Source organism: Campylobacter sp. IFREMER_LSEM_CL2194 (assembly GCF_025771685.1).
Taxonomy (GTDB): domain Bacteria; phylum Campylobacterota; class Campylobacteria; order Campylobacterales; family Campylobacteraceae; genus Campylobacter_D.
The window spans coordinates 56,313-112,547 of the sequence record NZ_JAKMQS010000007.1 but is presented as its reverse complement, the minus strand read 5'-3'; the positions used below and the strand labels follow the sequence as shown (position 1 = coordinate 112,547).

At 30.2% G+C, this 56,235-nt stretch carries 60 protein-coding genes and 2 pseudogenes (1 of these 62 cut by a window edge); 35 read left to right on the top strand and 27 right to left on the bottom strand.

Translation table 11 applies throughout. The features are described from left to right. Positions 1-253 precede the first annotated feature (253 nt). The 9 genes and pseudogenes from L8V79_RS05190 to moaC form a co-directional block, all read right to left on the bottom strand. Positions 254-895 carry a potassium channel family protein gene (locus L8V79_RS05190; protein WP_263702767.1) on the bottom strand — a complete coding sequence of 214 codons (642 nt, stop codon included), beginning with the start codon at positions 893-895 and terminating at the stop codon, positions 254-256. After that, a complete protein-coding gene (locus tag L8V79_RS05185; RefSeq protein WP_214126720.1) occupies positions 892-2,235 on the bottom strand; it encodes a TrkH family potassium uptake protein in 1,344 nt (447 codons plus the stop codon). Before L8V79_RS05185 ends, L8V79_RS05190 begins: the two co-directional genes overlap by 4 nt. A 95-nt stretch (positions 2,236-2,330) precedes the next feature. After that, a complete protein-coding gene (locus tag L8V79_RS05180; protein WP_039627765.1) occupies positions 2,331-3,665 on the bottom strand; it encodes an anaerobic C4-dicarboxylate transporter in 1,335 nt (444 codons plus the stop codon). An 18-nt stretch (positions 3,666-3,683) separates the two neighbouring features. After that, positions 3,684-5,096 (bottom strand): aspartate ammonia-lyase, encoded by a 1,413-nt coding sequence (locus L8V79_RS05175; protein ID WP_039617251.1) that lies wholly within the window; start codon positions 5,094-5,096, stop codon positions 3,684-3,686. A 353-nt stretch (positions 5,097-5,449) separates the two neighbouring features. Next, complete coding sequence (locus L8V79_RS08235) at positions 5,450-6,538, bottom strand: methyl-accepting chemotaxis protein (protein ID WP_412175184.1); 1,089 nt, start codon at positions 6,536-6,538, stop codon at positions 5,450-5,452. 300 nt (positions 6,539-6,838) lie between these two features. Further along, a pseudogene (locus tag L8V79_RS08230) lies at positions 6,839-7,390 on the bottom strand (cache domain-containing protein); the annotation flags it as partial. Between the two features lie 83 nt (positions 7,391-7,473). Continuing rightward, complete coding sequence (locus L8V79_RS05165) at positions 7,474-8,604, bottom strand: hypothetical protein (RefSeq protein WP_263702765.1); 1,131 nt, start codon at positions 8,602-8,604, stop codon at positions 7,474-7,476. A gap of 11 nt (positions 8,605-8,615) precedes the next feature. Further along, on the bottom strand, positions 8,616-8,879 hold the full coding sequence (locus L8V79_RS05160; protein ID WP_039617258.1) for a DUF493 family protein: 264 nt from the start codon (positions 8,877-8,879) through the stop codon (positions 8,616-8,618). Beyond that, positions 8,857-9,330 (bottom strand): cyclic pyranopterin monophosphate synthase MoaC, encoded by a 474-nt coding sequence (moaC, locus tag L8V79_RS05155; protein ID WP_039627771.1) that lies wholly within the window; start codon positions 9,328-9,330, stop codon positions 8,857-8,859. Before moaC ends, L8V79_RS05160 begins: the two co-directional genes overlap by 23 nt. A gap of 87 nt (positions 9,331-9,417) precedes the next feature. On the opposite strand from moaC, the gene L8V79_RS05150 reads away from it, so the two are divergent. Beyond that, a complete protein-coding gene (locus L8V79_RS05150; RefSeq protein ID WP_039627773.1) occupies positions 9,418-9,579 on the top strand; it encodes a highly acidic protein in 162 nt (53 codons plus the stop codon). A 2-nt stretch (positions 9,580-9,581) separates the two neighbouring features. After that, a pseudogene (locus L8V79_RS05145) lies at positions 9,582-10,891 on the top strand (MFS transporter). On the opposite strand, the gene L8V79_RS05140 reads toward L8V79_RS05145, so the two are convergent. Then, positions 10,860-11,336 carry a cysteine permease gene (locus tag L8V79_RS05140; RefSeq protein WP_263702764.1) on the bottom strand — a complete coding sequence of 159 codons (477 nt, stop codon included), beginning with the start codon at positions 11,334-11,336 and terminating at the stop codon, positions 10,860-10,862. The pseudogene L8V79_RS05145 and the gene L8V79_RS05140 sit on opposite strands and share 32 nt — an antisense overlap. Before the next feature lie 104 nt (positions 11,337-11,440). On the opposite strand from L8V79_RS05140, the gene L8V79_RS05135 reads away from it, so the two are divergent. Continuing rightward, complete coding sequence (locus L8V79_RS05135) at positions 11,441-11,824, top strand: group III truncated hemoglobin (RefSeq protein ID WP_263702763.1); 384 nt, start codon at positions 11,441-11,443, stop codon at positions 11,822-11,824. Between the two features lie 14 nt (positions 11,825-11,838). Here L8V79_RS05135 and L8V79_RS05130 read toward each other — a convergent pair whose 3' ends face one another. The 4 genes from L8V79_RS05130 to recA all read right to left on the bottom strand — a co-directional run bounded on the left by L8V79_RS05130 (position 11,839) and on the right by recA (position 15,071). Further along, a complete protein-coding gene (locus L8V79_RS05130) occupies positions 11,839-12,522 on the bottom strand; it encodes an AMIN domain-containing protein (protein WP_039667888.1) in 684 nt (227 codons plus the stop codon). After that, positions 12,512-12,673 carry a hypothetical protein gene (locus L8V79_RS05125; RefSeq protein WP_163197158.1) on the bottom strand — a complete coding sequence of 54 codons (162 nt, stop codon included), beginning with the start codon at positions 12,671-12,673 and terminating at the stop codon, positions 12,512-12,514. Before L8V79_RS05125 ends, L8V79_RS05130 begins: the two co-directional genes overlap by 11 nt. Before the next feature lie 116 nt (positions 12,674-12,789). Continuing rightward, positions 12,790-14,034 (bottom strand): phosphopyruvate hydratase, encoded by a 1,245-nt coding sequence (eno, locus tag L8V79_RS05120; protein ID WP_047207898.1) that lies wholly within the window; start codon positions 14,032-14,034, stop codon positions 12,790-12,792. Then, on the bottom strand, positions 14,034-15,071 hold the full coding sequence (recA, locus tag L8V79_RS05115) for a recombinase RecA (protein WP_039617275.1): 1,038 nt from the start codon (positions 15,069-15,071) through the stop codon (positions 14,034-14,036). The genes eno and recA overlap by 1 nt, the downstream gene beginning before the upstream one ends. A 110-nt stretch (positions 15,072-15,181) precedes the next feature. Here recA and L8V79_RS05110 point away from each other — a divergent pair, with 110 nt between their 5' ends. From L8V79_RS05110 to L8V79_RS05100, 3 genes are read left to right on the top strand one after another with little or no spacing between them, the layout of a single operon-like run. Beyond that, on the top strand, positions 15,182-16,045 hold the full coding sequence (locus L8V79_RS05110; protein ID WP_263664257.1) for a menaquinone biosynthesis family protein: 864 nt from the start codon (positions 15,182-15,184) through the stop codon (positions 16,043-16,045). A 27-nt stretch (positions 16,046-16,072) separates the two neighbouring features. After that, positions 16,073-16,339 (top strand): flagellar biosynthesis protein FliQ, encoded by a 267-nt coding sequence (gene fliQ / locus L8V79_RS05105; RefSeq protein ID WP_012660903.1) that lies wholly within the window; start codon positions 16,073-16,075, stop codon positions 16,337-16,339. Continuing rightward, complete coding sequence (locus L8V79_RS05100) at positions 16,336-17,112, top strand: UDP-N-acetylmuramate dehydrogenase (protein ID WP_263702762.1); 777 nt, start codon at positions 16,336-16,338, stop codon at positions 17,110-17,112. The genes fliQ and L8V79_RS05100 overlap by 4 nt, the downstream gene beginning before the upstream one ends. Here L8V79_RS05100 and L8V79_RS05095 read toward each other — a convergent pair. The 5 genes from L8V79_RS05095 to topA are packed head-to-tail and all read right to left on the bottom strand — an operon-like array spanning position 17,105 to position 22,632. Beyond that, positions 17,105-17,755, bottom strand: coding sequence for a hypothetical protein (locus L8V79_RS05095; RefSeq protein ID WP_263702761.1), 651 nt, complete (start codon positions 17,753-17,755; stop codon positions 17,105-17,107). The two genes, L8V79_RS05100 and L8V79_RS05095, sit on opposite strands and share 8 nt — an antisense overlap. Then, positions 17,755-18,513, bottom strand: a complete 759-nt coding sequence (locus L8V79_RS05090) for a 3'(2'),5'-bisphosphate nucleotidase CysQ (protein WP_263702760.1) — start codon at positions 18,511-18,513, stop codon at positions 17,755-17,757. Before L8V79_RS05090 ends, L8V79_RS05095 begins: the two co-directional genes overlap by 1 nt. Positions 18,514-18,552: 39 nt before the next feature. Next, the gene (locus L8V79_RS05085) at positions 18,553-19,731 is read right to left on the bottom strand and encodes a sodium/hydrogen exchanger family protein (protein WP_052241302.1); all 1,179 of its coding nucleotides are present in this window, start codon (positions 19,729-19,731) and stop codon (positions 18,553-18,555) included. Next, positions 19,712-20,548 carry a biotin synthase gene (locus tag L8V79_RS05080; RefSeq protein WP_263702758.1) on the bottom strand — a complete coding sequence of 279 codons (837 nt, stop codon included), beginning with the start codon at positions 20,546-20,548 and terminating at the stop codon, positions 19,712-19,714. Before L8V79_RS05080 ends, L8V79_RS05085 begins: the two co-directional genes overlap by 20 nt. Next, positions 20,548-22,632, bottom strand: a complete 2,085-nt coding sequence (gene topA / locus L8V79_RS05075; RefSeq protein ID WP_412175183.1) for a type I DNA topoisomerase — start codon at positions 22,630-22,632, stop codon at positions 20,548-20,550. Before topA ends, L8V79_RS05080 begins: the two co-directional genes overlap by 1 nt. Before the next feature lie 130 nt (positions 22,633-22,762). On the opposite strand from topA, the gene L8V79_RS05070 reads away from it, so the two are divergent. From L8V79_RS05070 to L8V79_RS05060, 3 genes are all read left to right on the top strand, one after another. After that, on the top strand, positions 22,763-24,487 hold the full coding sequence (locus L8V79_RS05070) for a motility associated factor glycosyltransferase family protein (protein ID WP_263702757.1): 1,725 nt from the start codon (positions 22,763-22,765) through the stop codon (positions 24,485-24,487). A gap of 74 nt (positions 24,488-24,561) precedes the next feature. Continuing rightward, positions 24,562-26,280: a flagellin A gene (locus L8V79_RS05065; protein ID WP_263702756.1), complete on the top strand. Its 1,719-nt coding sequence runs from the start codon at positions 24,562-24,564 to the stop codon at positions 26,278-26,280. 132 nt (positions 26,281-26,412) lie between these two features. After that, a complete protein-coding gene (locus L8V79_RS05060) occupies positions 26,413-28,113 on the top strand; it encodes a flagellin A (RefSeq protein ID WP_263702754.1) in 1,701 nt (566 codons plus the stop codon). 24 nt (positions 28,114-28,137) lie between these two features. Here L8V79_RS05060 and L8V79_RS05055 read toward each other — a convergent pair whose 3' ends face one another. From L8V79_RS05055 to pseI, 3 genes are all read right to left on the bottom strand, one after another. Beyond that, a complete protein-coding gene (locus L8V79_RS05055) occupies positions 28,138-30,015 on the bottom strand; it encodes a motility associated factor glycosyltransferase family protein (RefSeq protein ID WP_263702751.1) in 1,878 nt (625 codons plus the stop codon). 100 nt (positions 30,016-30,115) lie between these two features. Beyond that, positions 30,116-31,855, bottom strand: coding sequence for a motility associated factor glycosyltransferase family protein (locus L8V79_RS05050; protein ID WP_263702749.1), 1,740 nt, complete (start codon positions 31,853-31,855; stop codon positions 30,116-30,118). Positions 31,856-31,957: 102 nt separating this feature from the next. Then, positions 31,958-32,995 carry a pseudaminic acid synthase gene (gene pseI, locus L8V79_RS05045; RefSeq protein WP_263702748.1) on the bottom strand — a complete coding sequence of 346 codons (1,038 nt, stop codon included), beginning with the start codon at positions 32,993-32,995 and terminating at the stop codon, positions 31,958-31,960. 111 nt (positions 32,996-33,106) lie between these two features. Between pseI and L8V79_RS05040 the strand changes: the two genes are divergently transcribed. Genes L8V79_RS05040 through L8V79_RS05030 form a run of 3 tightly spaced genes read left to right on the top strand, consistent with a single transcriptional unit; the run spans position 33,107 to position 34,577 of the window. Then, positions 33,107-33,529: a hypothetical protein gene (locus L8V79_RS05040; protein WP_012660918.1), complete on the top strand. Its 423-nt coding sequence runs from the start codon at positions 33,107-33,109 to the stop codon at positions 33,527-33,529. Then, on the top strand, positions 33,526-33,822 hold the full coding sequence (fliN, locus tag L8V79_RS05035; RefSeq protein WP_012660919.1) for a flagellar motor switch protein FliN: 297 nt from the start codon (positions 33,526-33,528) through the stop codon (positions 33,820-33,822). The genes L8V79_RS05040 and fliN overlap by 4 nt, the downstream gene beginning before the upstream one ends. Beyond that, positions 33,819-34,577: a hypothetical protein gene (locus L8V79_RS05030; protein ID WP_263702746.1), complete on the top strand. Its 759-nt coding sequence runs from the start codon at positions 33,819-33,821 to the stop codon at positions 34,575-34,577. Before fliN ends, L8V79_RS05030 begins: the two co-directional genes overlap by 4 nt. Here the strand turns inward: L8V79_RS05030 and L8V79_RS05025 are convergent. The 5 genes from L8V79_RS05025 to plsY form a co-directional block, all read right to left on the bottom strand. Next, entirely contained in the window at positions 34,574-36,070 is a 1,497-nt protein-coding gene (locus tag L8V79_RS05025; protein WP_263702744.1) for a Ppx/GppA phosphatase family protein, read from the bottom strand. The two genes, L8V79_RS05030 and L8V79_RS05025, sit on opposite strands and share 4 nt — an antisense overlap. Continuing rightward, positions 36,070-36,315: a YfhL family 4Fe-4S dicluster ferredoxin gene (locus L8V79_RS05020; protein WP_012660922.1), complete on the bottom strand. Its 246-nt coding sequence runs from the start codon at positions 36,313-36,315 to the stop codon at positions 36,070-36,072. The genes L8V79_RS05025 and L8V79_RS05020 overlap by 1 nt, the downstream gene beginning before the upstream one ends. A 115-nt stretch (positions 36,316-36,430) precedes the next feature. Continuing rightward, positions 36,431-37,105: a homeostatic response regulator transcription factor HsrA gene (gene hsrA, locus L8V79_RS05015; RefSeq protein WP_039667907.1), complete on the bottom strand. Its 675-nt coding sequence runs from the start codon at positions 37,103-37,105 to the stop codon at positions 36,431-36,433. Between the two features lie 77 nt (positions 37,106-37,182). Then, positions 37,183-37,500, bottom strand: coding sequence for a dihydroneopterin aldolase (locus L8V79_RS05010; protein WP_173787072.1), 318 nt, complete (start codon positions 37,498-37,500; stop codon positions 37,183-37,185). Then, a complete protein-coding gene (plsY, locus tag L8V79_RS05005) occupies positions 37,485-38,096 on the bottom strand; it encodes a glycerol-3-phosphate 1-O-acyltransferase PlsY (RefSeq protein ID WP_173787073.1) in 612 nt (203 codons plus the stop codon). Before plsY ends, L8V79_RS05010 begins: the two co-directional genes overlap by 16 nt. Positions 38,097-38,296: 200 nt before the next feature. Between plsY and L8V79_RS05000 the strand changes: the two genes are divergently transcribed. From L8V79_RS05000 to L8V79_RS04890, 23 genes are all read left to right on the top strand, one after another. Beyond that, positions 38,297-39,331: a cytochrome-c peroxidase gene (locus L8V79_RS05000; RefSeq protein WP_173787074.1), complete on the top strand. Its 1,035-nt coding sequence runs from the start codon at positions 38,297-38,299 to the stop codon at positions 39,329-39,331. A gap of 94 nt (positions 39,332-39,425) precedes the next feature. After that, positions 39,426-40,772 (top strand): COG3014 family protein, encoded by a 1,347-nt coding sequence (locus L8V79_RS04995; RefSeq protein ID WP_412175182.1) that lies wholly within the window; start codon positions 39,426-39,428, stop codon positions 40,770-40,772. Further along, on the top strand, positions 40,769-41,098 hold the full coding sequence (locus L8V79_RS04990; protein ID WP_263702738.1) for a DUF1425 domain-containing protein: 330 nt from the start codon (positions 40,769-40,771) through the stop codon (positions 41,096-41,098). Before L8V79_RS04995 ends, L8V79_RS04990 begins: the two co-directional genes overlap by 4 nt. 13 nt (positions 41,099-41,111) lie before the next feature. Continuing rightward, positions 41,112-41,741 carry a penicillin-binding protein activator LpoB gene (gene lpoB, locus L8V79_RS04985; protein WP_263702736.1) on the top strand — a complete coding sequence of 210 codons (630 nt, stop codon included), beginning with the start codon at positions 41,112-41,114 and terminating at the stop codon, positions 41,739-41,741. Between the two features lie 24 nt (positions 41,742-41,765). After that, positions 41,766-43,109: a DUF6844 domain-containing protein gene (locus L8V79_RS04980; protein ID WP_263702769.1), complete on the top strand. Its 1,344-nt coding sequence runs from the start codon at positions 41,766-41,768 to the stop codon at positions 43,107-43,109. A gap of 9 nt (positions 43,110-43,118) precedes the next feature. Next, on the top strand, positions 43,119-44,276 hold the full coding sequence (locus L8V79_RS04975) for an LPP20 family lipoprotein (RefSeq protein ID WP_263702733.1): 1,158 nt from the start codon (positions 43,119-43,121) through the stop codon (positions 44,274-44,276). Positions 44,277-44,400: 124 nt separating this feature from the next. After that, a complete protein-coding gene (gene rplU, locus L8V79_RS04970; protein WP_039617324.1) occupies positions 44,401-44,709 on the top strand; it encodes a 50S ribosomal protein L21 in 309 nt (102 codons plus the stop codon). A 10-nt stretch (positions 44,710-44,719) separates the two neighbouring features. After that, the gene (gene rpmA / locus L8V79_RS04965) at positions 44,720-44,974 is read left to right on the top strand and encodes a 50S ribosomal protein L27 (RefSeq protein WP_002862355.1); all 255 of its coding nucleotides are present in this window, start codon (positions 44,720-44,722) and stop codon (positions 44,972-44,974) included. Between the two features lie 95 nt (positions 44,975-45,069). After that, positions 45,070-46,113 carry a GTPase ObgE gene (gene obgE / locus L8V79_RS04960; protein WP_214134759.1) on the top strand — a complete coding sequence of 348 codons (1,044 nt, stop codon included), beginning with the start codon at positions 45,070-45,072 and terminating at the stop codon, positions 46,111-46,113. Beyond that, a complete protein-coding gene (locus tag L8V79_RS04955) occupies positions 46,113-46,580 on the top strand; it encodes a DUF6194 family protein (protein WP_263702732.1) in 468 nt (155 codons plus the stop codon). Before obgE ends, L8V79_RS04955 begins: the two co-directional genes overlap by 1 nt. Then, positions 46,577-47,488, top strand: a complete 912-nt coding sequence (gene fmt, locus L8V79_RS04950) for a methionyl-tRNA formyltransferase (protein ID WP_263702731.1) — start codon at positions 46,577-46,579, stop codon at positions 47,486-47,488. Before L8V79_RS04955 ends, fmt begins: the two co-directional genes overlap by 4 nt. Continuing rightward, a complete protein-coding gene (locus tag L8V79_RS04945) occupies positions 47,469-48,104 on the top strand; it encodes a biotin--[acetyl-CoA-carboxylase] ligase (RefSeq protein ID WP_263702730.1) in 636 nt (211 codons plus the stop codon). Before fmt ends, L8V79_RS04945 begins: the two co-directional genes overlap by 20 nt. Next, positions 48,101-48,883: a ParA family protein gene (locus L8V79_RS04940; protein WP_012660935.1), complete on the top strand. Its 783-nt coding sequence runs from the start codon at positions 48,101-48,103 to the stop codon at positions 48,881-48,883. Before L8V79_RS04945 ends, L8V79_RS04940 begins: the two co-directional genes overlap by 4 nt. Before the next feature lie 3 nt (positions 48,884-48,886). Beyond that, the gene (locus L8V79_RS04935) at positions 48,887-49,738 is read left to right on the top strand and encodes a ParB/RepB/Spo0J family partition protein (RefSeq protein WP_263702729.1); all 852 of its coding nucleotides are present in this window, start codon (positions 48,887-48,889) and stop codon (positions 49,736-49,738) included. A gap of 63 nt (positions 49,739-49,801) precedes the next feature. Next, complete coding sequence (locus tag L8V79_RS04930; protein WP_263702728.1) at positions 49,802-50,227, top strand: FoF1 ATP synthase subunit B'; 426 nt, start codon at positions 49,802-49,804, stop codon at positions 50,225-50,227. 9 nt (positions 50,228-50,236) lie between these two features. Then, positions 50,237-50,749, top strand: coding sequence for a F0F1 ATP synthase subunit B (locus L8V79_RS04925; RefSeq protein WP_263663540.1), 513 nt, complete (start codon positions 50,237-50,239; stop codon positions 50,747-50,749). Further along, positions 50,749-51,270 carry a F0F1 ATP synthase subunit delta gene (locus L8V79_RS04920; protein ID WP_263702727.1) on the top strand — a complete coding sequence of 174 codons (522 nt, stop codon included), beginning with the start codon at positions 50,749-50,751 and terminating at the stop codon, positions 51,268-51,270. Before L8V79_RS04925 ends, L8V79_RS04920 begins: the two co-directional genes overlap by 1 nt. Positions 51,271-51,279: 9 nt before the next feature. Continuing rightward, positions 51,280-52,785, top strand: a complete 1,506-nt coding sequence (atpA, locus tag L8V79_RS04915; RefSeq protein ID WP_012660940.1) for a F0F1 ATP synthase subunit alpha — start codon at positions 51,280-51,282, stop codon at positions 52,783-52,785. A 9-nt stretch (positions 52,786-52,794) separates the two neighbouring features. Beyond that, positions 52,795-53,679: an ATP synthase F1 subunit gamma gene (gene atpG / locus L8V79_RS04910; RefSeq protein ID WP_263663543.1), complete on the top strand. Its 885-nt coding sequence runs from the start codon at positions 52,795-52,797 to the stop codon at positions 53,677-53,679. Positions 53,680-53,693: 14 nt separating this feature from the next. After that, positions 53,694-55,148 carry a F0F1 ATP synthase subunit beta gene (gene atpD / locus L8V79_RS04905; protein ID WP_039667925.1) on the top strand — a complete coding sequence of 485 codons (1,455 nt, stop codon included), beginning with the start codon at positions 53,694-53,696 and terminating at the stop codon, positions 55,146-55,148. A gap of 3 nt (positions 55,149-55,151) precedes the next feature. Further along, on the top strand, positions 55,152-55,544 hold the full coding sequence (gene atpC, locus L8V79_RS04900; RefSeq protein WP_263702726.1) for an ATP synthase F1 subunit epsilon: 393 nt from the start codon (positions 55,152-55,154) through the stop codon (positions 55,542-55,544). Further along, the gene (locus L8V79_RS04895; protein WP_263702725.1) at positions 55,544-56,104 is read left to right on the top strand and encodes a MotA/TolQ/ExbB proton channel family protein; all 561 of its coding nucleotides are present in this window, start codon (positions 55,544-55,546) and stop codon (positions 56,102-56,104) included. Before atpC ends, L8V79_RS04895 begins: the two co-directional genes overlap by 1 nt. 3 nt (positions 56,105-56,107) lie before the next feature. After that, positions 56,108-56,235: the start of an ExbD/TolR family protein gene (locus L8V79_RS04890; RefSeq protein WP_012660945.1), read on the top strand. It continues 259 nt past the right edge of the window; 128 of the gene's 387 nt are visible here — the first part of the coding sequence; the start codon lies at positions 56,108-56,110; the stop codon falls past the right edge of the window.

Sequence of the window (56,235 nt, the reverse complement as noted above, 5' to 3'; positions counted from 1 at the left end):
TTATATTTGGTAATAAATAAAGAGTATAAATATCTTATTATATTCTTTAAATAATTATAATATAGTGTTTTTATATAAATTTGATAATAGTTGTTATAATCTTAAAATAGCTTATTAAAAAAATATATTTAATTATAGTTTATGTGTTTTTATAAATTAGGTAATAGGTAAAATAATATATGGAATGTTTAATGGAAGATGAAAGGTGGTTTAAGTGTAAATTTAAAGCTTAAAAATAAGCTTTAAATTTTTATTAATATTCATATTGATTTAATTCTTCTTGAGTTCCAAGTAGCATTAATATATCATTTAAATAGGCTGTAGCTTCTAAATCTGGCATAATACTCCAAGTATCGTGCTGTTTATGTGCAATAACTTTTAAATTTTGTCCGATAGATTGCAAAGTTTTTCCTGCTAAATTTTCATCCACTAAAAGTTTTGCTACTTTGATGGTATTAGCTGAGAGATCTATGATTTCAAAATTAGGATTAGTAATAAGAATTTTAGCCAAACGTTTTGCAGATTCTTTTTCAGGATAGATAACCTTATTAACCCCAAGCTTTGAAAGAATTTGTCCATGTGTAGAAGAATTTGCTTTAGCAATGATATTTTTTACCCCTATCTCTTTTAAGGCCATGAAAGTGAGTATGCTTGATTCTAAATTTTCACCTATGCTAAGTATGACAACATCAGCATTTGCATAGCCTGCTTCTTTTAAGGCTATAGTATGAGTAGAATCCAAAATATAAGCAAAATCTGCATGATCTTGTAATTCCTTAACAGCTTCTTCATCAATATCTGAAACAATAACTCTTTTACCCTGATCAATAAGTTCTTTTGCTAAAACAGAGCCAAACCTTCCAAGTCCTATAATACCATAAGTTTCTTTTTTCATAATATGATTTTTCCTTTTGGATAATTTAAATATTTTTCTTTTTCTTTAAAAAATATACTAAATAAAAATGCAAGCACACCCACTCTACCACTAAGCATAAGTAAAATGATAATTAACTTACTTTCAGAATTAAAAAGCGCACTAAGTGATAAAGTTCCGCCATCACCCACTGAAACTCCTACTGTAGCAAAAGCTGAACTTGTTTCAAAAAGCAAAGGTAAAAAACTTTTATCATTCTCGATTAAAGATAAAAGCAATACACAAGTGATGATATATACAATAGAACCTACCGCTATAATAAAAGCTTTATTAATAGTTTCTGCAGGAATTTCAAAGTTAAAAATTCTTGCATTGCTATCTTTGATACTCCAATAAGCATAGATTAACAATACAGCAATAGTAGTTACCTTGATACCACCAGCTGTTCCACCAGGCGCACCACCTATAATCATAAACAAAGATCCAAAAAATAAACTTGCATCTTTAAAGGTGCTAAGATCAAGAGTGTTAAACCCTGCCGTTCGGTAATTTACCGCTGTAAAATAAGCACTCATAATTTTATCAAAAAGTGAAAATTCTCCTATGCTTTTTGGGTTATGGTATTCAAATAAAAAAACCACTAAGCTTGCAAAAATAATCAATATAATAGTAGAAGTTAAAACAAGTTTTGTGTGTAAGCTTAGGCTTGCAAAACGCTTTTTAGAAAAAAAGTATAATTCTAATAATACAAAATAACCCAAGCCTCCAATGATAATCAAAGAGGTGATAATAAAATTAATCCAAAAATCATCCCTATAAGGCATTAAACCACTTTCAAATATACTAAATCCTGCATTATTAAAAGCAGAAATGGAGTGAAAAATACTAGCCCATAGAGCCTCACTTAAATTCATATCAAGCTTAAACCTTAGAAATAATAATACTGCACCTATAAGTTCAATAGCAAATACAAAAAATAAAACCTTTTTTAAAAATCCTACAAGCCCATCAGCGCCAGGATAAATCAAGGATTCTCTTAAAAGATTTTTTTCTCCAAAACTCATTTTTTTACGCACTAAAATATATAAAGCCATAGCTATACTCATATAGCCTAAACCGCCTATTTGAATAAGCAATAAGATAACAAGTTGTCCATAAAAACTAAAATCTAATGAAGTATTTAATACAATAAGTCCTGTCATACTTACAGCTGAAGCACTAGTGAAAAATGCGTCTAAAAAAGATATGGGCTTAGTATGCATAATGGGAAGCATAAGGATAAAAGTGCCAAAAAGTGCTACTAGAATATAACCTATAAATAATATTCTTATATTTTTTCTATCTAAGGATAATTTTGTCATATTAATTCTTTGAAATTAAAAAAAACATTCTACTTAAAATTAGTTAATAAATAAAAGAAGAAAACTTCCCACTTTAAAAGTGGAAAGTTAGAGTATTAAAGCATTCCTACAGCTAAGAAGCCTAGAGCAACAGCTATAGCTATAGCTAATACGCCAGGGATAAAGAATGCATGGTTAAATATGAATTTTCCAATTCTTGTTGTGCCTGTATCATCCATTTGAACTGCACCTAATAAAGTAGGGTAAGTTGGAAGAACGAAAAGTGCTGAAACAGCAGCAAAACAAGCAACTAGCATATAAGAGTCGCTAGGATTTGTAGCTGAAATTCCTAATGCGGCGATGATAACTGGAACAATAGCTTTTGCAGTAGCTGCTTGAGAATACAAAAGCATACTAGCAAAGAAGAAGGCAACAGCAAGCATAGCTGGAGTTTGTTTAACCCATTCACCTGCTACTTCTTTAATACCAGCTTCATGACCTGCAACGAAAGTATTTCCAAGCCAAGCAACACCAAATACACATACACAAGCTGTCATACCTGATTTAAATACACTTGTATCTAAAATTTTTGCAGGTTCAACTTTACATAAGAATGTAATTAATGTTGCAGCGGTTAATAAGAAACTCATAATCGCAGCATCTCTTGGGATAACTACTGGATCAATCCATTTGATATTGTTAGAAATTGCTGTAGCATAAAGAACAACTGCTAATACTGTGAATAAGAAAATAGCAACTGAAAGTTTTGCACCCGGTTTGTCTTCACTTTGTAAAACATCAGAAGCACTTTTTACAAGACCAGCTTTTAAGCGTTCTTGATATACAGGGTCTTTGCTAAGATCCATTGGAGTGATTAAACTTACAATGAAAGCTGTAATCATACAAGCAGCAAAAGTAGTTACAATCCAAATACCAATTAATGCAGGATAATTCCAACCAAGTGGTTCTAATACACCAGTCATATAAACAACAGCAGCACTAACAGGAGAAGCTGTAATACCAATTTGTGAAGCAACAACCATTAATGAAAGTGGAACTGATGGTTTGATGTTTTGTGATTTTGCAACATCAATAACAACAGGCATTAATGAAAATACCGCATTACCAGTACCTGCTAAAATAGTAAGTAACCAACCGCAAGCTGGTGCAAGGTAATTGATGAATCTTGGATGTTTACGTAAAATTCTTTCGGTAACTTTTACCATATAATCCAAACCACCTGCTTGTTGCATAGCAGAAATTGCAGCAATTGCTGCAGCAATGATTAAGATAACATCCCAAGGAATATTACCTGGTTTCATACCTAAAACAAGACCTAAAATAACAACACCTAAACCTCCGGCATAGCCTATCGCTATGCCACCAAGGCGGATACCTATGAATATTGCCCCAAGAAAGACAACAAGTTGTAAAATAATCATAATATCCATGATTAAACTCCTAAGTTATTAAGCTTTTCTTTTTTCTGTCATATGAGGATTTAACATATTTTCTGGTGTTAAAATCTCATCAATTTTTTCTTTTGGTAAATAACCTCTTTCAAGACAAATATCACCAACTGCCTTACCTGTCTCTAAAGCTTCTTTAGCAATACTTGCAGATTTTTCATAACCTAGAACCGGGTTGAATGCAGTTACAATTCCAATTGAATTTAGTACAAGTTTTTTGCAGTTTTCAGGATTTGCTTTTAATCCCTTAATAGCTTTTTCAGCTAAAGTTTTCATAGCATTTTCAAGCAACACTATAGAATTGAATAGTCCATAAGCAATACCTGGTTCAAATGCATTAAGTTCAAATTCTCCTCTTTCAGAGCAAAGCATAATGGTAACATCGTTGCCTATAACTTCATAGCAAGCTTCACCTACTGCTTCACAAATTACTGGATTTACCTTGCCTGGCATGATAGAACTACCTGGTTGCATAGCAGGCAAGCTAATTTCAGCTAAACCACATCTTGGACCTGAATTCATTAATCTTAAATCGTTTGCAATTTTTGATAGTCTTACAGCTGCAGTTTTTAGTGCACCACTTACATGCACAAAATCAGCTGTATCTTGAGTAGCAGCGATAAAGTCTTCAGCTGGTTTAAATTCGACACCAGTAATTTCTTTTAATTTTTTCTCAACCACAAATTTATAATCAGGATGACAGTTGATTCCTGTACCAATAGCTGTTGCACCAAGATTTAAATAAGTCATTGATTCACGAGCTGCTGTGATTTTTTCAATATCGCTTTTAATATAGCTAGCAAAAGCGTTGAAAGTGTTTCCTAATGTTGTAGGAACTGCATCTTCAAGCTCTGTTCTACCCATTTTGATGATATCTTTGTATTCTTTAGCTTTAACTTCTAATTCGGTTTTTAAAAGTTCCATAGCTTTTAAAAGATCAGTAAGTTTTGCATAGGTTGCTACTTTGATTGAACTTGGATAAGTGTCATTTGTAGATTGACCTAAGTTTGTATGGTCATTTGGATGAAGGTATTGGTATTCACCTTTTTTGTGTCCCATGCTTTCAAGAGCAATATTGGTGATAACCTCATTAGTATTCATATTTGTACTAGTACCAGCACCACCTTGGATCATATCTACTACAAATTGATCTAAAAATTCACCAGCAATCAATCTGTCGCAAGCTTTGGCGATAGCATCAGCTTTGTCAGCATCAAGAACCCCAACTTCTTTGTTAGCAAGAGCAGCTGCTTTTTTAACTTGAGCGAAAGCTTTTACAAAATAAGGATAATCTTGTAATCTTCTACCACTCATATGGAAGTTTTCTAGTGCTCTAAAAGTTTGCACCCCATAATAAACTTCATCAGAAATTTCTAACTCACCAATAAAGTCGTGTTCTTTTCTTGTTCCCATGATGTACTCCTTGTGGGTTTTATTTAAGTTTCATTTATAAACTTATTCGTATTATATAACAATTTCTTACAAAAGTATCATAAAAATTTCTAAAATTTTCAAATTTCAATAAAAATATATAAATAATATAAGATGTTGATATTCATTTTCTAAAATTTTTAATAGTCTTAAATATTTATTTATATTATTTATAATTAATATTCTTGTTTAATTTTTTATACTTTTAGTTTATAGATATTTTTTATAAGAAATTTTTTGTAATAATGAAAAATATATGAAAATTATAAAAAGCAATTAAAAACATAATGAAGGATAGTAATTAAACTAAACCCATTAAGGGTTTAGTTAATTATTTAAAACTTTTTCTTTCTAGCATCCTCTAAGATATCACTAGCTATTTTATTTACATTATCAGCTACTATAGCACTATCATTAGCTATTTTTAAATTCTCTTGAGTTACATGATCAATTTGAGCTACAGCATCATTTATTTGAGTAATACCTGTAGTTTGCTCTTTAATACTCTCACCCATTTCATTAATAGATTGAACTAAGATATTAGTATTAGCTTCAATCTCACCTAAAGACTTTTGAGTTCTTTCAGCTAGATTTCTAACTTCATCAGCAACAACAGCAAAGCCACGTCCATGTTCACCAGCACGTGCTGCTTCAATAGCTGCATTTAATGCAAGTAGGTTAATTTGATCAGCAATATCTCCAATAATAGAAGTAACATTTTTAATTTCTTCACTTTGAGCAATTACTTCACTAGTTTTATGAGATACATTTTGCATAGAAGAAGTAATCTCTTCTAATGCTGCTGCTGTTTCTTCTAAAGAAGAAGCTTGGCTTGATGAAGAATCAGTTAAGTTCTTAACAGCACTTTGTAATTTACCACTTTCACTAGCAAGTAAGTTAGCAAATTCAGATGATTGTCTTAGCATAGCTACTATTTCTTTACCTAATACATTAGTAGTTACTTCAACCCCACCTTTAGCATTAGCAACTTCTGTTGTAAAGTCTAAGGCTTTATAGCTATCAAATACTCTATTAATTTCATTCATATTAGAACCAACCTTTTGTTCTAATACATTTAGCATTTCATTTAATACATTTTTTAATTCTATTAATTGAGGGTTAGCAGGAATTGCTGTTATTCTAGCTGTTAGATTACCACTTTCTATTTCTTTAGCTGTATCAACTGATTGTTCTACTGCTTTAGCATCTTGTTCTAATGCATTTTTAGTTTTAGTGATGTTTTCATTGATAGCTTTGGCTATAGCACCAAGCTCATCATTTGTTTTAACATCTATCATAGCCGAATCTTTAGTTTTATGATTGATGAAATCAAAGAAAGAGTTAAGGCCTTTTTGGATTGCTTGTAAAGGGGATAGATAATAAGAGATGATGAAGTAGAGTATGATAACACTTAAGGCAACCATGATACTTACAACAATTGTTTGTATTGTTGCTGTTTTGAAAATAGGCTCATTTATAACATCAGCACTTTCAGTACTACAAACAAGGTAAGAAGATATTTTAGCACATATACCCAGTCTTTCTTTTCCTTTTAATCCATATTCAAAGAAAGAATAATCACCATTTTTTTTGTGTGCATTTAATACCGGCCCATGATCTACCGATGGATCTAATAACTGCTTGTTTTTAGCAACAAATATCTTTCCGTTTTCATCAAATAAAAAGCTATTACCAGGCATATTTTCAAAATTTTCTTGAAGCTCTTTTACTGGAATATCAACCCCAATAATTCCTACAAAATTACCATTTTTATATATAGATTTAGTATATGTTATTACATATTGATTTGTTGCTTTATCAATATAAGGAGAAGTGATGAAAATATCTTTATTTTCTTTGGCACCAATATACCATGGTCTAGTTCTAGCATCATAGTTGATATTTTGTCCATAAATTTCGATATTTTTATTATTTTTATCACTAGTATCATTACTTACAAGATTTTCTCCATTATCTAAACTTATAAAAGCAGATAAAACTCCAGAAGCTTTTCTATATGATTTTAAAATAGAGCCAACATTATCTATCAAAGCTTGTTCGGAATTTAATTTTTCATATGGAAATTCCAAAATTGTTTTTTCCAAATTTAAAATTAAATCACTATTGTGCTTTCGAAATGTTTCTAAAGAAGTTCGAGCAACTTGTAAAATATCATTTTGCCTTTTTAGCTCATTATCATAAAGGTATGTTTTGGTAAAGTAAAAACTTAACACACCTAAAATAATCAAACTTAGTGCAGTGAAAAAATTTGCCATTAAAGACAATTTAACTTTCAAAGTGTTAAACATAATTTCCTCCGTATTTTATTTTTGTAATTTTAATTTTTAAAAATTAATTATCAATTAATATTTTTTTTAATTAATTTTTTTGCTTTTTCCCACAATCTCACTCCCAATTCTTTTGCATTGTTTTTATCTAAATTTTTATATTTATGGCTTGCGAGTTTTTCGAGTTCATTTAACTCTTTGGCTAAGATATTGAGTTTGCTTTGTGCTAGCTTGCTAAAATCATCAATTTTTGGATTTTGTTTAATTTCATTAATTTTGATAAGAATTTGCTCTCTGTTTTCTTGTATTAAGCGTTTAAATTTAGCAAATAAAGTGTCAAATTTATTTTCTAATAAATCTTTAAGTATATCTTTTACGGGATTATTAAAATCTAATGATATTTTTTTAAGCATTTGGATAAATTCTTGCTCTATGTCTATAAGCTCTTTTTCTTTATTTTTTAAATCATGTTCTAAAGCGCTATATGCAAAGCTTGATTTAAATTTTTCAATCGCCAAAGAAATTCCTTCTTGTGTCCCATAAATACTTCCAATACATAAATCATAAGCAAAGGCTTGTGATTCATTAGCAAGTTCAAAAGCAGCATTTAAAACTACTTGGGATATTTTTAAAATTCTTTCTTTTTCAAAGCTTCCTTCACAAATTGCATTAAATACAAGGTTTTTAGCGATTTCACAAGATGTAAGTTCTATATTTTCGCCTTTTTCTAAAGTTGTTATAAAGGCGCTTTCGGCAGTTTCTTTTAAAAGGCCCAGTATTTCTATATCATAAAGCATAGCATCATTGATGCTTATATTAAATTCATTTAAATTCAAATCTTTTAAAGTTTTTTCTAGATCAAAAAAATTATCACAAATTTTGTATTTAATAGTGTTTTTTTGTTCTTCAATTTTTGCTTTTAATTTACCGTATTCATTAATATAATTAAAAAATGTTTTTTTATCCTCTTCTACTCTAGCTTTGATGATACCTTGGATTATTTTGGAAATATTTTCTTCATTTATCAGTTCAACTTTCTCTAATACCTTAGAAAAGATAGCAAAAAGTTCTTCATTGCTGGCATTTTCAAAACTAATTTTTTTATAACTTAAATTAAAAACGAGATCTCCAATTAGGTTTGGAATTTCATTTTTTTCACAAGCTAGGAGAGAATTTTCAAAAATAATGGCTAAATTTTTCATAATTTTCCTTTTTATAGTACAAATTTGGCTTTGCTTTTTAATTGATTGAAAATATTTAAACGATCACTTTTGCTATCAACATAAACACTTAAAAGATAACTTTTGTATGTGCCTTGTTTGCTAGTATTTGAGATTTTGTATTTAAATTCTCTTTCATTAAGTATTTGAGTAAAAACTTCTAAAGCATCAATCCCAGCTTCAAAAACGACTTTATAATCCCAAAAAGTAGGATAGTTTATAATAGGTTCTTTTTTAAGATCGCAGATATTTACCACTTTTTCCTCCTTCTTTACTTTCTAAAACTATATCAGTAATTTGCATACTTTTATCAATAGCCTTAACCATATCATAAATAGTTAAAAGTCCAATGCTAACAGCAGTTAGACTTTCCATCTCAACTCCGGTTTTTCCTTCACATTTTACGGTTACAAAAAGTTTAAAAGAACATTCTTCTTTGTTTTCTTCTATATGAGTTTGTACTTTTGAAATCATTAAAGGATGGCACATTGGGATAAGATTTGAAGTTTGCTTAGCTCCTATTATGGCTGCTGTAATGGCAGTTTGTAAAACAGGTCCTTTTTTAGCTTTGTTTTCAATGATAGCTTCAAATGCTTCTTTGCTCATGTATATTTTACCGCTTGCACAAGCTTCTCTTTGGGTGATATCTTTTTGACTTACATCTACCATTTTGGGATGATTTTTTTCATCTAAATGCGTTAAATTCATATTTTTCCTTAAGTAAAGTTTGAAAAATTATACCAAAATGTATATTTTTATATTAAAATACTACTAAAAAATTTTAAAGGATTTATAATGGCTTATGACGATGAAGAATTTGAAAATTACGATGATGAAATGTATGATGAAATAGATGATGATACTTATGCAAATAATCAAAGATCGTATAATTATGATGATGATGATTATGAATACGATGATGATTATAGCGATGATGATACTTATGAGATGGATTAAGAGTGAGTAAAAATCTTACTAAAAAAGATATAAAAGTTTTAGGTCTTTCTTCTTTGGGAGGGACTTTAGAATTTTATGATTTTATCATTTTTGTATTTTTTGCAAGTTATATTTCTAAAAATTTCTTTCCTGAAAATTTAAGCCCATTTTAGCAAATGTTTAATACTTATGGGATTTTTGCTGCAGGATATTTAGCTAGACCGCTTGGTGGTATAGTTATGGCTCATTTTGGCGATAAATTTGGCCGTAAGAAAATGTTTATGCTTAGTATTTTACTGATGGTTATACCAACTTTTTTACTTGCTTTTATACCTACTTATGAAAGCATAAGGTATTTATGTATAGTATTTTTAGTATTTGTAAGGATTTGTCAAGGTATAGCTATAGGCGGGGAATTGCCTGGTGCTTGGGTTTTTGTATTTGAGCATGCTCCAAAGGGTCAAAAACGTACTTATCTTGGGATTTTAACAGCTTCTGTGGTAGGTGGAATTTTACTTGGTAGTTTTGTATTTTTGATGATGAATAAATTTTTTACACAAGAAGAGCTTTATGAGTGGGCTTGGAGAATTCCATTTTTCTTAGGTGGAATTTTTGGGATCATTTCTGCTTATTTGCGTAAATTCTTAAGAGAAACTCCTGTTTTTGAGCAAATGAAAAAAGATAAAGCCCTAGAAAAATTTCCTTTAAAAGAAGTGTTTAAAAAAGCCAAGTTGGGCGTTTGCTTTCTATGTTGATAACTTGGGTTTTAACTGCTTGCATTGTTGTGATGATTTTAATCATACCTTCTTTTATGGCAAAAATTTTAAGTATTGATACAAGCATTCAAACTTACATGCAAATGCTTGGCATAGTTGTACTTGTAATTGGCTGTATATTAAGTGGAATTTTGGCTGATAAAATAGGCATAGTGAAAGCTTGTGTGGTTTTTTCATTAGGATTTTTCTTAACTTGCTTGTTTTATTTTAATGCTCTTTATACTAAAACACCTGATTTTAATACAGTGAGTGTGTATTATTTAAGCGCTTGTTTTTTTGCTGGAGTGATGAATTTTTGCCCTTTAATGATGAGTGAAGTATTTGATGCTAAGATTAAATTTTCAGGACTTAGTTTTTCATATAATATAGCTTATGCATTAGCCGGTGGGTTTACCCCACAACTTGCTCTATTTTTACACACCATTGCTTTAGGAAATTTAGAAAATATTGCTCGTTTTTCTTTGGGATTTTATATGTTAGCTATGGCTATAATCTCACTTATTTGTGCTTTGATGTTTAAATATCTTAGTAATACCCAACGCACATACTCTCAGTGATTTTAATACGCTTTTCCAAAGGAGTGGGACTAAAAAAATGGCATTTTTCGATGTAAATATTATAATTATAATCTAGATTTAAAAGATCGTAAAATGCCTTTAAATTTACAAATTTAACCCCACATACTTCTTTTATATCTAAGATTTTATAAATTTGAGAATTATTTTTTTCTACTAAATGAGATGGGGCTAAAGTGGTAAATGAGCAAAAAGCACTTGCTAACACATAGCCACTTAAATTTTCACATTTTTGTATAAGGTGTTGGTGTTTTTTTAAAATACTTTTTTTGTTTAAAAATACCACTCTTGTACCTTGATAGCGTGCTGCTTGAGCGTTTTTCCAAAATTTATAAGCGTTTTTAGAGATATTTGCTAATTGATGCAATTGCACATTTAAGACATAATCATCTAAGAATTGATTGGGTGGTAAAATAGTATAAGTCATAGTTTTTCTTTAGTTTTTTAAAATTATACTAAAAATTGACTTTTGTTTATATTTTTAATTTCTAAATTTAATACAATAAGTAAAAATTATTTTTAAGGAAAAGCATGAAATTTGAAACTATTAATCATGAGGGTATAAAAAAACTTATGGATATTTTTTATGCAAAGGTTAGGGCGGATAAGGATTTAGGACCTATTTTTAATGAAAAAATCGGCACAGATGATGAGAGTTGGAAAAAACATAAAGAAAAAATAGCAAGTTTTTGGGCAGGGATGTTTTTAGCTGATCCAAGTTATAGTGGTTCACCTTTGAGAGCTCATCATGAATTGCCTCCATTTCCAAGAGAATTTTTTGATATTTGGCTTAATTTATTTGATGAGAGTTTGCAAGAAGTTTTTGAAGATGAACCAAGAAATATCATTATAGAAAGAGCTAGAATGATAGCCCAAAGATTTCAAATGATTATTTATGATCATAGATTTGCTTAAGAGTTTAAAAACTCTTAGCGATAGTTAAATGTATGTAAGTTTTCACTATGCGAATATTTATAACTGTATTTTCCATCAAGATATATTACCAAACGATAATACCCTTTATGTGAACCAAATACAACTTTTCTAACTTGTGCTGTATTAACTTGCAGTGTTTTGGTGTTAAAATTTTGTTTTTTAGCAAAATCTATAATAATTTTAGTAGGATCTCCTATAGAAAGATGTCTTAGTATTTTATCCTGGGTTTTGATATTAATTTTGTTATTGTAAAAACCAAGAGAAATAAAATTATAAATATTTCCGCTAAAAAGTGGTGTTTCTATGTTTAAAGTAGTGTTGTTTTCTTCTGTTTTTGAGTTTTTATTTCCTTGTTTTTGTGGCACGGTTACAGATACATCAAGTATAGGCGTGGCATTTGGACTTTTAGTTTTTATAAATGAGTAGGTATCATGCCAGTTAATACTTTTGTATATATCCAGAGTGGTTTGTTCTTCAGAGCCATCAAGGTTAATGTAAGTAATGGTAATATTTTTTAAAATTCTCGCATCAGAATTAAAGTTAAAATCTTGCCTTTGGAAAGGACTAAGTTTTGCAAATTCGGTATTTTTTTGTTCTATATTATTATCAAAAGGATTGTCTTTTGCATTTAAAAATACACAAGAAAGTAAAAACAATATAAAAAATTTAATTCTCATGCGAATTTTCTCCCTTAAGTCTTAAAAGTTGCAAATATTCTTTTTGAGCTTGAGCATTCTTAGCTTTTAAAGTCATTATATTTTTTTCTAAAATTTTTTGCTCTTCTTTAAGTGTTAGTAGTACATCTAGAGAAGATTTGCCAAAAAACATATTACCAAAATACATAGCAACAATAATAGCTACAAATGATAATGCAATGGTTTTGATGAGTTGACGATGAGCTTCCTTTTTTTTAGAATGCTCATCATACTCTTTTAATAAATCGCTCAGAGTTTATCTCCTAAGTACTCATCATTATCAAGTTCAATTTCTAATAAGCGATTGTATTTAGCAGTTCTTTCGCCTCTTGCTAGAGCTCCTGTTTTGATTTGTCCTGTATTAAGCGCTACTGCAAAATCAGCTATAAAAGCATCTTCGCTTTCCCCGCTTCTGTGACTCATAATACATCTGTAATTATTTCTATGAGCTAATCTTACTGTTCTCATAGTTTGAGTGATTGTTCCAATTTGATTAGGCTTAATCAATACAGCATTTGCCATATTTTTCATGATACCTTCTCTTAAAATATCTTCATTGGTTACAAACAAATCATCACCCACAAGCTGAACTTTATTGCCAAGCTTTTGAGTAAGTTTAATCCAACCTTCATAATCATCTTCAGCTAAACCATCTTCAATACTAAAAATTGGATATTTTGCACATAATTCTTCATAACGCGCGATTAAGTCTTCACTTGAGAAAACTTTACCCTCTAAATGGTATTTACCATCTTTATAAAGTTCACTACTTGCTACATCTAACGCTAGTTTGATTTTATTTTCATAGCCTGCTTTTTTAATACAAGTCATTAAAAGATCAAGAGGTTCTGTATTATTTGCTAAATTTGGTGCAAAACCACCCTCATCGCCTAAGGCAGTAGAGTGACCTAAGTTGGCTAATTCTTTTTTCAATACTGCATAAATTTCACAAACTGATCTTAATCCTTCTTTAAAGCTTGAAAAACCAAAAGGCATAATCATAAATTCTTGAAAATCTACGCTATTGTTTGCATGTGCACCACCGTTGATGATATTACACATTGGCACAGGTAATACGCTTGCATTTGCCCCACCTAAATAGCGATATAAAGGTACACCTAGTGCATTAGCAGCAGCGCGTGCTGTTGCCATAGAAATTCCTAAGGTTGCATTTGCTCCTAGGTTAGAGTAGTTTTTTGTCCCATCAAGCTCTAAAAGAGTGTTATCTAGTTGGGTTTGATTAAATGCATCAAGCCCTATAATGTTTTCAGCTATGGTGCCATTGATGTTTTCAATCGCTTTTAAAACACCTTTACCACCAAATCTTTCATCATTGTCTCTTAGTTCTAAAGCTTCTTTTTTTCCTGTACTTGCACCACTTGGAACGATAGCGCTTCCTACACTACCATCGCTTAGCATGATTTCGGCTTTAATGGTAGGGTTGCCTCTACTATCTAAAACTTCAAAAGCTCTTAAATCTTCAATAATCAACATTATTCCTCTCCTTCTTCATCGTCTTCTTTTGCACCCAAAATCATACTATCTATACCGATTGAATTTTGTATGGCTTGAGTGATTTCATCTGCAATAGCTGGGTTTTCTTTTAAAAATGCTTTGGCATTTTCTCTACCTTGACCAAGTTTAGAAGCCTTGTAAGAAAACCACGCACCGCTTTTATCAATAATATCAAGTTTTACACCATAGTCTATTAGCTCGCCCTCACGGCTTACACCCTCGCCAAACATCACATCAAATTCGGCCTGTTTAAATGGAGGAGCTACTTTATTTTTAGCCACTTTTACCTTAACACGATTTCCAATAGGCTCATCATTTTGTTTTAAAGTAGCTGTTTTTCTTACATCTAAACGAACCGAAGCATAAAATTTTAAAGCATTTCCACCAGTAGTTGTTTCAGGGGTGCCATAGCCCATCATGCCTATTTTCATACGAATTTGGTTGATGAAAATTACAGTAGTATTCATTTTATGAACGATACCGGTTAATTTTCTTAAAGCTTGGCTCATTAATCTTGCTTGAAGACCTACATGCTGATCTCCCATATCACCTTCGATTTCTGCTTTTGGAGTAAGTGCAGCAACGCTATCTACTACTATTAGATCAATGGCTCCACTTCTTGCTATGGTTTCAACGATTTCTAAGGCTTGTTCTCCAAAATCTGGTTGAGAGATGTAAAGATTTTCTGTATCAACACCTAAATTCTTTGCATATCTTACATCAAGAGCATGCTCTGCATCGATAAACGCACAAACTCCACCTTTTTTTTGACATTCTGCTATGATGTGTAAGGTAAGTGTAGTTTTACCTGAACTTTCAGGCCCATAAATTTCTATAATTCTTCCTTTTGGAACCCCGCCAATTCCTAAAGCCAAATCAAGTCCAACCGAACCTGTAGGAATAGAATCAATTTTTTCAACTTCTTTATCGCCAAGTCTTAAAATAGTACCTTTTCCAAAGGTTTTATCAAGACTTTTTAAAGCCGCATCAAGTGATTTTCTTTTATTATCATCCATACTTGTTAATCCTTTTATAATATGTTTAAAATTGTATCAAAAAGAAATTTAATATAAGTTTTTATTTTGAATTTTGCTAAAATACTTTTTTAAATTTTTCAAGGAAAAAAATGAATAAAAAAATTAGCGTAGCACACTCTCCTGATGCTGATGATATTTTTATGTATATGGCGATTAAATTTGGTTGGGTTGGAAATGCTTATGAGTATGAAAATACAGCTTTAGATATACAAACTTTAAATGAACTTGCATTAGAAAATATATACGATGTTAGTGCGATATCTTTTGCGCTTTATCCTTTAATAGCTAGTGAATATGCTTTATTAAAAACTGCTGTGAGTTTTGGCGAGGGTTATGGGCCAAAGCTTATTAAGAAAAAAGATAAAAAATTAAAGCCAAATTTTAAAGTTGCTTTAAGTGGAGCACACACTACTAATGCTTTAATCTTTCGCATAAAATACCCACAAGCTAGGATAGTTTATAAGAATTTTTTAGAGATTGAAAAGGCTGTTTTAGAAGATGAGGTTGATGCAGGAGTGCTTATACATGAGAGTATTTTAGAGTTTGATTCTAGTTTGTGTGTTGAGGCTGAACTTTGGGATATTTGGCAAGAATTAGCCAAAGATGATTTGCCTTTACCTTTGGGTGGTATGGCTCTTAGAAGATCTTTACCGCTCAGTGATGCAATAGCGGTTGAAAAAGATTTGATTAAAGCAGTAGAAGTAGCTGATCATAATAGAAAAATCTTAGCTTCTATGCTTTTAGAGCGTAATTTAATACGCGTAGATGCCCAAAAACTTGATGTGTATTTAAATTTATATGCAAATAAAAACTCTATAAATATGAATGATAAACAATACAATGCCATAGATAAGCTTTTTGAGCTTGGATTTAATCATGGATTTTATGAGAAGTTAATAAAAAGCAAAGATTATCTTATACCTAGTGAGTATGAAGAATTTAGAAATTCTTGATAGAATTTAAATTTTTAAGGAGTAAATATGGAAAGTACTTTAGTAGCCTTGGGTGTACAAACTTTTAAAATCACACTTATGCTTTCTTTACCTATGCTTTTAGCAGGGCTTATTGCAGGGCTTATTATAAGTATTTTCCAAGCTGTAACGCAAATTAACGAAGCCACGCTTTCTTTTGTGCCAAAAATTTTACTTGTTGTTGTGGTAATAGTATTTTTAATGCCTTGGATGATAAGTTCTATGATTGATTTTACAACTAATATTTTAAATCAAATTCCAAGCTTTATTAGATGATTATTGATTTTTCTAAGTATTCTTCTGTGCGTATAGGCGAGAGCTTTGAAGTACAAATACTTGAAGAGCCTTGCGAATTTGATGGTTTTTTAATAGGTGGAGCAAATAATCTTTTAATCTCTCCAAAATCCAAAAAACTAGGAATTTTAGGGAAAAGTTTTGATTATATTAAAATTTTAGAGCAAAATGAAAAAGGTATGTTTTTAGAGATAGGCTCTAGCGTGAAATCTTTTAAAATATATCATTTTGCTAAAGAAAATAACCTAAAAGGCTTTGAGTTTTTAAGAAATATCCCAGGGACTTTAGGTGGTATTTTAAAAATGAACGCAGGGTTAAAAGATGAGGATATTAGTAAAAACTTAATTAGTATTTGCACTTTTAATCAAGAAATTTTAAAACAAAATATAGCTTTTGCTTATAGGTTTAACCCTATTAAAGAAGTGATGTTTAGCGCGAAGTTTTTTTTAGAATATGGATTTGACCCAGTTAAAGATGAACTTTTAAAAAATGCAAGAAAAAATCAACCCAAAGGTGCTAGTTTTGGTTCTGTTTTTAAAAATCCCAAAAACGATCATGCAGGAAGATTGATAGAAGCAGTTAATCTTAAAGGTTTTAGTAAGAATGATGCGATGTTTAGTAATGAACATGCAAATTTTTTAATCAATAAAAAACATGCTAGTTTTGATGATGCTATGTTTTTGATAGAGCTTGCTAAGAAAAGAGTTTTTGAAGAATTTGGGATTGTTTTAGAAGAAGAAGTGGTGATTATATAGTATTTTTAATATCTTCATAAACAATTGTAGCTATTTCTTGGACTAATTCTTGATAAGATTTATTTTTATCATTTGTGCTAAATTGAGTATTGATAGTAAGGATTTTATGATCTTTTAGTTTTTTTGTTTTAGCATTAAAAAGTTTGTATTCTATGTCGGCTTTGACTTCAAAATTGGAAAAAAGCAAGAAATTTTGTTGGCTTGCTTGAATACTTTTTAAATCTAGCAAAATAATAAAATCAGCCTTTTTGAAACGATTAAATTCTAAAAACTCACTTGCACTGATGAAATTTTTATTTGTTTGCAAGATATTTTGACTATTGATATAAGTTTGATTTTCTTTTTGACTAAGCAAGGCAAAATTATTTTGCTCATTTAAAATAGCACTTAATGCTTTTAGTGTGTCTTTTGCCATGCTTTTAGCATCGATTTTTAAATTTGAAAAATAAAAATTATATTCTTTTTCATAGCTTGGCACCAAAGCTAAGGTGTTAATGTGTGAGAGTTTGTCATAATTTATATTTTGTTCAAGATTGATGATATTAAAATCATCGTTATTTTGTAATTTGATGATTTTTTTATTCGCAAAAGAGTTAGCATAAATAGCACTTAAAAAACAAAAAAATACTAAAAAAAATCTCACTAAAAACCTTTTAATTTAAATTCATTCTTAGCAAAAGCTATAAAACTTGGAAGTTTAAAATCAGAACTATTATAATCTAAAGCCTTTTTATTAAAATCATATAAAATTCCACCATTTTGTTTGACTAAAAAATCTCCCGCAGCTATATCCCAAGCTTTTGGACCACCAAAACGTGGGTAAATTCCAGCTTTTGCTTCAAGTAAATATACAAATTTCAAAGCAGATGAAACCTTAATACCTTCAAGATGATTTTGAATGAAAAAATCTTCATTGTTATCATGGTTTTTAGAGTAAAGGGCTATATTTTTAACCTTTTCGTATTGTTCTAAGCTAAGATTTAAAATTTCATTATTTTTATAAACCTTAGTATGAATATGTGCATAATAAAATGCATTATTTTCCACATCGCCTATGAGTGAAAGTATAGGGGTGTTTTTGTGGATTAATGCGATTAAAACACAATATTCTTTATCTTTTTTAGCATAAGATTTAGTGCCATCAAGAGGATCTATAAGCCAAAAATACTCTAAATTTTTTCTTTCTTCATAAGAGAGTATATTTTCTTCAGAGCATATAGCTATATCGCTTGAAGCCAAAATCTCACTAATAACTTCATTAGACTTTATATCAGCTAAACCTACTGGGGAATCATCATCTTTAAGCCACAAAGTATTTTTGTCTTTATATTCAAGTAATACTTTTGAGGCTTCCTTGCTTGCTTTTAAGGCTAATTCTAAAAGTGTGTCTAAATTTTTCATAAAAAAAGTATAGCAATTTTATATAAATACTTAGTAGAATTATTTTCTACTAAGATTATTAATAAATTTAATTAAGCTAATGGCTAAAATTGCTTCAAGTAAAGCAGTAAGCACTAATCCTGAGTATATATCTTGAGTGATGATATTGGTTTGATAAGAAAGCGTAGCTACTGCGATGAGTAAGGTTAGTGGCATAGAATGGCTTAGGCCAAATAAAAAGGTGTTTTTTAAACCAAGTATTTTTACAAAAGTCATAGCACAAAGTATTCTTAGTCCTATCATAAAGGCAGTTAGCGAAAAAGCTATGAGCAAAACTTGAGGGTTTAAAAGCATTTGGAGTTTAAAACTTGAGCCTATATAGATGAAAAATATAGGGATTAAAAAGCCATAACCAAAACTAGAAAGTTTATGCTCTAAGTCTTTTTTATGATCAAAAAAAGTAGCTATAAATGAGCCTGCTATAAAAGCTCCAAGTGCAACTTCAAGTTTAAAATAAATCATAATCGCAACTATGGCTATGAAAATTGCCATACAAAATCTTATATCTTTTTCGTTTTGATCTTGCCAAGGCATGAGTATGGTTTTAAGCTGTGGATACCACCAAAAAAGCACTTCTAAAAATTTAAATCCAAAAATACAAAGTGCTAAAAATCCTACTAAGTATAATAAATTTTGAGTGAGTGAGAAAAGATCGGCTCCTTTTCCCAAAAATGCTGCAGCTATGGTAAGCAAAACTATGCTTACAACTTCAGCTAAAGTGGCTACTACCATAGATACATTAAGCCACTCACAGTTTTTGCCAAAGTCTCTATAAAGCGTTGAGAGCAAACCCACACTCATAACAGGTATAATAATGACAAAAATATAAGAAATATCTATACTTTCAACCGCTAAAATACTAAAAGCATATAAAAGTATAATGTAAATAAAAGCTTTATTAAGTAAGCTTCTTTCAGTGTTTAAAAAGGTTTTAAGGTTAATCTCCATACCCGCAATAAACATAAGATAATAAAATCCCGCATTAGCTAAAAGTTTAAAATTCTCACTTTCTCCTATGAAACCCAAAAATCCTATAAAAGAACCAAGCATGATTTCAGTGGCTGAAAGTGGGAGTTTTAAAAATTTAGCAATATAAGGTGAAGTTAGCAAACATCCTGCTACGACTAATAAAATTTTTAAATCCGTAGCAGCTTGAGCATCAATGGCATGAGCTAGCAAAGCTAAATCCCATTTGTTTTAGTTTTTGTATGTCTTTGCTAGGTTCTTCGCCTTTAGTTGTAAGATAATCACCCACTACTATAGCACTAGCTCCTGCGTCAAAAATTTCATATTGTCTTTCTTTTAACACTACCTCTCTACCACCTGCTACCATGATATGTGTATTTGGTAAGTCTTTTTTAGTGTCTTTGATGATATTTAACGCCTCATCAGGATCAAGCAAAGCTTGTTTAAGTTTTAAATTTTCATTTGGTATGAAAAAATTAATAGGCGAAGAAAAAGGATCAAGCTCTTTTAAACTTGCTCTAAAACTTTTTCTATCAGCTTCGCTTTCTCCAAGACCATAAATTCCACCACAGCAAAGCATTAAACCTGCTTCTTTAGCATAAAGATTAGTTTGAAATCTTTGCTCCCAAGTATGCGTAGAGCAAATGTTTGGGAAAAATTCTTTGGAAGTTTCTAGATTATGATTATAAGAAAAAATTCCTGCTTTTTTTAATTCTTTGAGTTGTTCTAAATTTGCTATGCCATTGCAAGCTATGAGTAAAAGTCCTTTTACTTCTTTTTGCACCGCATGAGCTACCTTGCATACATATTCAAGTTTTTCATCATCAAGCCCAGCTCCTGCTGTGACCAAACAAAAACCTAAAGCCTCATTTTTCTTAGCCATTTTTGCTTCTAAAACAATTTGGTTTATATCTTTTCTTTTGTATTTGTTGATATTTGTTTTTACATGAGCACTTTGGGTGCAGTACTTGCAGTCCTCCCCGCACCCTCCACTTGCTATATTAGATATAGCACAAAGCATGATTTGCATTATATTTCCTTTTTGATTTTGCATTTTAAGCACTCTAAAAATGTGCCTTTTTTAAGCTCTTTGATGATCAAAGTTTCACCGCACTCGCTACATTTTTCTTCACTTGGTTTGTATTTGCTTATATAGTTACATTTTGGATAAGCACTACAGCCATAAAATTTACCACGCTTAGAAAAACGCTCCACAATCTCGCCTTCTTGACAGCTTGGGCATTTTACACCTATGGTGTTGAGTTTTTTCTCACTTTTTTCTTCATTTTGTGTTTCTTGTTTTAAATTTCTTGAGTATTTGCATTTTGGAAAATTTAAACAAGCTATAAATTCTCCATATCTTCCTTTTCTTATAGCAAGCTCACCACCACAATCAGGGCATGTTTCATCTAATTTTGTAAAAGTTTTTTGACTTTTTATATTTTTTTTACCCTCATCGATTTTTCTCATAAAAGGAAAATAAAACTCTCTTAAAACTTCTTGCCAGTCCATTTTGCCTTCTGCTATGATGTCAAGTTTATCTTCCATTTTAGAAGTAAAATCACTATCTACTATATCGCTAAAGTTTTGCTCTAAAACTTCTGTTACAACAAAGGCTATTTCATTAGGTATGATTTGTTTTTTATCTATATGCACATATTCTCTTGCACTAAGTAAAGAGATGGTTGGAGCATAAGTTGAAGGGCGTCCTATACCAAGATTTTCTAGCTTTTTAACAAGCCCAGCTTCAGAGTATCTTGAAGGTGGCTCGGTAAAATGTGAGTTTAATTCTATATTTTGGATGTTTAATGTATCTTCTAACTTTAAATTAGGTAAAATTTTATCTTTATCCATATCTCCATATACTTTATAATGCCCATCAAATAAAATTTTTCTACCGCTTATTTTAAAACTTGCTTCATTTGATTTTGCATAGACATTTTGAGTTTGAGATATAGCAGGATTCATTTGTGAAGCTAGGAAACGATTGTATATTAAAGTATATAATCTTGCTTCATCTTTTTCTAAAAACTCACTTGCAAGTTTTGGAGTAAAACTAAGATTGGTCGGTCTTATAGCCTCATGTGCTTCTTGGGCACCTTTGCTTTTAGTGGTGTAAATATTTGTTTTGCTTGGCAAGTACTCTTTGCCAAAATCACTTTTAATGAGTTTTCTTACTTCTTCTAAGGCTTCTTTTGCGATATTTAAGCTATCAGTTCTCATATAAGTGATCACACCCATAATGCCTTGATGGGTTTTTACGCCCTCATAAAGTTTTTGAGCAATCATCATGGTTTTTTTAGGGTTAAAACCTAGGCGATTGCTCGCACTTTGTTGCAAAGTTGAGGTCATAAAAGGTGCTTGTGGGGCTATTTTTCTATCTTTACTTTCTATGTCTTTTATTTTAAAGTTAGCATTTTTACAAGCTTCAAAGATAAGTTTGGCTCTATCTTCATTAGTTAGACTTAGTTTTTCTATCTTTTGGTTTTGAAACTCAACTAATTCAGCTTGTAAGTCTTTTTCAAAAATCATATCTACACTAAAATATTTCAAAGGAACAAAAGCTTTAATTTCTCTTTCTCTATCGACGATGATTTTTAAAGCTGCGCTTTGTACACGCCCTGCGCTTAAGCCTTTTTGAATTTTTTGATTGAGTAAAGGGCTTAGTTTATAACCTACTATGCGATCAAGTAAGCGTCTAGTTTGTTGAGCGTTGACGCTATTTATATTTAAAGATCTTGGGTTTTTTAAAGCATTTTCTATGGCACTTTTAGTGATCTCATGAAAAACTATGCGTGGCAGGGAATTTTCATCTTTATTGATAGCCTTAGCTATATGATAAGCTATGGCTTCACCCTCGCGGTCCTCATCGGTTGCAAGATAGATGATTTTAGCTTTTTTAGCCTTTTCTTTGAGTTCTTTTACTAAGCTTGAATGATCGTTTGAAATTCTATATTCAGGTTTAAAATTTTCATCTTCTATTTTTATACCAAAGCTAGTTTTAGGTAGATCTCTAATGTGGCCTTTAGAGGCTATCACTTCATAGTCTTTACCTAGAAAATTACCTATGGTTTTAGCTTTAGCAGGTGATTCTACTATGATTAAATTTTTCATTATTTTCCTTGTGAGGATTAAAATTAGTAAAAGTGTATAAAAAAAAGTTAAATTTTTTGCTTAGATGGGTTTTTAAATAAAATATAATTAATGTTATAATTTTCTGTAATTTAATTTCATAGGATAGACAATGTTTTTGCAAAAAAATTTACAAGCTTTAGAATTTACCAACAAACCCTTGCAAGAAAAAATTTTATCTTTAAAAGAAGACTTTATCGACATCTTTCCAAGTCAAACACCCTTTGTGCCTTCAAAAGATGACTTAATAAAACCTAATATATTTTTTTGTGGTATAGGAGATGGGCTTTTTTTAAAAAAACTTATTAATAAACATATTTTTATTTTCGATAAAGCTGAATTTTTTGCTAATGTTTTAAGTAAGATGGATTTAAGCCAAGAACTTTCAAGTGGAAAAATATATCTTTGCGATGTAGAAGAGAAAAGGTTGGAAGAATATCTTTTTTTACTTTTTTCACAAAAAGATTGTTTTGAATATTTAGGGCTTTTTAAGCTTTTGCCTTATAGTGAATTTTATGATCAAAACTCTATGTTTGATTTTGTGTATCAAAAGTGCTTAGATGTTGTTTTCAGATTAAGTCATACTACGGATAAAAATTTTTCTTTAAATAATAAAATGTTAAAGAATTTTTTATTTAATTTACCATCTGTTTTGCAAAATATCCCTTTTCAAAGATTTATTTATGAAAATAAAGGAAAAAACAAAAGTGTTGTTGTGGTGTGTGCAGGACCTTCTTTGAATAAACAACTAGAACTTTTAAAAGCTTACCAAGATGATTATGTGATATTTGCTTTGGATGCTACTTACAAAACTTTGCTTAAGAATGAAATTTATCCTGATTTTGTTTTCTCTATAGATGTTCAAGAAAAATGCAAATGTTTTTATGAAAATTTACCTTTTAATCCTAAAGAACCTATTTATATCCTAAGTTGTTCTATAGATAAAGTTTTGGTAGAAATTTTAAATTTTAAAAAAAATATTTTTATTTTAGACTACTTAGACTATCAGCAAAAATTTAATTTAAATGATTTTGGTTATTTAGATATTGGTATAAATGTAGCTCATTTTGCTTATAATTTTGCTATAGCTTTGGGGTTTATTAACGTTATTATAATAGGGCAAGATTTGGCTTTTAGTGAAGATGGAAGTTCACATGCAGATGCAGATGTTTTTAGTTTTGGTAATATTGAAGCCATGGAAAATAATAGAAAAAAATTAAAAGTGCTAGCTTATAATAAACAAGGTTTTGTTAAAACTCATGTAGGATGGGATGAGTTTAGAAAGCGTTTAGAGGTTTTATTTCTTTCAAATCCCCAAGTAAGTTTTTACAACGCAACCGAAGGAGGTGCTTTTATAGACTATACTATAGAAAAGCCTTTTAAAGAGGTGTTGGAATTACTAAAAGATGTTAAAAAAGATTATATTTTGCCTAACATTTTAAGTTTTAATAGGCAGAAAAAAATATTATTAAAATCACTGGAGCTTTTACAAAAAGATTATTTTGAGTTAAATGCTTTATATGAAGATGCGCAAAAAATCTTAAATGTTTTGAAACAAAATAAAACCCAAAATCATCTTTATGAAAATTTTATGGATTTTATGGATGTTGTTTTGAAATTTAATACAATGATTGATGAAAGTAAAATTTTACAAAGTTTTATGTATAAGCCATTATTTTACCATAGAGGTCTTTTTAATATTTGCCTATATGAAGATCCTCAAAATGCTTTATTAAGATATATAGATTTTCTAGAAATATTTTTAGAATTTACAGCATTAAGTCTAGCAAGTATGGAAAATTCTATAAATGAATACAAAAATATCTTAAAAGTATAAAATTTTTTTCTTTATTTTCGATATAGTCTAAACAACTGCATGGAAGCGGTTGAATTTATTTAAAAGGATTTAAAATGGGATTTCGTATAAATACTAACGTGGCATCTTTAAATGCTCAAAACAATGCAAATTTAAACTCAAGAGCATTGGATAGCTCTTTGTCTAGACTTAGTTCAGGTCTTAGAATCAACTCCGCAGCAGACGATGCTTCTGGGATGGCTATTGCAGATAGCTTAAGATCTCAAGCTAATACTTTAGGTCAGGCTATTAACAATGGTAATGATGCTTTAGGTATTTTACAAACAGCTGATAAAGCTATGGATGAGCAACTTAAAATCTTAGATACTATCAAAGTAAAAGCAACTCAAGCTGCTCAAGATGGACAAAGCACTAAAACAAGAAACATGCTTCAAGCTGATATTAACCGTTTGATGGAAGAGCTTGATAATATCGCAAATACAACCTCTTTTAACGGTAAACAACTTTTAAGTGGTGGTTTTACTAATCAAAGCTTCCAAATTGGTGCTCAATCAAATCAAACCATACAAGCTAGCATAGGCGCAACCCAATCAAGTAAAATCGGTGTTACTAGATTTGAAACAGGTTCTATGTCTCATAGTAGTGGTGTAGCTCAACTTACTATTAAAAACTATAATGGTATAGATGATTTTAAATTCCAACCTGTAGTGATTTCATCTTCAGTAGGTACTGGTATAGGTGCTTTGGCTGAAGAGATTAATAGAGTAGCAGATATCACAGGTGTTAGAGCTAATTTCTTGGTTCAAACCACTGGGGCTGGTTCTATCAAAGCTGATAAAACCTCACAAGATTTTTCTATCAATGGTGTAAAAATCGGTGAAGTTGAGTATAAAGATGGCGATGAAAATGGAGCTTTGATTTCAGCTATTAACTCAGTAAAAGATACCACAGGTGTTGAAGCTTCTAAAGATGCTAATGGTAGATTAGTACTTAACTCAAGAGATGGTAGAGGCATAGAAATCACTGGTAATATAGGAGTTGGTTCTGGTATTTTAAAAGATGATTATAAAAATTATGGTCGTTTATCATTAGTTAAAAATGATGGTAAAGATATCTTAATATCAGGAACTGGACTTAGTGCTATAGGTATGGGTGCAGCTGATATGATTTCTCAAGCTTCTGTATCGCTAAGAGAATCAAAAGGAAATATCGACACTAATGTGGCTGATGCTATGGGCTTTAATGCCTATAAAGGTGGTGGTAAAATGATAGTTACCTTTGCAAGCCTTGAAGCTTTTATGTCTTCAGCTGGTAGTGGTATGAGTGCTGGTTCAGGATTTTCTGTAAATAGCGGTAAAGATATGTCAAAGGTATATGAAGGTAATTTAGCTTTTGTAACAGCATTCTCTGTAGCCTTTGGTTTTAGTGTAGGTAATAATGATGGTGCAACCCAATTTGCAAATTTTAATCATAGCGCTGCTACGTTGCAAGATATAGCTGCTAAAGATCAACAAGCAGGTGTAACTACACTTAAAGGTGCAATGGCTGTAATGGATATAGCTGAAACTGCTATTACTAACCTAGATTCTATTAGAGCTGATCTTGGTGCGGTGCAAAATCAAATCACAGCTACACTTAATAACATCAGTGTAACTCAAGTAAATATCAAATCAGCTGAATCAAACATCAGAGATGTAGACTTTGCTGCAGAAAGTGCAAACTTTGCTAAATATAACATTCTAGCTCAAAGTGGATCTTATGCTATGAGTCAGGCTAATGCTGTACAACAAAATGTAATGAGATTATTACAATAGTAAAGAAATCCAAAACACCTTGAGTACTCAAGGTGTTTTTCTCACACTTTTATTTTATATCCCATTTACTTTCTTATATTTGGAACACTTATTGCTTTATAAAAATTAAGCAATATTTTGAAAGGATTTAAAATGGGTTTTAGAATAAACACCAACATAGGTGCAATGAATGCACACGCAAACTCAACTATAACAGCAAGAGAATTAGACAAGTCTTTATCTAGACTTAGTTCAGGTCTTAGAATCAACTCTGCAGCAGATGATGCTTCTGGGATGGCTATTGCAGATAGCTTAAGATCTCAAGCTGCAACTTTGGGTCAAGCTATTAACAATGGTAATGATGCTATAGGTATTTTACAAACAGCTGATAAAGCTATGGATGAGCAACTTAAAATCTTAGATACTATCAAAGTAAAAGCAACTCAAGCTGCTCAAGATGGACAAAGCACTAAAACAAGAAATATGCTTCAAGCTGATATTAACCGTTTGATGGAAGAGCTTGATAATATCGCAAACACTACAGCATTTAACGGCAAACAACTTTTAAGTGGAAATTTTACTAATCAAGAATTTCAAATTGGCGCTCAGTCAAATCAAACTGTAAAAGCAAGCATAGGTCCAACACAATCAAGTAAAATCGGTGTTACTAGATTTGAAACAGGTTCTATGTCTCATAGTAGTGGTGTAGCTCAACTTACTATTAAAAACTATAATGGTGTAGATGATTTTAAATTCCAACCTGTAGTGATTTCATCTTCAGTAGGTACTGGTATAGGTGCTTTGGCTGAAGAGATTAATAGAGTAGCAGATGTAACTGGTGTTAGAGCTAATTTTATAGTAGAAACCACCGGAGCTGGTCCTATAAAAGCAGGGGTAACAAGTGATGATTTTGCTATTAATGGGGTTAAAATAGGTAGGATAGAATATCAAGATAGTGATCAAAATGGAGCTTTAGTAGCTGCTATAAACTCAGTAAAAGATAGCACAGGTGTTGAAGCTTCAAGAGATGCTAATGGTAGATTAGTGCTTAATTCAAGAGATGGTAGAGGCATAGAAATCACTGGAGATATGGGTCCTGGAGCAGGTATTTTAAAAGATGATTATAAAAACTTTGGTCGTTTATCATTAGTTAAAAATGATGGTAAAGATATCTTAATATCAGGAAGTGGACTTAGTGCTATAGGTATGGGTCCAGCAGATATGATTTCTCAAGCTTCTGTATCGCTAAGAGAATCAAAAGGGAGAATAGATTCTCAAATGGCTGATGCTATGGGCTTTAATGCCTATAAAGGTGGTGGTAAAATGATAGTTACCTTTGCAAGCCTTGAAGCTTTTATGTCTTCAGCTGGTAGTGGTATGAGTGCTGGTTCAGGATTTTCTGTAAATAGCGGTAAAGATATGTCAAAGGTATATGAAGGTAATTTAGCTTTTGTAACAGCATTCTCTGTAGCCTTTGGTTTTAGTGTAGGTAATAATGATGGTGCAACCCAATTTGCAAATCTAGCAGTATCAATAGCCGGAAATGATCAAACTCCAGGTGTTACTACACTCAAAGGCGCAATGGCTATGATGGATATAGTTGAAACTGCCACGGCAAACCTTGATGCTATTAGGGCTGACATCGGTGCAGTGCAAAATCAAATCACAGCTACACTTAATAACATCAGTGTAACTCAAGTAAATATCAAATCAGCTGAATCAAACATCAGAGATGTAGACTTTGCTGCAGAAAGTGCAAACTTTTCTAAGTATAACATTCTAGCTCAAAGTGGATCTTATGCTATGAGTCAGGCTAATGCTGTACAACAAAATGTTCTAAAACTTTTACAATAAATCCAAAGTGGGTAAAAACCCACTTTATATTAATTTTCTTTTTTCTAAGATATCTTGTAAAGGCATGATAGCAATTTTTAAAGCTTTTTCTTGTACCAAAGTTAATTCTGCTATATCTTCAAGCCAAGTTTTATGCGCTAATATCCAAGCTGTAAGTTTATTTTGTTTATCACTATCATTGTGTATAGGAGAGACATAAATTTTAGAAATAGTGCTTTCTAAGTGAAATAAAGAAGGAGAGATAACTTCTCTTAAAAAAATGTATTTTTGGCTTTCTAGTGTTGTTTTAAGAGTGTCTATTTGATCGCTTAATTCTTGAGGTGTATAGCGGATTTTACTTTGGTTGTTTAGTGCTTTATGTAATCTTTTACATTCTTTAAAAAATTTATCACTTGCTTTGATATATTGTTTGATTTTGTTATAAGCTTGTAACATCAATTCATTGCTATCTTTACGTTTTAGTTTTTGCAGTTTTGGAAAAGGTTTTTTGATTTTATCTGTAAGTAAGGTCTCGCAGAGTTCTTTAAAAGGCTTTTCTATGGTTCCTTCTATCCTTGCTCCGCCTTCTGTGGCATTGTAAATTTTTATTTTTGCTTGCTTATGAAATAAGTTTTCGAAAATTTGCTTAAATAAAACCCAAATTTCTGAACTTTGCACATAACCTTTTCCACCATAGGCTAAAATTTCATATTTACCATGGTCACGCTCAAAGTCTCCTTCATGGTAACTTTCATGTAAAAAGCCATCACTGTGTGTTTTACCTTCATTGGTGTAAGCTAAGTCTTGTCCTATTAAAATGATATTTTTATGTCCCAATAGTTGGGCTAACTCGAAATTTAAGTGAGCAACACTCATGCCCCCACTAACATAACCAAAATCATGTAAACCTACAGAATAAGCAAATGGTAAGGATCTTGAAACTAAAATGTATTTTCTATTATTTTTTTCTAAAAAACTAATGCTATCTCTATATGCTAATGAGGCTAAAATAAAAATTATATCTTTATCAAAATCTCCAAAATCATTATCAAAACATTTAGCTACTATATCATCTCTTTCAAGCATACAAACATAATCAGGCTTGATACCGGCTTTTGCTAGGATGGGATAAGCACTATCAGCACAAAAGATAGTTGCATTATTTGCATATTTTTTAAGTAAAGGAAGTTGCTTTTGCAGAGATGGTCCAGTTGCTACTAATATAGCATTTTTACTTTTATTAGCTCTTTTTTGTTTTAATTCCTTAAAACTTGGATGTGTTAGTATTTTGGGTAAATTTAAAACAAATTGCTCTACTCCTTGCATGGCATCTATTGGATCATTTCCTTGCTTTAAAGCTATGCTTTTAATTACTTTAGAATTTAAGGTGTTAATGTATTGAATTTCTTTTTTTTGATCTTCATAAAAATGTGAATGAATATGTAGATCATAGGTTCTTAGAAATAAACCTAATAAGCTACATGTTAAATCCGCTTTAACATAATTTACTTCCTTGGTATGAACGATAATCAATCTTCCTTCTGAAAGTTCTTTAGAAAAATCAATCATATTAAAGGCTAAAAATATTAGCTCTATATCTTTTTCGTAGACAATAACTTTCTCGTGAGTTTTGTTCGATAGTAAATTTTTATAAAAAATTCCATTACCTAAACCATAAAAAAATAACACAGGGTATCTTAGGTATTTTTTATTGAAAATTTCTATTTTTTCTTGTAATTCTTTTAGAGGGTCTTTGTATATATTTTTCAAATTCTTATAACAAATATTACAGTTTAGAGGATCTTTATCAAAAACATAAATATAATCTTTTATTTCTTTTATTCTGCTCAATTTTCTTTTTAAACTTTGAAAATCATTTCCTTTTAAAGCTTTGATATTTTTTTTAAAAATTTCTGTTTTCATATTACCCTTTCGTTTAAGATAAAATCGACATTTTTCAATTTAAATTAAAATATAATATTGCACATTTGACTTAGAAAGTAAAAATCAAAATCCATTAAAATTATTTATTATTAATATTTTTTCTAATGGTGTCACTATATTTTTCTAGATATAAAATAATTTCTTCAAAAAAATCGATTTGTTGAGCTAAGAAAAATTCTAAATCTTTAACTTTTGAAACTTTGTATTTTAAAACTTCACATTCATTTTGAAAATATCTAGCTTGCACAATATCTGAAAAAAAATCACTTTTTGGTAGCTTTAATCTCAGTTTTTCTAGTTTTTCTAAGTTTTTTTCTTTAATAGCTTTTTTACATTCATTGATAAATATTTGACATTGCTTTGTTTGTTTGATAAGTCTTTCTTTGCATTGTTTGATTTTTTTTTGAGGATTTTTTGGTTTTATCAATGTGATGTTTTTGTTAATTTTCTCTCTTAATATTTCTTCGCAAACTTCTTTAAAAGGTTTTTCTATGGTTCCTTCTATCCTAGCTCCACCTTCTGTAGCATTGTATGTTTTTATATTTAGGATGTTTTTTGCAAGAGCAATATCTTTTTCAAAGTTTTTTAAAAATAAATACCAAGTAAGTTGCGTTTTCACCTTTCCGTTGCCACCATAAGCAGTGATTTCTTTGTAAATTACTTCCTTATCTCCTTGATCACCATATAGATGCTCTTTCGGGTGTGATTTACCATCATCACTATAAGCTAAATCTTGGCCTATTAAAATGATATTCTCAAATCTTAAAGCACCAGCTAATTCATAAGCCATATTGGCTACACTCATGCCATTCCCTAAAAAACCATATTCATTTAAGCCGAGTTTGCTTTCAAAAAATAAAGGTCTTAAAGTAAGTATATAATTTCTATTATTTTTTTCTAAATACTCTATGGTTTTGGGATGAGTTAAAGAAGCAATGATAAATAATATATCTTTATCAAAATTTCCAAAATCATTATTAAAAAATTCACTTGTAAGATCTACTCTTTCTAAAGAACATACATAATCTGGTTTAATTCCTTCTTTTGCTAATATTATATAGGAACTATCAGCGCTAAAAATTACAGCATTTTCTTGATATTTTTTTAAAAGAGGTAGTTGTTTTATTAAAGATGGACCTGTTGAAACTATTATAGCATTCTTTGTTTTTGCTTTTCTGTCTTTTATTAGACTTTTTAAAGGAGCATGAGTGATGATTTTTTCAAGATTGATAGTATTGTGTTCTATTCCAATTAAAGCGTCTTTTGGGTCATTACCTCGAGCAAGCATAAGTGTTTTGATTGTATTTAGCATAGTTTGCATTATATTTTGGGCATTAGATGAGTAAAAATTGGTATAAAACTCATTGTAAAAGTGAAAATTAAAAATTTTTAATGTATGTTTGATATTGGGATAATCAAATAAAACTTTGATTTGAGCGGTGTTGATATTTGGTGTAAAAAATAAAATTAATTTTTCTTTTCTAAGAAGTGTTGAAAAATCAATCAAATGAAAGGCTAGATATAAAATTTCTAACTCATCCTCAAAGATTACGATGTGCTTTAAGTGTTGATTTTTTAAAAGTTCTAAGAAAAATTTCCCATCACCAAAGCCGTAAAAAAACAATACTGGATACAACTCAAATTTTTCAAAGTCAAAAGAGTGATTTTCATCCAAGAATACTTGATTGCATGTATCAAAAATTTTATTCTCTATAAGTTGAAATCTTTGAGTATCAGATAGTTTTCTTAGTTCATAAGCTAATATTTGATCAACTTCAAAAAGAGCTTGGGTGTTTTTTAAAAATAATTCTTTATTCATTATAAAATCCAAATTTTTGTTTTATTATAGCAAAAAGTATGGTTTAATTAATAAAATACCTGAAATTGTACATTTGAGATTTATATGAGCCATAAACAGTGTTTAATTTAATTGTAAATGTTGCTTCTTTAACGCTTGTCCAAATTCTATATCACAACTTGCTTTTTTACCAAGTATGATAGGTAAAAATTTAGGATGTAAGCCCAGGCTTGGTCTTATGCTTTTTACATTATCTTGTGTAAAAATTTCACCTTTTTTTATATCTTTACTCGCATATAAGCTTCTTGCAAAATGACGATTTTTTAAGGTTTTATCATCTATTATTAAGCTAGATTTACCTAGTGCTTGCTCGCTCAAGCGTACCATGGAGCACATTTGCTTAAATTCGTCAAAATCAAGACTAAATTTAGCATCAGCACTATTTAAGCTTTTATCTAATATAAAATGTTTTTCTATGACTTTTGCTCCAAGAGCTACTGCTAAAGTAGGTGCTAAAAAACCCTCACTATGATCGCTTAAGCCTACTATGGTTTTAAATTTTTCTTGTAAAGTTTTGATGGCGTTTAGATTTAAATCACAAATTTGCGAAGGATAAGCCGAAGTGCATTTAAGCAAAATTAGATTTGGGTTGTTTTCTTCTTGGAAAATTTTAACAACCATTTCAAGCTCTTCTTCATAAGCTATACCTGTAGAAACCAAAGTAGGTTTGTTTTCTTTTGCCACATAACGCACAAAATCATAATCATTTGCCTCAAAAGAAGCGATTTTATAAGTTGGGGGATTAAATTGTTTTAAAAAATTCACATCCTCTTTAGAGAAAGGACTAGAAAAGCATATTAGCCCTTCGTTTTTGGCGCATTCAAAAAGTTTTTCATGCCACTCATAAGGCGTTTTAGCTTCTTCGTATAATTCGTATAGTTTACGTCCATGCCACAAACCACCTTCGATAATAAAATCTTTTTTATTTGAATTTAGTGTTAAGCTATCTGGGGTGTAGGTTTGAATTTTTATAGCATCAGCCCCTGCTTTTTTAGCTGCTTGTATGGTTTTTAAGGCCACTTCAAGGCTGTTTGCATGGTTGGCTGAAAGCTCGGCAATGATAAAAACTTTTTCATCTAAATTAAAATTTTCTATAAACATTAAAAGCCTTTTAGCAAATCAAAATTATAGTATTTTATATTTTAATTATTAATTATGATTAAAGGTTTATTTAGTAAAATAAATTTATTATAAGTTTATTAAGGAAAAGCTATGACTAAAACACTTGAGTATTCGATTTATCATTTTTTTGAGCATATTTTAAAATTAAAAATTTCACAAAAAAGCGTGATTAGAGGCGAGCTTTATGGGGCTTCTATACCTTTGTATTTTAAAGATGAGGAATATAGTTTTTATTTGTTTTTTCAAAAACAAGCTTTAAATGAAATTGCACAATTTTTATTGCATGAAGAATTAAAAGAAGATGGATTGGCAGATTTAGTTAAAGAAGTGGCCAATCAAATCATAGGCTATGCTAAAAAGCTACTTAATGATACTAATGGAAAAGATGAGTATCGTTTAGGTGTTCCTGAGTATTTAGGGCGTATTGATGGATTTTCAAAAATTAAACTCAAAGAAAAATTTACTTATGAAGTAAAAAATGCTTCCTTTAGAATAGGTTATAAAAAAATATGATAGAAGATCATTTAGGATTATTACAATCTTATGAAGATATTTTAGACATTAGTGTTGATTTTGTTAGTGAGCTTGGCACGACTAATATGAGTGTGAGAGAACTCTTAAAGCTAGAAGTTGGTTCTGTGATAGATCTTGAAAAGCCAGCAGGCGAAAGTGTGGAGCTTTACTTGAATAAAAGAATTTTTGGTAAAGGTGAGGTGATGGTGTATGAAAAAAACCTTGCCATAAGAATTAATGAGATTTTAGATTCTAAATCAGTATTGCAGTATTTTAAAAAAGAATTGCAATGAGATTTATTTGGATTTTACTACTTGCTTTACCTCTTTTTGGGGCAAAAATTCTTGATTATAATATCTATCCTAGAGAAGATAGGGTGGATATTACTTTTTCATTTGATATTCCTTATAAAGAAGGCATTAGTCAAAAGAGAAAAGGTGATATTATTATTTTTACACTAAATGCTCAAAGTATTAAAGAAGAAGATAAGACGTTAAATTCTAGCATTATTAAAAAAATAAAAATTTTTTCAGAAGGTAAAAAAACTTTTATAGCCTTAAGTGTTGGCGATAAGATACAAATTAATGCAGATACGATTGGTGAATATGGATTAAGACTACGCGCTCAAAAAGAAGGTATGAATTTAGCAACTAAAAATAGCTTAGAAGAAAAAAATGAGGAGATAAAAATGCAAGAGTATGATTTTACAAATTATATTTTAGTTGTAAGTGTTTTGATACTTTTGCTTGTTGGACTTTGGTTTTTAAAAATGTATTTAAGACAAAAACATCCTTTAGATAGAAATTTTACTTTGATTTTTCAAAGACCACTTGATAGACATAATCAACTTGTAGTTTTTGAGCATGGCTTAAAACGCTATACTATGATCATAGGAAATTCTAATGTGGTATTAGAAACAAGTGAAGCTATGATGAAAAATGAGGAACAAAACAAAACATCCCAAAAACCAAAAGAAAAAGACTTTGATTCTTATTTTGAAGAAAATAAACAAAGATTGCAAAATTTACTTTTAAAACAAAATGCTTAATTAGATTGATTAAAAGCTAAAACAATAAGTTTTGGCTTTGAAATTTTTTTGATTTCTTCTCTTGAAAAATAAATTTGTTTTTTTGTTGAATAAATATATAAGGTATGATTTTTTAATGTAAAATCAAGATTTTCATCACTATCTTTAGCAAGTTTTTTTGCTAGTGCTAGAATAAAATTAAGCCAAGCTAATATATGGTTATTTGGTAATAATTCTTTAACATGTTCTATAGCAAGGGGATTTATTTTTTTACCATTGGCTTTTAAAAGAGTTGCAATAAGCAAAATTTCTTTGTGTGAAAAGCCAAAGTTTAAGCCACTCATTGCCATATAGGCGCTATGTTCATTAGCAAAATAAAAATTAATTTTTTCACCTATATGGGCTAATTTAGCAGCGCTTAAAAGATCTTTTTTAAAATCTAAACTTATTTTGTGAATAGGTAAAAGCACATCAAATAATTTACTTGCAAAATAAGCACTTTTATCTTTATAATCAACACCAAAGCGATCTTGTAAGGATTTTAAACTTGGGTTGAAATTTGGCGGAAATTTGGCATTAAATTGCGAAAAGTCATTAGTGTCGTTTTTTATTTTGGCGTATTTTTGAAAAAGATTAGATAAAAATACGCCTTCTCTGACACCTACTGCTGAAGTGATGATATTTTTAGCTTTGAGTTTTTTAGCTAAGGCTAAAAATATGACACAACCTTCTTTTATAGTATCAAAACGATCTTTTTTGATATCAAAATCTATTAAATTTTTTGCATTTTGAATTTTTTCTATATAATTTTTTTCTCTTTCAAAGCTGTAGCTGAAATTATGGATTATTTTTAAAGGATAGGAATTTTTTTTCATTATAGAATTTGATAATGCTCTTAAGCTTCCACCTATGGCAATAATATTTTCGCTTTGAAAATGTTTTGGAACTTGTATTAGAGCTTCTTGTATGAATTGATCTAGAGCGTTTAATCTTTTAGTATCATAAAAAATCTCTTTTAATCTTACGGTTCCTAGATCAAGCGAAATACAATCTATAATTTTACCTTCTTTAATCAAGCAAAGCTCGGTTGATCCTCCACCTATGTCTATGGTGGTGGCATTTTGAATATTTGATAGTAAATTTAACGCAGCAAGACCACCTAAAAATGATTCTGTTTTACCATTAATGCATTTTATGTTTAAACCCACATTTTTTGATATTCTAGTAATAAATTCTTTTGCATTAGGCGCATCTCTTAGCGCAGAAGTTCCAACGGCAATAATTTTCCTACATTTTTCTTTTACAGCTTTTTCTTTAAAATAAGCTAGTGCCTTCTCGGCCTTAAACATGGCTTCTTCTTGGAGGATTTTGTTGTTATTATAAGCATTTTCTCCAAGTCTTACTTTCTTTTTGTGTTCACTGCAAATAAAAAAACCATATCTTGAGGTTCTTTCAAAAACAACCATACGAACGGAGTTAGAGCCAAGATCAATTACTGCTGTTTTTTTAGCCATTAAATATCTTTATTTTTATGTTTTAAGCGAAGCTCATCAATACTTTCTACATTATCAGGATCAGGTATGATACAATCTACTGGACAGGCCACTATACAGGCTGGTTCTGAAAATTCATTCACACATTCAGTACATAAATCAGGATCTATGACATAGATTGGATCATTATCATAAATTGCTTCATCTGGACATTCTTCTCTGCATGCATCACAGGATATACATTCTCTAGTGATTAAAAGTGACATACTTTTCCTTTTATTGATAATAAAGCAAACTTATACTATATAAAAACTTATAGCTAATTTAAAAAGAGATAAAAATATTTAATTTTTAGAATGATCAAATCATTCTAAAAATTTTTTAGTTAGTTTTTTTAGGAAAACAAAAGCGATATCCTCTGCGGCGCACAGTTTCTATAGTGGAAATATTAAGAGGTTTATCCATTTTTTGTCTTATTTGATTGATTGCAACTTCTATAACATTTGGAGTTACAAGTTCAGGTTCTTCCCAAATAGCATCTAAAAGTTGTTCTTTTGATACGATTTGATCAGAGTGTCTAGCAAGGTGAGTTAAAACTTCAAAAGGCTTTCCTTTTAACTCTATGTCTTTTCCTTGATAAGTGATTTTTTCTTCATCAGGATCAATCACTAAATCATCAATCTTAATCACATTTGTCCCGCCAAATCTAAGTCTAGCTTCGATTCTTGCCATTAAAATTTCAAAATCCAAAGGTTTTTTTATATAATCATCTGCTCCAGCTTTTAAAGCTTTGATTTCATTTTCTTTGTCTGCTTTTGTACACATTGTTACTATAGCAGTTCTTGGAGATTTTTGTTTGATAGCATTGATCAAATCGCTTGCATCATTATTGCCTATAGTCCAATTTGATAATACTAAATCATAATGTCTAATACCTATAAAATACTCAGCGTCTTTAAAATTTTCTGAAGTGTCGCTTTGATAGCCAAACTCATTTAAAGTGTTTGATAAAGTTTTATTAAGCGATGCTTCATCTTCTACAACTAAAATACGCATTTTATTCCTTTGAAGATAGTTTTAGTGCAAAAGTATAACACAAATTAAGCAAATGTTCAAAATTCTTTAAAAAATTTTTAATATTTTTTGCTTAAACTAGCTCCAACGCACGCATTTTTGATGATATCGGGCTTATAACAAGTAATATTTATAAATTGAAGTTTTTTATGATGTTTTTTGATATCTTTGCATATATATTTTAAAGATTTTTCTATAGTCTTAAATTTTTTCTTTTTATAGATTTTTTCTATTCTAGTGCATAATTTTGCATAATCTAAAAATTTCTTACTTTTAGCTTCTAATTCTATTAGGACTTTTTGCTCTTGAATTCTTTCAAAATCCAAAAGCCCTATAATACATTTAAATTCTAAGCTAACTTTTATATGACTTTGCATTCTTGTTTTCCAATAAGCCTTAAAATATTTGGTATGTGTTTATAAACTACTATAAAAGCGATGATAAATATCGGCGCATGGGTATTAATCGCAGGCATATCATAATGAAATATAAAAGAAGTTGTAATTAAAACAATTAAAGCTCCAAGTGAGGCTAAGCTTGAAATTTTAAATACCTTACCTATAATAAACCAAGCCAAAAGTGCACATATAATCTCAAAAGGTAAAAATACTGCTAAAACCCCAGCTCCAGTAGCTACTCCTTTGCCACCTTCAAATTTTAAATAAGGAGAAAAACAATGACCAAATACTGCTAAAACCGCCATAGTCCATAAGATATTTTCATCATAGCCTAAAATTTTTGCTACTAATATAGGTACAATTCCTTTAAGTGCATCTAAGACAATTGTTGCAACAGCAAGTGTTTTGGCAAGCTTAGGGTCGCTTTCTTTTACTACTCTTAAAACATTGGTAGCGCCTATGCTTTTACTGCCTGCATTTTTGATATTTGTTTTGGCAAAAATTTGAGCTAGTAAAAGACCAAAAGGTATAGCACCTATAAGATAAGCTAAAAGATAAATTATTAAATTTTCCATTTACTTTCTATCCTAATTCTATAAAGATTTATAATAATGATAGCAAAAAACTCTGAAATAAATATTTAAGAGATATTTTATCCTATAATAATTTTTATTTTTAAATAGAAATTTTTTATTTTATTTAAAGAAAATTATAGATATATTTTCAATAAGTTTATTTTAAATAGGCTTTATTTTATCTTATTTAGGAGTGAATAATGAAAAAAATTTCATTATTAGTTGCATCATCATTATTAGTTGCATCAACTGCTTTTGCTAACGATAAAGCTTTGCTTGATGAAGCAAAAGCAGCAGGTTTAGCACCTTTGCCAAAGGATCAAGCAGGCGTTGAAAAACTATTAAAAGAAATGGGCGTTAAAGCTAGTAAGTTTTCTAAAGAAAAAGCTAATCTTGGTAAAAAGCTGTATTTTGAACCAAGACTTTCTAAAAGTGGTTTGATTTCTTGTAATACCTGTCACAACTTAGGTATGGGTGGTGCTGATGGTATAGCAGCAGCTGTAGGACACAAATGGACTGCTAATCCTCATCATTTAAATTCGCCAACAGTTTATAATTCTGTTTTAAATTCAACTCAATTTTGGGATGGTAGAGCAGGTACTTTAGCAGATCAAGCAAAAGGACCAATTGAAGCAGAGCCTGAAATGGCAACTCCTGCTAAGTTAGCAGTAGAAAAAATTTCTTCTATGCCAGAATATGTTAAAGAATTTAAAAAAATATATGGTAATGATGGGGTAACTTTTGATAATATAGCAGATGCTATTGCTACATTTGAAAGAACACTTCTAACTCCATCTAAATTTGATAAATTCTTAGAAGGTGATACAAAAGCTTTAAGCAAAAAAGAAAAAGAAGGTTTAAAAACTTTCATCGATAAAGGCTGTACAGCTTGCCATACAGGAGTAAATTTAGGTGGTAGTATGCAAGCTTTCCAAGTGGCAGCTAAATATAAATTTGCAAATGTAGGTGATTTTAAAGGTGATGCAAATGGTTTAGTTAAAACTCCAACTTTAAGAAATATTGCCGAAACAGCTCCATACTTCCATAATGGCGCTATTTGGTCTTTACAAGATGCGATTAAAGAAATGGGTAGTGTGCAACTTGGCATAGAAATTTCTGACAAAGAAGCAGCTTCTATAGAAACTTTCTTACATGCTCTAACAGGCAAAAAACCAAGCATTACTTATCCTCAACTTCCAAAAGCTACTGAAAAAACTCCAAAACCAGAGCTTTAATAAAATTTTCCCTAAAGATATTTCTTTAGGGAATGTTGTTTTTTGTTTATTTTTTATATATAATACATTCTTAATTTTTAATTAGAAATTGGCTATGAAAAATAAAATTTTATTTAGTGTGATTGCATTAACAGCTATTTTATTTAGTGCGTGTGCTAATCATGTAAAAGTAAACAATGAATTAGAGCAAAAGTTAACCCAAAAGATATGTTCTGATGAATTTTTTACTCAAGAAATGACTAAGGTAGATAAAAAAGATGATCCAGTATATGTAGGATTAAATGCAGGTTTAATCGCAAAAAATTGTGGAGATTTTAATCTTAGTAATGAATTTTTTGATAAGGTTGAGGAATCTTATCAAGTTGATGTGGATTTAAGAAGTGGCGCTCAAAAAATTGCTAAAACAGCTGTAACTACATTAATAAATGATTCCATATTAGACTATGATGGCTCTTTATATGAAAGAATAATGGTAAATACATATAAGGGTTTAAATTTTATGAGTGAGGGTGATTATAATAATGCAAGAGTGGAGTTTAAAAGAGCTTTATTGCGTCAAGATAGAGCAAAAGATTATTTTAAAGCTCAAATTGCTAAAAATAAAGCAGAATTAGAAAAGGCCAAAAAAGAAGATCCAAATTTTAATAAAAATTTTAGTGAATCAACAAAACAAATAAATACTCAATATGAAGCTTTGTTTGAAGAATTTTCAACAAGTAAAAATTTTACCAATCCTTATGCAACTTACTTAGCTTCGATTTTTTATTATATGAGTAAAGATTATACTTTAGCTAAAGATTTATTTAAAGAAATAAAGATTTTAAACCCAAAAAATAAAGAAATTAATAAAGAGTGGAAAGCAATTAGCAATGCTAAATCAAAAAATAAATATGTTTTTATTGTTTATGAGAATGGTTTTGGTGTAATAAAGGATGAGTTTAGATTAACTCTGCCTTTGATTTTAAATGACACTCTTACGACAACTTCTATTGCTCTACCTAAATTAAAAAAAAGAAGCCAGTCTTTTGAGTATTTAAGTGTAAATGATACTAATACTACAAAATTAGTTGATTTGGATAATGTTGTAGCAAGCGAGTTTAAGTTCGAGCAACCATCAATAGTTACCAAAGCAATAGTTTCAGCTATCTTAAAAACTACTATCAATGCAGCAGTAGCTAATAATGACTCAACAGGAGGTTTTTTAAGCCTTGCTAGTGGTATCATGAATGCAGCAACTACTCAAGCTGATGTTAGATCTTGGAGAGGATTGCCACAAAGCATAGGAGTTGTTATGATTAAAAATACAGGTAAAATTATTATTAAAACTCCAAGTAATGATGTGCTATTTGAAAGACAGATTAATCCAAAGAAAAATGCATTGGTTGTAGTGCGTTCTTTTGCACCTAGTATTGCTCCAAGTATAAATATCATAGAAAAATGAAAAAGTTAATTTTTTTATTATTATTAAATTATATGTTTTTGGTTTCGCAAGATACTTTTGATGCAAATTTTAAACATACAAATGTAAAAAGTATAAAAGAAAGAATAAATAATGCAGGATTATTAGAAGTGCAGATTATTTTTTATAGTTCTGTTGATAAAAAGCTTTCTTATAAAATAGAATGGTTTGATAAGGATGGGTTTGTTATAAAAAATACTATTGATAAAAACTATAAAAATATAAGATTATTAGCTAAACAAGAGTATATTATACAAAATATAGCTAGTAATAAGAAAGCAAAAAAATATAAAATATATATTAAATAAAAAAGGATAAAAAATGCAAAAAATTAAAATTTTAACAAGTGTAGTGGCTATAGGTGTTTTATTTAGTGCGTGTATGCAACAACCTACTTATGTAGATGGAACTGCGGCAAAAGTAAAACAAGGCGATTCTTTAAGCATGGCTTTAACTGGTGAAGATTTTGACAATACAGCTAAAGAAATGTTAAATAGTTTGTTTAATTCAAGTTATGTTGTGAATAAAATAGGAAATTCAGGTAAGGCTATTGTGGCGGTTTATGATGTGGTAAATGATACGGCTTTAAGAATAGATACTAGAAATTTGACTGATTTGATGGTAGAAGAACTTATAAATTCAGGTAAATTTGCAGCTTCAGCTACTCAGGGCAATGATAGTGCTACTCAAAATAATATGGATGATGTAATGAGTGATAAAGATGATGATAGGTATGATAAAGCTACAGTATCTAAAAATCATACGCAAATTAGTGCTTCTTTGACTTTACAGGGAAGAATTGGTCAGCAAAATATAAAATTAAGTAATGGTAAAACCCAAGTTGAATACTTTTTTGTTATGAAATTAGCAGAAAAAGTTAGTGGCTTAGTAGTATGGCAAAAAACTAATAGAATCAATAAACTAGGATCTAGTAAAACTGTAAGCTGGTAATATAAAACAACAAGGAAAGATATGATGAAAAAAAGATTTGTTATTGGATCATTATTGGTAGCGAGTTTTCTTTATGCTCAAGCAATTCCACAAGTTGAAATTACTCAAGAAGATATTAAAATTCAAAATGAAATGTCAGATGCTAGCTCTAAAGATATTACTCCAAAATCTTTAGATGATTTTTTTGAAGAATTTGCAGATAATTTTGGTATAGAATATGGTATTACAAAAGATGGAAAAACCTTTTATACGGGTAGAAGTGTAGTTGCGCTAAGCGATAGCGATCCTCAATTTGCTCAAGCTTTGCAAAATGCTTACCAAAAAGCTATGCTTAATTTACAGTCTGATTTTATTGAAGATGCCTTTGGAAGAATGGCAGTGAGTAAAATTCAAAATTACGAAGCTGATAATTCTACTAATGCAAAAGAATTTGAAGAACTACCAAAAGGAAGTGTTGTAGGGCAAATTTTTGATAAACTGGTTCAATTAAGTGGTGCAAAATTAGATAAAGCTTTGAGAGATTTGGGTATTAATGTAGAAGGTTTAACAGAGGAAAGAAAAAAGATTTTATTAAAAGAAGAGTTTCTTAATAAAACAATTACTAGTGCAGTTGGTTCAATGAGCGGTTTAATTCCAGTGCAAACTATAGTTACGCAAAGAAGAGGGCAATATGATATTGGTGTAATTGCAGTTGTTTCTAAAAAAACTCGTCAACTTGCTAAAGATATGTCTTTAGCGCGTCAAAGCAACATCAAAGGTAAAGGAAAAAATATCAACGAGTATTTACCAAAAGACAATAAAGGCTTTCTTAATGAATATGGTATTCGCTTAGTTTATGATGAAAAAGGTTCACCGGTTATTTTAAGCTATGGAAATTGGGGTTATATTGCTGATGCAAATAATGCCAAGAAGACAAATATATTAGAAGATAGAGCTAAAGATACAGCTTCAACTATGGCTGATGCAGCTATAATTGAATTTATCAATACAAATTTAAGTTTAAAAGATGAAAAAACTACAGGTGAAAGTTATGAAGAAATCATCAAGCAAAGCTTAAATATCAATGACAACACTACTCAAGAACAAATTCAAGATTTCACAAATATTGTAGAAAAAATCAATACAAAAATAAAAGCAAGTGCTAGCGGAAAAATCAAAGGCATAGGAACACTTAAAAGATGGAATTATACAAGCGAAAATGGTATAGAACATGTAGGTGTTGTAAGATTTTATTCTTATGATAATGTGGCAAATATTAACGAAGCTTTAAAATCAAATTCAAACATTAGTGTCCCAAAAACTGAACCTAAAAAGTCTTCTAATATACAAAGAAGTTCTAATGTTGTAAATGATATAGATGATTTTTAGGAAAAATTTATGAAGATATTACAAATTTGTATTTTGATTTTATGTTTTCATTTGAGTTTATATGCCAAAATAATCACCACAAGCACTACCAATTCAAGTACGGGCGAGGGTATAGGAGCTAGCAGAGAAGAGGCAATAAATAATGCCATAATAGAAGCTATTGGTAAATTAAATGGTGTTAATATCGACTCAACTAAGCAGTCTTTTGTCGGGGTAAATTCAAATAATAAAAAGACTAATATAGAAGATAGCTATAAAGAGCAAATCATAAAAGCTACAAAAGGCAGAGTTGATGCATATGAAATTGATAGCGTGGTTCAAGAAAACGATAAATACATAGCAAATGTAACCATTTTTAAAACTACTACTCATAAAAAATATCAAATACCAGGTTATAAGCCAGATAGTAGAAGAAGTATTACGGTATTTAATACCTCTTTTAAATACCAAGAACTTGGAAATATTTTACAGCAAAAAATTATCACAGATTTGCTTCAAAGTAGGAAATTTAATGTTTTAGATAGAGATTCTAAAGGTTATTATGAAATGGAGAAAGCTTTGATAAATTCATCTAATACGCATAAAGATGAAATTTACAAACTTAAGAATGTTTTAGCTACTGATTATATTTTGTTATTTCATGTAGGTGGAGTAGATCTTAAAACCAAAGGAAATAAAAATAAAATAGATGTTGTGGTGGATTATCGCGTGCTTTTATTTGCCACCAGACAAATTAAATTTTCAAATACTTTAACCATGTCAGCTTCTGTTAAAGGTGATTCTTTAGTAGCTAGTGAAAAGCTAAGTGAAAAAATTGCAAAGAAAATTTCAGATGATATTTTAAATGCTATTTATCCTTTAAAAGTTGCACAAGTTAGTAATAATGAAGTAGTCTTCTCGCAAACTTTGAGTAATGATGAAATCTATGAGTGTTATTCTTTGGGTGAAGTGATAAAGGATGCTTATACTAAAGAAAATACAGCAAGAATAGAAACAAAAAGTGGAAAGGTTCAAATTATCCGCTCAACACCAAAACTATCATATGCTAAAATTCTTGAAGGAAGTGTTAAAAAAGATGATATTTGTAGACCTTTAGATGATAGCGGTGTTGGAATGGAAAAACAACATAGTGTAAATCCAAATGGTACAGTAAATTTAGGTTGGTAATTAACCTAAATTTAAAATTATTTTGAGTATAATCTCAAGTTTTAACCACTAAAGCTTTTTAAATTTATGTTTTATACATAATGCTTTATGGTGCTACCAAAATATTTTAAGAAAGGATAGCTGTATGTATGCTATTATAAAACACAGTGGAAAACAATACAGAGTAAGCCAAGGTGATGAGCTTAAACTAGATCGTTTTGAAGCTGAAGCAAAATCAAGCGTAGAAGTAAGTGAAGTTCTTGCTGTATGCGATAAAGAATTAAAGGTAGGTGCGCCGTTTGTTGCGGGTGCAAAAGTTGTTTTAGAAGTGATTGCTCATGGAAAAGACAAAAAAGTTGTGATTTATAAAAAAAGACGTAGAAAAGACTCAAAATTAAAACGCGGTTTTAGAAGACAATTTACTCGCGTTAGAGTAGTAGATATTAAAGCTTAAGGAGTAAAGAATGGCACACAAGAAAGGTCAAGGTTCAACTCAGAATAATCGTGATTCTATAGGTCGTCGTCTAGGTGTTAAAAAATTTGGTGGAGAATTTGTTCGCGCTGGTAACATTATCATTCGCCAAAGAGGAACAGCAACTCATGCAGGTAATAACGTAGGCATGGGAAAAGATCATACAATTTTTGCTTTAATTGATGGTTTTGTAAAATTTGAAAGAAAAGATAAAAATAGAAAAAAAGTTTCTGTTTATCCTGCATAATTTAAAGGCTACCTTGTAGCCTTTTTCTTCTTTTTAATCTTAATATATTAAAAAAAATATAATATCATTTTAAAAATTTATACTTTGGTGATTGTATGTTTATAGATAATGTAAAATTAGTTTTAAGTTCAGGTAATGGTGGTAAAGGTGCTGTGAGTTTTCGCCGTGAAAAACATGTTCCACTTGGTGGACCTGATGGTGGCGATGGCGGAAATGGTGGTGATGTGTATTTTATATGTGATAACAATACCCATACCCTAGCGCACTTTAAAGGCAAAAAAGAACTTAAAGCGCAAAATGGCCAACCGGGTTTGGGTCGTAATAAAAATGGTAAAAGAGGGGAAAGTTTAGAGTTGATTGTCCCTCAAGGCACCCAAGTAATTGATGCACAAAGTGGGGAAGTTTTACTTGATATGCTAGTAGAAGGTCAAAAAGAACTCTTTTTAAAAGGTGGTAAAGGTGGCCTTGGTAATACTCACTTTAAAAACTCTACTAATCAACGCCCAGATTATGCTCAACCAGGTGTGACAGGAAAAACCTTAAGTGTGCGCTTAGAGTTAAAACTCATAGCAGATGTTGGACTTGTAGGCTTTCCAAATGTAGGAAAATCTACTCTTATAAGCGTAGTATCTAATGCAAGACCTGAAATAGCTAATTATGAATTTACTACTTTAACTCCAAAACTTGGTATGGTTGAAGTAGATGATTATAATTCTTTTGTAATGGCAGACATTCCAGGTATTATAGAAGGTGCAAGCGATGGTAGGGGTTTGGGACTTGAGTTTTTAAGACACATAGAAAGAACTTCTTTTTTACTTTTTGTGCTTGATCCATTAAGAGATATGAGTTTAAAAGAACAATTTTGCATTTTAAGAAAAGAATTAGAAAAATTTTCAAGCAAGCTTTATGCAAGAAATTTTGGCTTAATGCTTTCAAAAAGTGATAGTGTAAATTTAGGTGAGGAATTTGCACAAAAAATGGAAGATGATTATAATGAGTTAAAAGCTTATTTACAAAGTCAAAATAATCCACAAAGCTTTTTTATTAAAGTATCAAGCCTTGAAAAAACAGGTTTAAAAGAGCTTAAATTTATGCTTTTAGAAGAAGTTAAAAAAATTAGAAGTCAAAATAATCTTTAATGAGTGAAAAATTAACTATAGATTTTATCCAAGAATATATCAAGTCCAATTTTAAAGGTTTGGTATATAAATTTACCTATAAAGAACATAGCTTTTTTTATAATCCCAATAAGGTTTTAAAAAACGGAGTTTATTTTTGTACTATTAAAGAAAATGATGGCATAAATGATAAAGCTTCGAATTTAAATAGAGAAGGTGTGTTTCGTCTAAGTTGCTCTCTTTGTGATCAAGATTACCAAAATCTTTTTGGTCAAAAACCTAAAAAAGCTTTAAAGGGTGAGATTGTTAGTTTAAATTATGATTTTTCTATACTTGATCTTATCATGCCTCATCCAATTTATGCTTATATGGGATATATTTGTATTAACAATCCTTCAAGAAAAAATTTTGAAATTTTTAAAGATTATCTTGAGCTTTCATATCAAAAAGCTATAAAAACTTATCAAAAAAGGATAGCGGTACTATGAAAAATATCATTTTTATGGGAACTCCCTCTTATGCAACATGTATTTTAAAAGAGCTTGTCGATAAAGGATTTAATGTCCAAGCCTTATTTACTCAACCTGATAAACCTGTGGGTAGAAAACAAATTTTAACTCCAAGTGATACTAAAAAGTTTGTTTTGGAAAATAATTTAAATATAGAAATTTTCACTCCAAAAAGCTTAAAAGATGAAAACATAGTCAATGGAATAAAAAGCTTAAAACCTGACTTTATAGTTGTTGCTGCTTATGGGAAGATTTTACCAAAAGAAATTTTAGATATTACTCCTTGTATCAATTTACATGCTTCCTTGCTTCCTAAATATCGTGGCGCTTCGCCTATACAAAGTGCTATTTTAAATGGGGATAAAATAAGCGGGGTTTGTACTATGCTTATGGAAGAAGGCCTTGATAGTGGTGCTATTTTAGAAAGTATAGAATGTGATATCGCAGGTAAAAATTCAGCTGAAGTTTTTATTATGCTTTCAAATTTAGCAGCTAAGCTTACTATTTCTACACTTTTGAATTTTGAAAAAATTGTCCCAAAAAAGCAAGATGAAAGTTTAGTTACACATTGTAAAAAAATTAAAAAAGAAGATGGCTTGATTGCTTTAAATAATGCAAGTGAAATTTATCAAAAATTTCTAGCTTTTGCACCTTGGCCTGGAATTTTTTTAGAAAATGGTTTGAAATTTTTAGACATAGAGCTAATTGATAGTGAAAAAACTCAAAAACCAGGTGTGATTTTGCAAGTAGAAAAGGAAAGCTTTTTGCTTTCGTGTGCAAAAGGTATTTTAAGGATTAAAACTTTACAAGAAAGTGGAAAAAAAGCTTTAGATGCTAAGACTTATTTAAATGGAAAAAGGTTAAAACTTGGAGATAGTTTATTTTGATGAACTTGAATCAACTCAAGTTTATTTAAGTGATAAAATTCGCAGTGGAGAAATTACTAACAATACAGCCATTTGTGCTTTTATCCAAAGTGCTGGTATAGGCAGTAGAGATAATACTTGGCAAAGTAAGCAAGGAAATTTGCATGTATCTTTTTGCATAAAAACTCAAGAATTAACACAAGATCTTCCTTTGGCTTCTGCTAGTATATACTTTGCATTTTTAATGAAAGAAGTATTGCAAAGACAAAATTCAAAAGTATGGATTAAATGGCCTAATGATTTTTATATAGAAGATAAAAAAATAGGCGGATTGATGAGTTCTAAAATCAATGATTTTTTGGTTGTAGGAATGGGGATTAATCTTAAATACGCCCCATTTAATGCTGAAATTTTAGATATAGAAGTGGATATAGCAAAACTTTTAAATGAGTATTTTTCTTATGTAGATGAGAAAATTTTATGGAAGAATATTTTTAGCAAGTATATGCTAGAATTTGAAAAATCAAGAAATTTTTTTATACATAATGAAGGTAAGATTTTATCTTTAAAAGATGCTTTGTTGTATAAAGATGGTTCTATATTGTTAGATAATAAAAGGATATATAGTTTAAGATGAGTGAGATAATAACTATTGCAAATCAAAAAGGCGGGGTGGGTAAAACTACTACCGCTATTAATCTAGCGGCTTCTTTGGCAGTAGCTGAAAAAAAGGTTCTTTTGATAGATATTGATCCACAAGCTAATGCTACAACAGGACTTGGTTTTAATAGAAGTAATTATGAATATAATATTTATCATGTTTTTATAGGTAGGAAAAAACTTTCTGAGATTATTTTAAAAACTGAGCTTCCGCAATTATACTTAGCTCCATCAAATATTTCTTTGGTTGGAATTGAGCAAGAAGTAGTAAAAGAAAGTGGAGAATATAGAACAATTTTAAGAGAAAAAATCAAAGAAATTGCTAAAGATTATGATTTTATTATCATTGACTCACCTCCTGCGCTTGGAAGCATTACAGTGAATGCTTTTGCAGCAAGTGATAGTGTTATTATCCCTATACAATGTGAGTTTTATGCACTTGAGGGCGTTGCGATGGTTTTAAACACTATTAAGTTTGTGAAAAAAACTATCAATCCAAAACTAAAAATAAAAGGCTTTTTGCCAACTATGTATAGCTCACAAAATAATCTTTCAAAAGATACTGTGGAAGATTTAAAGCAAAATTTCAAACAAAAGTTATTTAGAACAGGTGATAATGAAGATGATTTCATCATCATACCAAGAAATGTAAAACTTGCTGAAAGTCCAAGCTATGGAAAGCCTATTATACTTTATGATATAAAATCCCCAGGTTCGGTGGCATATCAAAATTTAGCACATTCTATATTAGGATAAAAAATGGCAAAAAAAAGTGCATTAGGAAGAGGTTTAAGTAGTATTTTGGCTGATATTGATGAGGTTTATGAAAAAGAATTAGGCTCCAATGAAGGCAGAATAGAAGAAATTGATATAGATTTAATTAGCCCAAACCCTTATCAACCAAGAAAAAATTTTGATACCCAAGCTTTAGAAGAACTTGCAGGTTCTATTAAAGAATATGGCTTGATTCAGCCTGTTGTGGTTTTTAAAAAAGATGAATTTGATTATATTTTAATAGCAGGTGAGAGAAGATTTAGAGCATGTAAGCTTTTAGAAAAAGAACAGATTAAAGCTGTAGTTTTAAATGTAGATGATATAAAATTACGTGAGCTTGCTTTAATAGAAAATATTCAAAGAGAAAATTTAAACCCTATAGAATTAGCACATTCTTATAAAGAGTTGTTAGAAATTCATAATATTACTCAAGAAAAATTAGCAGATCTTATCCATAAATCAAGACCTCAAATTGCTAATACTTTAAGACTTTTAAATTTAAACGAGCAAACGCAAAATTTCATTATAGAAGGTAAAATTTCACAAGGTCATGCAAAAGTTTTAGTGGGACTTGAAAAAGAAGAAGAAAAAATGATAGTTGATACTATCATAGGGCAAAAACTCAATGTAAGAGATACCGAAAAGTTAATTAAAAATTTTAAAAACACAAACCAATTAGAAAAAAACGCAACTTCAAACAAACAATATCAATCTATAATAAATTTAAAAGAAAAAATTGAATCTTTAGGCTTAAAAGTAAATGCGAAAGATTTAAAAATTACTATAAATTTTGAAAATGAAGATGAAGTTAGGGAATTTCTAAAGATATTAAATTAAATATGTTTTTAGGTATATTTTGCTATAATTTCACGTTTTATTTAGATTTATTTAGGAGTATTAATGTTTAATGATGTACATTTTTCCATCATGATAGCCACCGGTGTCATTTTTTTGCTTATGATAGCGATTTTAAATTCTATGCTCTATAAACCTTTGATTAAATTTATGGATTCTAGAGATTTAACCATAAAAAATGATGAAGAAAAAATGAAAAAAAATTCTGATGATGTTTCAAATGTGGAAAGTGAGTTGGAAAAAATTCATATCCAAACAAGAGATGAAATCAATCAAATCAAAGCAAAAGCTATAGAAGAAGCTAAATTAAAACAAGAAAAAGAATTATCAGCAAGAAAAAGAGAATTAGAAGATCAAATGCTTGTTTTTCTTAAAAGTCTAAAAGAAAAAGAAAAAGAGTTAAAAGAAGAAATGCGTTTAAAAATGCCAGAATTTAAACAAAGCTTTAAAAATAGCTTGAGTAAAATTTAAGGAAGATAAATGTTGAAAAAAATTACATTATTATCAATACTTCCTTTTTATGCTTTTGCAGCAGGTAATGGAAGTGGTGAGTATGATATTATTCCAAGAGCGGTGAATTTTGTTTTATTTGCTGCTATTTTGTATTATTTCATAGCAACACCTTTGAAAAATTTCTACAATGGTAGAATTGCAAAGATTGCATCTAGAATGAATGAAATTCAAGAAAAACTTATTGCAAGTAAAAATCATAAATTAGAAATGATGAAAAAATTAGATTTGGCCAAGCAAGAAGCTGTTAATGCAGTTGCTCTTGCAAAAAAAGAGGCAGAAATTATTACTGAAAAAATCGAGAATGAAACAAAAATGGAAATTAAAGCTCTAGAAAAAACTTACGAAGAGCACAAAGAATATGAAATAAGAAAAATGGAAAAAGAAGTTGTGCAAGCAGTTTTAGAAGAAATTTTTGAAGATCAAAATTTACAGCTACAACAAAAAGAAATTTTAAATATCATGATGAAAAAGGTGTCTTGATGGAAAAAGTAATTGCTAAAACATATGCAAAGGCAATATTAGAAAGAAATGATTTTGAAGATTTTTATTCTAATTTGTTAGAGTTAAGCTCAGCTTTTGCATCTAATAAATTTATAGATATTTTAAATTCATACGAAATAAAGCAAGACAAAAAATTAGAGTTAATACTTTCATTATTGAATAATCCAAGTGAAGCTTTTAAAAATTTTATAAATTTGATTGTGGATAATAAAAGAGAAATGTTAATTCCAGAAATCACTAAAGAATTAAGTGAACAAAAAGCATCAAAAGAAAATACATTTTTAGGACAAGTTTATTCAAAAGAAAAATTAAGCGAAGAAGAAATTAAAAATTTAGAGGAAAAACTTAGTCTTAAATTTAATGCAAAAATTAGATTAGATAGTAAAATAAGTGATAATGACAGTGTAAAAATTAGCTTAGATGGACTTGGATATGAAATTTCATTTTCAATGCAAAGCTTAAAAGCTAAGATGAATGAATATATATTAAAAGCAATTTAAGGAGATTTGATGAAATTTAAAGCAGATGAAATTAGTTCTATTATAAAAGAAAGAATTGAAAAATTTGACTTTAATCTTGAAATAGAAGAAACCGGTAAAATTATTTCAGTTGCCGATGGTGTTGCTAAGGTATATGGCCTTAAAAATGCTATGGCTGGAGAGATGGTTGAATTTGAAAATGGCGAAAAAGGAATGGTTCTTAACCTTGAAGAATCAAGTGTTGGTATTGTTATCTTAGGTAAAGGACTTGGACTTAAAGAAGGAAGTTCTGTAAAAAGATTAAAAAAACTTTTAAAAGTTCCAGTTGGAGATGCATTAATAGGACGTGTTGTAAATGCTTTAGGAGAGCCAATTGATGCTAAAGGCGTAATTGAAGCGAGCGAATATCGTTTTGTAGAAGAAAAAGCAAAAGGTATTATGGCTAGAAAAAGCGTTCATGAGCCATTACATACGGGTATTAAAGCTATTGATGCTTTAGTTCCAATTGGTAGAGGACAAAGAGAATTAATCATCGGTGATAGACAAACAGGTAAAACAACTGTAGCAATTGATACAATTATTAGTCAAAAAGGTAAAGATGTTATTTGTATTTATGTTGCAATTGGCCAAAAACAAAGTACTGTAGCTCAAGTAGTTAAAAAGCTTGAAGAATATGGTGCAATGGATTATACTATAGTGGTGAATGCGGGTGCATCAGATCCTGCTGCGTTACAGTATCTTGCGCCATATGCTGGGGTAACTATGGGTGAATATTTTAGAGATAATTCAAGACATGCATTGATCGTTTATGATGATTTAAGTAAACATGCTGTTGCATACCGTGAAATGTCTTTGATTTTACGTCGTCCCCCAGGTCGTGAGGCTTATCCTGGTGATGTGTTCTATCTGCATTCAAGATTGCTTGAAAGAGCAAGTAAATTAAGCGATGAGCTTGGCGCGGGAAGCTTGACTGCACTTCCTATTATTGAAACTCAAGCAGGGGATGTTTCAGCTTATATTCCAACCAATGTTATTTCAATTACAGATGGTCAAATTTTCTTAGAAACAGATTTATTTAACTCAGGTATTCGTCCTGCGATTAATGTTGGTTTATCTGTATCTCGTGTTGGTGGTGCTGCGCAAATTAAAGCAACAAAGCAAGTTTCAGGTACATTAAGACTTGATTTAGCTCAGTATAGAGAATTGCAAGCTTTTGCACAATTTGCAAGTGATTTGGATGAAGCTAGTAGAAAACAACTTGAGCGTGGACAAAGAATGGTTGAAGTTTTAAAGCAACCTCCATATTCTCCTCTTTCACCAGAAAATCAAGTTGTGATTATTTTTGCAGGCACTAAAGGTTATTTAGATGATGTTGCAGTTTCGAAAATTGGAGAATTTGAAGCAGCTTTATATCCATTTATTGAGGCTAAGTATCCAGAAATTTTTGAGCAAATTAGAACTAAAAAAGCTTTAGATAAAGATTTAGAAGAAAAACTAGCTAAAGCATTGAGTGAGTTTAAAGCAAACCATATATAAGGTTTTTAAATGTCTAATTTAAAAGAAATTAAAAGAAAAATAAAAAGTGTTCACAATACACAAAAGACAACCAATGCGATGAAGCTTGTCTCTACTGCTAAACTAAGAAAAGCAGAAGAGGCAGCTAAAAAATCAAAGGTTTTTGCTCAAAAAATCGATGAAGTTTTATCAGAAATTGCGTTCAAGATCAATCAATACGATGGGCTTGATGACAAACTTCCATTTTTTAGAAAAAAAGATAATATAGAAAAAATGGATATTATTTTTGTCACAGCCGATAAGGGTTTGTGTGGTGGATTTAATATTAAAACCATTAAAGCCGTAAATGAAATGCTTGAAGATTGCAAAACAAAAAAAATCAAGGTAAGATTAAGAGCTATTGGTAAAACAGGTATAGAATATTTTAATTTTCAAAATATAGAAATTTTGGAAAAATATTTAGATACAAGTTCAAGTCCAGATTATGATAAGGCTTGTGCTATTATCCAAAAAGCTGTTGATGATTTTGTAAATGGCGTGACAGATAAAATTGTAATCATTCACAATGGTTATAAAAATATGATTTCTCAAGAAATTCGTATTAATGAGTTGTTGCCAGTAGAAGCTATTGTTGGTAAAGAAGAACAAAAGTCTGAATCTTTAATGGACTTAGAACCAGAAGATGAAGAAATTTTAAACGATTTGCTAAAAACTTATTTTGAATATAACATGTATTTTTCTTTGGTTGATTCTTTGGCAGCTGAACATAGTGCTAGAATGCAAGCCATGGATAATGCAACCAATAATGCAAAAGCTAGAGTTAAGCAACTTAATTTAGCTTATAATAAAGCAAGACAAGAATCTATTACCACCGAGTTGATAGAAATCATCAGCGGTGTTGAGTCAATGAAATAAATTTAGGAGTGATGATGCAAGGTTTTATTTCTCAAGTTTTAGGACCAGTGGTTGATGTTGAATTTAAAGACTATCTTCCACAAATTAATGAAGCTATTATTGTTAATTATGAATTAGAAGGAAAAGAATGCAAGCTAGTTCTTGAAGTAGCTGCACATTTAGGCGATAATAAAGTAAGAACCATCGCTATGGATATGACGGATGGTCTTGTTAGAGGTTTAACAGCTGTCGCAACTGGAAATCCAATTAGCGTTCCAGTAGGCGAAAAAGTTCTTGGAAGAATTTTTAATGTAACGGGTGATTTGATTGATGAGGGTGAAGAAATCAATTTTGATAAACACTGGTCAATTCATAGAGATCCGCCTCCATTTGAAGAGCAAAGTACAAAAAGTGAAATCTTTGAAACAGGTATAAAGGTTGTTGATTTGCTAGCTCCTTATGCTAAGGGTGGTAAAGTTGGTCTTTTTGGTGGTGCAGGTGTTGGTAAAACCGTTATTATTATGGAATTAATTCACAACGTTGCATTTAAACACAGCGGATATTCGGTTTTTGCAGGTGTTGGCGAAAGAACTCGTGAGGGTAATGACCTTTATAATGAAATGAAAGAAAGTAACGTATTGGATAAAGTTGCATTGTGCTATGGTCAAATGAATGAACCACCAGGAGCAAGAAATCGTATTGCGTTAACAGGTCTTACTATGGCTGAGTATTTTAGAGATGAAATGGGACTTGATGTTTTAATGTTTATTGATAATATTTTTAGATTTTCTCAATCAGGTTCAGAAATGTCAGCGCTTTTAGGAAGAATTCCTTCGGCTGTTGGTTATCAGCCAACCCTAGCTAGCGAAATGGGTAAATTCCAAGAAAGAATTACTTCAACCAAAAAAGGATCTATTACTTCAGTTCAAGCAGTTTATGTACCAGCAGATGACTTAACAGACCCTGCACCAGCAACAGTTTTTGCACACTTGGATGCAACAACAGTTTTAAATAGATCAATTGCTGAAAAAGGTATTTATCCAGCTGTTGATCCACTTGATTCTACTTCAAGAATGCTTGATCCACAAATTATTGGTGAAGAGCACTATAAAGTAGCACGTGGAGTACAATCAGTATTACAAAAATATAAAGATTTGCAAGATATTATTGCTATTTTGGGTATGGATGAGTTAAGCGAAGAAGATAAATTGATTGTTGAAAGAGCAAGAAAAATTGAAAAATTCCTATCTCAACCATTCTTCGTTGCTGAAGTTTTCACAGGTAGCCCTGGAAAATATATCAGCTTAGAAGATACAATTGCAGGATTTAAAGGTATTTTAGAAGGTAAATATGATGATTTACCAGAAAATGCTTTTTATATGGTTGGTAATATAGATGAAGCTATAGCAAAAGCTGAAACACTTAAAGAAGTTAGCAGAAAAGACGTTTGTTTAGATAATTGTAAAGTGGATAAGGCTAAAAAAGGTTAATTTATGCAAGATTTAATATCTTTAGAAATCATTACACCCCTTGGTATGATTTATCAAGGGGATGCAAGATTGGTAGTTCTTCCTGGAAGCGAGGGTGAATTTGGTGTTTTAAAAGGACATGCATCTTTAATCTCTTCTTTAAAAGCAGGAATTATAGATATAGAAAAATCAGATTCAACTCATGAATTAGTTGCTATTGATTCAGGTCATGCAAAAATTTCTGAAACTAAAGTGAGTGTTTTAGCAAAAGGCGCTGTATGGGTTGGAGGAAATAGTGATAGTGAAATAGCAAAAAGATTAGAAGAAGCAAAAGATTTAATTAAATCTATGAGCAGTGATAATATTGCACTTGCTTCTACTTTTGCTAAAATGGATAATAATGTAAGGCAAAAATAGTGGATTTTCAAGCAATTTTTCATTTTTTTGAAAATACAAGCTTAATCACTTATATAGTATTAGCTTGGCTTTCGGTGTATTTTATACTTAGTTTTAGTATATTATTTTCAAGGTTGATGCTTATTAATAAATGGACTCAAAATGAAAGCCAGGCTTTAGAAGTTTTAATGAGAGGCGAAAAAGATTTAAGTCAAAGTGCATCAATTTTAAAAAAATGTGTTGAAGTTGATGAAACAAAGATGAATATTTATAAAAATTCTGTAGAAAAAAAAGCTACGGTAGGGTTAACTTGGCTTAGCATTATCGCTTCAACCTCTCCTTTTATAGGTCTTTTTGGCACGGTTATTTCTATACTTGAAACTTTTGGTGGCTTAGAGATGCAAAATTCTTTAAGCATTATAGCTCCTAAAATCAGTGAAGCTTTAGTGGCTACAGGTTGTGGAATTTTAGTAGCGATTCCTGCATACAGTTTTCATTTGATTATTAAACGTAAAGCCTATGAATTGATTAATATCTTAGATAGCGAGATCAAAGTATTGGTAAGCTCTACAAAGGTATAGTTAATGTTTTTAGAAGAAAAACCTGAACTCAATATTACACCTTTGGTAGATATTATGCTTGTGTTGCTTGCTATTTTAATGGTAACAGCACCAAGCATCACATATGAAGAAAAAGTTCAACTTCCTCAAGG

Bases quoted from the DNA above. Each gene is read 5' to 3' on its own strand.
- atpA (WP_012660940.1), top strand. From the start codon at position 51,280: ATGAAATTTAAAGCAGATGAAATTAGTTCTATTATAAAAGAAAGAATT.
- L8V79_RS04935 (WP_263702729.1), top strand. From the start codon at position 48,887: ATGGCAAAAAAAAGTGCATTAGGAAGAGGTTTAAGTAGTATTTTGGCT.
- rpmA (WP_002862355.1), top strand. From the start codon at position 44,720: ATGGCACACAAGAAAGGTCAAGGTTCAACTCAGAATAATCGTGATTCT.
- fliQ (WP_012660903.1), top strand. From the start codon at position 16,073: ATGGAAAGTACTTTAGTAGCCTTGGGTGTACAAACTTTTAAAATCACA.
- L8V79_RS05020 (WP_012660922.1), bottom strand. From the start codon at position 36,315: ATGTCACTTTTAATCACTAGAGAATGTATATCCTGTGATGCATGCAGA.
- topA (WP_412175183.1), bottom strand. From the start codon at position 22,632: ATGAAAAATTTAATCATAGTAGAATCACCTGCTAAAGCTAAAACCATA.
- L8V79_RS04995 (WP_412175182.1), top strand. From the start codon at position 39,426: ATGAAAAATAAAATTTTATTTAGTGTGATTGCATTAACAGCTATTTTA.
- L8V79_RS05030 (WP_263702746.1), top strand. From the start codon at position 33,819: ATGAGATTTATTTGGATTTTACTACTTGCTTTACCTCTTTTTGGGGCA.
- L8V79_RS05080 (WP_263702758.1), bottom strand. From the start codon at position 20,548: ATGCAAATCATGCTTTGTGCTATATCTAATATAGCAAGTGGAGGGTGC.
- L8V79_RS05060 (WP_263702754.1), top strand. From the start codon at position 26,413: ATGGGTTTTAGAATAAACACCAACATAGGTGCAATGAATGCACACGCA.
- L8V79_RS04990 (WP_263702738.1), top strand. From the start codon at position 40,769: ATGAAAAAGTTAATTTTTTTATTATTATTAAATTATATGTTTTTGGTT.
- plsY (WP_173787073.1), bottom strand. From the start codon at position 38,096: ATGGAAAATTTAATAATTTATCTTTTAGCTTATCTTATAGGTGCTATA.
- L8V79_RS04975 (WP_263702733.1), top strand. From the start codon at position 43,119: ATGAAGATATTACAAATTTGTATTTTGATTTTATGTTTTCATTTGAGT.
- L8V79_RS05150 (WP_039627773.1), top strand. From the start codon at position 9,418: ATGGCTTATGACGATGAAGAATTTGAAAATTACGATGATGAAATGTAT.
- atpD (WP_039667925.1), top strand. From the start codon at position 53,694: ATGCAAGGTTTTATTTCTCAAGTTTTAGGACCAGTGGTTGATGTTGAA.
- L8V79_RS05140 (WP_263702764.1), bottom strand. From the start codon at position 11,336: ATGACTTATACTATTTTACCACCCAATCAATTCTTAGATGATTATGTC.
- atpC (WP_263702726.1), top strand. From the start codon at position 55,152: ATGCAAGATTTAATATCTTTAGAAATCATTACACCCCTTGGTATGATT.
- L8V79_RS05090 (WP_263702760.1), bottom strand. From the start codon at position 18,513: ATGAAAAATTTAGACACACTTTTAGAATTAGCCTTAAAAGCAAGCAAG.
- L8V79_RS05065 (WP_263702756.1), top strand. From the start codon at position 24,562: ATGGGATTTCGTATAAATACTAACGTGGCATCTTTAAATGCTCAAAAC.
- L8V79_RS04925 (WP_263663540.1), top strand. From the start codon at position 50,237: ATGTTGAAAAAAATTACATTATTATCAATACTTCCTTTTTATGCTTTT.
- fmt (WP_263702731.1), top strand. From the start codon at position 46,577: ATGAAAAATATCATTTTTATGGGAACTCCCTCTTATGCAACATGTATT.
- lpoB (WP_263702736.1), top strand. From the start codon at position 41,112: ATGCAAAAAATTAAAATTTTAACAAGTGTAGTGGCTATAGGTGTTTTA.
- L8V79_RS05055 (WP_263702751.1), bottom strand. From the start codon at position 30,015: ATGAAAACAGAAATTTTTAAAAAAAATATCAAAGCTTTAAAAGGAAAT.
- L8V79_RS05025 (WP_263702744.1), bottom strand. From the start codon at position 36,070: ATGGCTAAAAAAACAGCAGTAATTGATCTTGGCTCTAACTCCGTTCGT.
- L8V79_RS08235 (WP_412175184.1), bottom strand. From the start codon at position 6,538: ATGGTTGCCTTAAGTGTTATCATACTCTACTTCATCATCTCTTATTAT.
- L8V79_RS04955 (WP_263702732.1), top strand. From the start codon at position 46,113: ATGAGTGAAAAATTAACTATAGATTTTATCCAAGAATATATCAAGTCC.
- rplU (WP_039617324.1), top strand. From the start codon at position 44,401: ATGTATGCTATTATAAAACACAGTGGAAAACAATACAGAGTAAGCCAA.
- L8V79_RS05110 (WP_263664257.1), top strand. From the start codon at position 15,182: ATGAATAAAAAAATTAGCGTAGCACACTCTCCTGATGCTGATGATATT.
- recA (WP_039617275.1), bottom strand. From the start codon at position 15,071: ATGGATGATAATAAAAGAAAATCACTTGATGCGGCTTTAAAAAGTCTT.
- L8V79_RS05130 (WP_039667888.1), bottom strand. From the start codon at position 12,522: ATGAGAATTAAATTTTTTATATTGTTTTTACTTTCTTGTGTATTTTTA.
- L8V79_RS05165 (WP_263702765.1), bottom strand. From the start codon at position 8,604: ATGAAAAATTTAGCCATTATTTTTGAAAATTCTCTCCTAGCTTGTGAA.
- L8V79_RS04940 (WP_012660935.1), top strand. From the start codon at position 48,101: ATGAGTGAGATAATAACTATTGCAAATCAAAAAGGCGGGGTGGGTAAA.
- L8V79_RS05100 (WP_263702762.1), top strand. From the start codon at position 16,336: ATGATTATTGATTTTTCTAAGTATTCTTCTGTGCGTATAGGCGAGAGC.
- L8V79_RS04920 (WP_263702727.1), top strand. From the start codon at position 50,749: ATGGAAAAAGTAATTGCTAAAACATATGCAAAGGCAATATTAGAAAGA.
- L8V79_RS05040 (WP_012660918.1), top strand. From the start codon at position 33,107: ATGACTAAAACACTTGAGTATTCGATTTATCATTTTTTTGAGCATATT.
- fliN (WP_012660919.1), top strand. From the start codon at position 33,526: ATGATAGAAGATCATTTAGGATTATTACAATCTTATGAAGATATTTTA.
- L8V79_RS05185 (WP_214126720.1), bottom strand. From the start codon at position 2,235: ATGACAAAATTATCCTTAGATAGAAAAAATATAAGAATATTATTTATA.
- obgE (WP_214134759.1), top strand. From the start codon at position 45,070: ATGTTTATAGATAATGTAAAATTAGTTTTAAGTTCAGGTAATGGTGGT.
- L8V79_RS05125 (WP_163197158.1), bottom strand. From the start codon at position 12,673: ATGTTTTTTGGCAAATCTTCTCTAGATGTACTACTAACACTTAAAGAA.
- eno (WP_047207898.1), bottom strand. From the start codon at position 14,034: ATGTTGATTATTGAAGATTTAAGAGCTTTTGAAGTTTTAGATAGTAGA.
- L8V79_RS05050 (WP_263702749.1), bottom strand. From the start codon at position 31,855: ATGAATAAAGAATTATTTTTAAAAAACACCCAAGCTCTTTTTGAAGTT.
- pseI (WP_263702748.1), bottom strand. From the start codon at position 32,995: ATGTTTATAGAAAATTTTAATTTAGATGAAAAAGTTTTTATCATTGCC.
- L8V79_RS04930 (WP_263702728.1), top strand. From the start codon at position 49,802: ATGTTTAATGATGTACATTTTTCCATCATGATAGCCACCGGTGTCATT.
- L8V79_RS05070 (WP_263702757.1), top strand. From the start codon at position 22,763: ATGTTTTTGCAAAAAAATTTACAAGCTTTAGAATTTACCAACAAACCC.
- L8V79_RS05010 (WP_173787072.1), bottom strand. From the start codon at position 37,500: ATGCAAAGTCATATAAAAGTTAGCTTAGAATTTAAATGTATTATAGGG.
- L8V79_RS05180 (WP_039627765.1), bottom strand. From the start codon at position 3,665: ATGGATATTATGATTATTTTACAACTTGTTGTCTTTCTTGGGGCAATA.
- L8V79_RS05135 (WP_263702763.1), top strand. From the start codon at position 11,441: ATGAAATTTGAAACTATTAATCATGAGGGTATAAAAAAACTTATGGAT.
- L8V79_RS05175 (WP_039617251.1), bottom strand. From the start codon at position 5,096: ATGGGAACAAGAAAAGAACACGACTTTATTGGTGAGTTAGAAATTTCT.
- hsrA (WP_039667907.1), bottom strand. From the start codon at position 37,105: ATGCGTATTTTAGTTGTAGAAGATGAAGCATCGCTTAATAAAACTTTA.
- moaC (WP_039627771.1), bottom strand. From the start codon at position 9,330: ATGAATTTAACGCATTTAGATGAAAAAAATCATCCCAAAATGGTAGAT.
- L8V79_RS05000 (WP_173787074.1), top strand. From the start codon at position 38,297: ATGAAAAAAATTTCATTATTAGTTGCATCATCATTATTAGTTGCATCA.
- L8V79_RS05190 (WP_263702767.1), bottom strand. From the start codon at position 895: ATGAAAAAAGAAACTTATGGTATTATAGGACTTGGAAGGTTTGGCTCT.
- atpG (WP_263663543.1), top strand. From the start codon at position 52,795: ATGTCTAATTTAAAAGAAATTAAAAGAAAAATAAAAAGTGTTCACAAT.
- L8V79_RS04980 (WP_263702769.1), top strand. From the start codon at position 41,766: ATGAAAAAAAGATTTGTTATTGGATCATTATTGGTAGCGAGTTTTCTT.